Raw genomic sequence first — 48,944 nt, forward strand, 5'->3', positions numbered from 1 at the left:
CAACTCCACCAGGCTGCATTCTGCGCTCGGCTACTTGAGCCCCAACCAGTTCGACGAAAGAAACGCCGCGCCCCGGTCAAAGCGAGCCGCCTGAGTGGTCCAGCCCGAGGGGCGCACTCCAATTGCCCGACAAACTGATAGGAAAAATTGATGGACGGCTTTACAGCTAGCTTGTGGACCGCCGCTGTCGCAATCATCGCGGCTCCCTTCTGGCTAATCCCTCAAATTCCTCGCAAAGCTCATGTTGTCATACTGTTTTTGGGAGGTGGTGCCATCCTGATATCACTCTGCTTTTTCATGCTAGTGACCGGCTTCGCAGGCGGGGTTGAACAACAGCTGGAGATGACTACAGAGCAGCTAGGAAAAGCTGGGACAAATATAGAGCTTGTCCAAGTAGAAACCCTGGGCGGAGAACGAGGTTCTTTGGGGATTTGGGTGGCCGTGGCATACGTGATGGCCCTTCGCTTTTGGCACTGGCTAATGACAGCCGAACACCAATGATAGCCCGTAAATCACCGCGTATATCGATGGTGTAGCCACGGCCAGATATAGCACGAACTCGATAACAAGGTCGCCAAAGTCGCCAGATCCCCGGTGTCTGATAAACCATTTCCGGCCTCGATTAAGCATCACCACTACCCACATCAGGCACTCCACCGTCTAATCCCAGATGCTTCACGGCACTGGCCGCAGGGCGCATCCTGGCCCTAGCTCATCGACGCCAGGGGGCCTGATAGTTGTTCGCGTAGAGGGGCGTTCGCTCAAAACCCCGATCGCCGGGGTGCCGTGCCTTCTGGTCCGAGTCCGTCCAGCGGCCCCGCGGTGCAGAGTTGCGGCGGAAGAACACCCCTTTGCAGTCAAGCGTGAGCTGCCGGCTGGTCGAGCCTTCGGCAGCCCATGCGATCTTCTGCATCGCGCCGTTGAACAGCGACAGGGGAGAGCCGAGGGGCTGGCCGTTCTCGACGCCGCCCACCGCCTGCCCGTCCATCGCGAACATCTGCAGATAGACCGTCACCGTTCGATCGCGCACCCGATGCCGCGCGTCCAAGGCCAGGGCGATCATCTCCTGCGTTGCCGCAAGCTGGAATGTCAGCTTCTGCGCCGACACCTGGTAGCTGGTGCTGATCGGGCTGACACTGATGAGATCGCCCAGCCCCTGCCAGCGGTGGCCGGCTGCATCCAGATCACCAAAGCCTGTCCACCAGCACTTGGGCGCGTCGCGGAAGTCCATGAACACAAGCGCCGCCTGCCCGATGCGACCGCTTCGCAGCACCTCGTCGGGGATCGCCAGCAAATCGTCGCGCGCACTCATGTTGCCGCACCTCCTTCGCATACAGCCGAAGGATCAACCATGCTCGGCCTCGATCTGGACAACTCGCTGCAGCATCCGCTCGACATCAGGATCCTTGGAGATGTCAGCCTCAAAATGGTCGACCATCTCGAAAAACTGCGACGACAGCAACTTTCGAGTTGCGCGCATCGTCGCCCGCCACTCGTCCTCGCTTGCTCCATTTTCAACGGCCCGTAGAACCGCACGACAAAGCAATTCATCCTGCGCCTCGCTGACGGCCAGAACGGTCAGCGTGCGGGGGATGAGGTCATTCGACATGTTCATCATCTCCAAATGCAGCGACGATGGCCGTCAGATCTTGGACGGCTTGGGACAGTTCGCGCGTACAGGTTTCGAGTTGTCGATGCGGGTCAGCAAGGGGCTGGTGGCGTCTCGCATGGCTAAGGCCACGCCCCTCGCAACTGTGTCCAGCATCTGATCATCAGTCATCCGCGATGAATGTGGCAGGGCTTCCACAGGCGCCGACTTCCACCGTGCATCTTCTGGAGGTCGCGGGCGCGCTAGCGTCTCTTCGACGCGCTTCAGAAGCGCTTCCGCATCGGCCTTCACTTCTTCACGGGACCGCATCACCATGCCGCTCCATCAATAAAGGCTACTAGGCCGGGAGCACGCATCGCGAAGGACACGTCAAAGATCAGCCGCGTCGCGATCAGGTCCGTCTGGAACATACTGCGAGCTGGAGCTGCGACGGCATTAGGCGAACCAGCAATAGACAGCTGCGTCGGCGCCTCGTCGTCCATGTGAAGGACCGCCGACTTTGACGCCTCGATGTCCACCAGGCCGGAAGCAAAGGCAAACGCGTCCGGATCGATCGCGACCACGCGGCCAGCGGGCAGTCCCAGCGCAGGCCAGACCATATCGGCTAGCTCCGGTTTCCTGATCTTGATGGTTGCGGCCAATTCCGGCGTTGTCACGATCACCACCGTCTGCGCGCCGGCAGTAGTGACCGCGGCAGAGAGGGCAATAAGATCTCCCTCCATTGCAGCCAGACCTCCCCCGACCGTCGCGGGCAGGGGCGTTACACCGTCGAGCAGACCGGCGGGCGCAATGTCCGAAGCGGCAGTCGAGCCGAAGACTGCCACGTCCAGGGCATCGGCCGCATCCTCGCGCAACAGGCGTTCAAAGATCGGGGCTGCCGAGGTGCTGCGTGAAAACTCGCGCGAATGAACCGTCACGCCAGCGATCTTTTTAAGGGGACCAACCCTCGAGGCACTCAAAGCATAGGATTTGACCGGAATGGCCTCGCCCTCACCGACCCACGTCAGGGCTGCGCGGCCGGTGCGGTAAGGGATCGCCACCGATGCACGCGACGTCAGGCTGATCGGCAAGCCCCGTGCCATCAGTCGAGCCGCCGCCGACAGGGGGGCGAGGCCACCGATAAACGCGCCAACCGTCTCGCTGATCTGCGTTGCGTCTCCAGTGGTCAGAGGCCCGGTTGCACCACGCAGGAGGATCTCTTGTGTGATCCGATCGCCTGGGAAGGCTTTGGCTGCGAAGCCGGTAGCGTCGCCGCGCTGGTCTGAGCTTTTTGCCGCCGACATAAAGGCCGAATAAGCGGCCCGGGCAACTGAGTTTCTGATACTCACGTTCATGCTGATAGAACTCCATCTGTTTCAGCAAGAGTAGCGCGGCGGGGCCGAAAACCTCCGTTAGCTACTGGGCGAAACAAGGCGATCTGTCAGTCAGTTGGGAATGAACCGACGAATTCAGCCAGAGTGGCCAGAGAATACTGGATCTGGCCCGACGGGTTGCGCCGATAGGGAAGACGGCCTTCCTGCCGCCACATCGCCAGCGTCGAACGCGCCACCGCCAGAAGATCGGCTGCGCCGGCCTCGCCTATGTGGTCGTCGCCGGTCATGCGGATGCCGCGCTCCGTGCAAGCCGTTCGAAAGGCAGAGATGCGACGGATACCTGCGCTGGCGTCGATCGCTGGCCCGCTGCCGCACACGCCTGCCAGCATTGCCAAGCCTGCCGCCTGATACCGTTTAGCCAGATCCGTTGCCTGCGCAGACTGAGCCAGCAGCCGCGCCGCCTGCGCCAGCACCTCGGCCATATCAGGCCGTCGATCAGGGGCAGTCATTGCTTGCCCTCCAAAAATGCCCAGGGATCATCACCGTCACGCTCGGAAGGCAACGAGACACGCTGACGACTTGCAGGCGTGGCGCCCAAGCTAGACAGCGTAGAACGGTATTCCCGCACCAGTGCCCCGGTTGCTCCGTCTGCAGCCGCAATCATGCGTGCCCTCAAAATCGATGCAGATGTCAAAATGGCCCGATCCGAGAACTGCAGCCAAGGCAGCTCTGCTGCGAAGATCCGCCAGAACCGCTTCGCTTCCGCATCGAGATAGCACGGAGGATCGCCAACGGGTCCGCCGCCGCTTGGCTCCCTCCGGTCGCGGTAGCGGTCGGGATGCTTGCGGTCGGCGCCGGTCAGCTTAGCTTTCGCGAGGGGGGTCCTATGCCGTCCCATGGCAGCCTCCAGAAATTTCCAATTGGGGATGCGTGCGTGTGCTTTCGACGCGGGTCCCGGAAAGCGCACCCATGGATTTTGAGAAGCCGCCCCCCGTCATCGGTTCATCCTCCGCTGTGCAGCATGGAGCATGCGATGATGTCGCTGGCACAGCCACCTGACATCCATCGGCCTGTCATAGTCGTCGTGATGCCCATGAACGACTGCGCCGTCTTCTCCATGGATCGCTCCGCACATTTCCCAGGGACCGCGCATGGTCAGCCCAGCGCGCATCGCAGATGCCAGTGCCCGATGTGCCCACATTGCCTTTGGGTTATCCCTGTTCCAGCGGAGCTGATGAGAAAGATTCTCAGCCATTTGGGTAGCCTGAGCGCGGCCAGCTTCTAGCCGTTCCGTCATGTCCACGCCCTCGCATCACGCGGATCATCGCTTGCAAAGTAGTCTTCGAACGCGAGAACCACGGCAGCGCTGACGGCAGGCGATATGATGGGGGATACGCACTGACGCACTGACGATACTGACGGAACCTCTGCTGGCGCATCTGTTCGGTTGTGCACCAGGACCGGACTGACAGCCTGACGATACTGACAGAACCCACGCTCCCGTTGCTTTTCAACGCTTACGATCTTCACGCAGTTGGGTTTTGTCAGTTCTGTCAGTGTGTCAGTACACCACTCACCGGCCTTGGCCGCTTGAAGCCATCGGGTCATGCCTGAACCTCCAACACGATCGGGTTGACGGAGAACAGTCTCTTAGGGGCGCCGCCTTTAGGTCCGGAAGGAACCTCGACTGCGCGGACCAGATCAGCGCTTTCGAGTGCACGTATTGCGGGGTTGATTGTCTCCATGTCCAACAAGTGCGCCCGCTGTTTCCGCCGCACCTCGCGAGCGGTAAATGTCTTCCAGCCTTCTTGTTGGATCAGCGCCGCTAGCGCCCTGGCAGAACGCTGGGCAGGGCCGCCGACATGCTCGGCATAGGAGCGGCGGGCCATGGGCAGCAGGTAGCTCTCGACCAGATGCGCAGCACGCCCGAAGTGCTGCACCGTGATCTCGCTGGGCATATCAGCCTCACCGCTCGCCCAGTCCAACATCGCGATAACTAGCGACAACCGCGCTGCCAGTCCCGGCAGCTTGCCGATAAATGAAAGCAACAGCCCTTCAGCATCTCCCTCCCAGCGCCGGACTTCCAAGCGGAAGGCGTCGAGCATGTCCCGTGACGCTTCGGAGAAGGGGACGAACCACGGCCGCTGCACGCCATCCTCATCCGACGGCATCTCCAGCGACAGGAGGCGTCCGATAGCTGCGTCGATGAATGTCTCATCGTGGATAGCGTCAGGACGCTTCACAGGCGCAGGATGCGGCCACACAGGCGCAAACCGCGCCAACAGTCCGTCGTCATCTGACTTCAGCAACAGACTGCGCAGCTTGTCGGGCTGGATGCCACCGAGAACGCCTACTGCCAGCCGGTCCACATAGACCGGATCTCGCCCCATTCTCTCGACCGAGAAGGAGCGCCCGCCTTAAGCCTCCAGCCAGAATGGCCGGTCAGATCCGCCAGAGTAGCGCGACATACCCTGCAGCCATCCCGCCAGCTCGTCTCTTGCTAGTAGTGTCCCGCGCGGCTGCCCGGCCATAATGACTGCCAGCTTCTCGACCGTGGCATCTGAGACAGCCAGTCGAGGCATGACGGGCTCAGGGCCAGGATTAGCGGAAGCAGGTTTCGAAGGAGGTTCTTCCCCTGCTTTGATGGCTGCCTTGACCGCCTATTTCCAAGCACTCTCCGCAAGCTTGGCGACTTCGGCCTTGCCGCGCCACTCTTTCAACTCGCTTCGAGCGGCTTCACGCAACCCGCGTTCGACCCGCTTTAGCGGAACCAGCACAGCATCGATGGCGGGCGATTTGCCTGCCGAGGGGCTGCCGATCACTACGGACCAGATAACCGGCGGTTCAGCCCAGCCCTGCCATGGCGACACCCAGCGAGTGTTCCCAATGAGAGAACCACAAACTGACAGAACTGACGCAACGACGTAATCGGGCGGCGCGCCCTTGGCGATAGCTGCACCACGAAGCCAGGCAGCCCACTTCGGCAAGAACAGGTCGTCCAGCGCTAACACAGGGGGTTCCGGCAGATCGGTACGCAGAAGGCGCGTGTCGGCATCCGGCCATTCTGGCTTGAATGGGATAGGTTCGGGAATCGCGTTCATGTGCTTGCCCCGTTCATCTGCAGAATGTCGTTCCAGTCGCGCCCCTGTGGCGCGGGAAGCAGACTGACAGCCCAACCCAAGGCATCGGCACGCTCGGCCAGCTTGTTCGCTGTCGTCATGCCCGCAGGATCTCCGTCGCTGGCAATCGTCAGGCGTTGCGGACACTCGGGAAGGCGAAGGCCGGCAATGCCCGGTGCGGATAATGCCGCCCAATGCTGGCAACGCCGCGCAATAGGCCACTGGCAAGGCTCAAGGCCGTCTCGATGCCCTCTGCTACCACAAGGGGCCCGTCAGCCTGCACGAGGTGAACAGCGCCACCCATGGACGCGCCCTGCATGGCCTTGGCCGGATCCGCGTCTGCCTTGCCGCTTCCATCAGCGCGCAGATAGGTGCGATGGATTGCTGTCCGCGGCAGCCCCTCGATCAGGGCCACCATCGCCGGATACCGCTTTGCGGTGGGGTGCCAGCATTCCGGGTGAAAGCGCAGCGTTGATGGCAGCGGGCACGTGATACCCCGGCCGCGCAGATATCGCTCCGCAATCGTGCCGCCGATTGGCAGCGCCTCGTTCCACGTCGCCAACGCCTTGCGCTCGACCCGCTCGGCCTCCGCCCTTGCCTCGGCTTCCCGTCGGGCGACATCGGCGGCGCTGGGCGGCGTATAAGATCCACTGCCCTCCATAAGGCCGAGGCCGCGGAGAGCGCTCAGCACATCAAGGAAGTCGCAACCTGCTTTGCAGGACAACAGCAGACGGCCGTCGTGCCCGTCTCCGATCGTCAGTGACGGGCGCCTGTCACTGTGCGCTGGGCAACAGGCTAACCCATAGATGCGATGCCACTTGCCGCGAAGGGCGGCGGTCAGCGATTGTGCGTCGCTCATTTCGCCCTGCCTTTCAGCATTCCACCCACGGCAGGCGCGAAAGCCTCGGCCATCAGCTCGGGCAAGCTGCGCGCATAGACATACACAGGCTGGGCGGTCGGCCTACCCTGGATAGCCTGTGCAGCTTCCAGGGCCGCTTCTATCGTCGGGTGACTGCCATGCTTCGTGATGCCGCCACGGACCCTGAGAATGATATCGAAGCCGGAGGTGACGCCGGGATAGATGCGAACGTCAAAGATCTTGCGGGTCACTTGCTCATCTCCCAGTAGCTCAAGGGCGTTGCTTGGAAGCGGCGGTTGGCGTATAACGCATTCAAGAAGTTCGCCGCTTCGGATATTGCCCCGTTAGCCGTGCCAGCGGCTGCGGGGCTTACTGTTTTTATCTGCATGTTGAACCTCTCATGCCGCGCGGCGGGCAGCTTCCCACTGCTCGATCTCGTCGAGCTTCCAGCGGGTGCAGCCGGACGAAAGGGAAACAGGTTTAGGAAAGGTCGGATCGGCTTTCAGCCAGCGCCAAACGGTTGGGCGGGCAACGCCATAGCGTTCGGCAACCTGCTTGTCTGATATGAACATGATGCATCCTCTCATTACGGATGCAGTCAAGTTGAACGCGGCAGGCCGTATTTCCGTCTCGATTTAGTCTTTCAGCGAGCTTTCGCGCCGCGATCTGCTGCCTTTCGGATAGCATCGTCAGACAAGCCAAAGAACGCGCTGGCGAGTGCTGGATGTTGTTGTAAGGCGGCGTTACGGGCGGCTTTGCCGGTCAGGCCCTTCTGAAGTTGTTCATCCACAGCAGCGGCCAAAGCTCGATTTCGATCGTCTGTTTCGGATTTCCTCCCGCGGCGCTGGGCACTTTTAGACAGGAACTCGATGTCCGAGGGCTCCATCCTCGACCATAGCGCGCCCAGGAGAAAATCCGTCGCCTGCCAGACATAGATCTCGGCCATTTCCAGTTCGCCCTCGTCTAGCGCCTTGAGACCTTGCTGTGAGGAGCGACACGCTCCAAGCCAGTCGCGCCGGCCGGTGCGAAGATCGTCCAATGCCCGCCTTTCCCCTGCCTGATCGCCGACCCAGAACCCGGTGGCATCAACTGATTGAGCGGGTGCGGTCGCACGTGCGATTTTCTCCAGACGGCGCCGAATGCTGTCCGCATTCATCATCCAGCCCTCAAAAATTGCGCCCAATCCGCCATCATCTGTCGCCGCTTTTCGATTATGTCACCCCGCCGGTATGCGCGCTCCACCTCCGAGCCAACGTTGTGAGCCAGCGCGATCTCTGCCATGTCGCGGGGATAGTCCATCAACTCGCTCACCCAATCGCGGAACGTGCTGCGCAGCCCGTGAGGAACAGCAGGGCGGCGGGAGCGCTTATCACGCCATCCTGCGGCTGCAGCGTCCTTCCCTGCCTTCTTTGCTGCGCTTTCAGCGTCTGCCTGCATCCTTCGCATGACGGCGCTGATACTCATGTCCGACAGCGGCCCGCCACGCGGCGCCGCGAAGATGTAGGGCGATCCGGCCTGCCGCGGCATCGCCTGGGCAATGCGCAATGCCTGATCTGTCAGTGCGACGCGATGCTCGCGCTCGGCCTTCATCCGTGCCGCAGAGATGGTCCAGATTTTGCCGGCCTCGTCCACCTCGTCCCAAGTGGCGCCGCGGACCTCGCCCGATCGGCTGGCACAGAGCGTCAGAAACTCTAACGCTCGCGCTGCCGTACCCCCACGCGTCCGCAGCGCTTGGAACCACGCCGCCGCCTGATCCAGCGCCACGGCGGGATGATTGCCCTTCTCCGCGACCTTGCCAGGCTTTGGCAGCAGCGCATCAAGGTTGCCCCGCCAACGCGCCGGGTTGTCGCCCTTGCGGTATCCGGCAACCGTCGCCCATGACAGGACATTCTCCATCCGGCCGCGCAGCCTGGTCGCCGTCTCAGTCTTCGTCTGCCAGAGCGGCTGCAGCACGCGAAGCATGTCTTGGATGGTCAGGTCCGCGACCAGCAGCTCGCCAATCTCCGGTCCGGCATAGCTGCTGCTTGTGCTGGTCGTTCTTGAACTCGGTGAGCCTGCTTTCGAGGAAGCGGTCGGTTGCCTCGGCAAAGGTCAGGCTGCGCTTCTGAGAAGCCACCAGAGCCGCCCTGACGGCCTTTCGCTCCTCTATCGGGTCGATGCCCTGCCGGATCTTGTTCTTGGCCTCTCTGGCCATCTCCCGCGCCTGGGCTAGCGACACGTCAGGATAACCACCGAGGCCGATGTCGCGCCGCTTGGCGCCGATCGTCGTGCGGAATATCCAGCTGCGGGCGCCCGTCGGAATGATCTGCAAAAACAGCCCCGCTACACCGCCAACGGCGAACATGACATTGCGCCCCTGCCCCGGATGCTTCAGCCGCTTCACGTCGATGGCGGAGAGTTCTGCAGCCTTCTTCGGCATGTCGCACCCACATTCTACCCATCGAAAAGGATAGTAGATGGATGCGACAGGGTGCAACGTGGCTTTACAGTCAGCGGACATAACCCGCTGACGTTCCTTGACAGTTCTTACTGATGGCGACAGGCTGCGACCCGATGCAGGGGGCCACCTGTTCCGCCACACTCCGATGCAAGATCCGTCCAAGAACTCGATTGGGGCCTTCTTTCTTCTTATATTGCAAATGGGTGGGCCGCGCCATCCACCCTTTCGAGTCTTTGCGCTTGGCTCAGAATGGGTTTCCGAAGAACCGGCGTCTCTCTTGCGTTCACGGGCAGTTCACCCTCCACGCCGTTGACATAGACCTCGGCTGTGCTCCTGTGGGATGCAGTGGTTTGCTCTATCGCCAGTCCGGTCCCTTTTCATTTTCCACGGTCTGTTCGAGCCCTATATTCTGCGGGACCACGTAACCGATGATCCACGATCGACCAGCCTGCAATCAGCTTCCGGGCGACATTCGGGGTTAAGGCAATCACCCGGTGATTTGAATCACGCAGTTCGAAGCTTGGGAACCTAGTTACACCAGAAGCTGGGGCCTGTCCCTAGCTGGGCCCGCTCCGTAACTGGCATGGCGGTGATGGGTGGACGTGCCAATGCTGCTGCCTGACAGAGGCACCGATTCGCGTCCCACGACCGGACCTGGGTGCCGGTGTGCCCGCACCCGGTCCGAGGGGCCTAGGTTTATTCCTCTGCCCCATGAACTTCGACTTTGGCCACTCAGTCGCTGCCCTGCGCCAGCGACGCGGGCGAGACCATCTTCCGCTGCCACAGGAACAGCAGCGCCGCGACAGTCAGACCGACGATATCGGACAGAAGACCCACCGCGATCATCGACAGGGCGGCGCCGATCAGCACGATCCGCACCAGGCCGCTTGCCTGCCCGAAGTAGTAGCCGATGACCCCTGCAGACAGCAGGAACATCCCCAGAAGCGCGGTCAGCGTCGCGTGAACGATGTCCACGACTTCACCCTGCATCAGCAGTTCGTGCGATCCGAAGAACATGAAGGGTACGATGAAGGCGGCAAGGCCAAGCTTGAACGCTTCGACGCTGGTCTTCATCGGGTCCGACCCCGAGAGCGCCGCGCCGGCATAGGCCGCCAGCGCAACGGGGGGCGTGATCGCCGACATGACGGCATAGTAGAAGACGAAGAAATGCGCGACCAGCACCGGCACCCCCAACTGGATCAGGCCCGGCGCCACGACCGCCGCCGCCACCGCATAGGCCGCCGTCGTGGGCATCCCCATGCCCAGGATGATCGAGATGCACATCGCGAAGAACATCGCCAGGTACTGGTTCTGGTCAGCGATCGTCAGCAGCAGCGAGGAGAACCGCGCCCCCACTCCGGTCAGCGCGATGACGCCGACGATGACGCCCGCAGCCGCGCAGACCGCGACCAGCTGGATTGACATCCGGGCGCCCATGTCCAGCGCGCGGAAGATCTGACGCGGACCCATCTTGTAGGGAGTCAGCCAGCTGACCACGGCGGCCGAGGCCATGCCCATCGCACCCGCCCGAATGACCGAATAGCCCGCGAAAAGCGTATAGATCAGGATCACGATCGGCAGGAATAGATAGACCTGGCGCACAAGGGTGCCGAAACGCGGAAGCTCGGACCGGGGAAGGCCCTTCATGTCCAGCTTCAGCGCCTGCAGGTCGACCATGAAATAGACTGACACGAAATAGAGAAGCGCCGGGATGATCGCCGCGATGACGATGTCGGTGTAGGGGATGCCCGTCACCTCGGCCATGATGAAGGCGCCGGCGCCCATGATCGGCGGCAGGATCTGCCCTCCCGACGATGCCGTGGCCTCGATCGCGGCCGACGATTTGGGCGAGTAGCCGACCTTCTTCATCAGCGGAATGGTCAGCGAGCCGGTCGACACCACATTGCCCGCCGAGGTGCCGTTGATCATGCCCATCAGGCCGGATGCGAAGACCGCCACCTTGGCCGGGCCGCCCCGCGCCTGACCCGCGCAGGCGAAGGCGAAGTTCACGAAATAGTCGCCCACCCGCGAGGCCTGCAGGAAGGCCGCGAAGACGATGAACAGGATGATGTAGGTCGAGCTCACGGCGATCGGGTCGCCCAGCACGCCCTGATCGGTGAAGATATAGGTGAAGAACCGTGTTGGCGTATAGCCGCGATGGTTCAGGAAGCCGGGCAGCCACGGCCCGAGGAAGCTGTAGCCGATGAAGACCGCGACGATGATGACCAGCGCAAGGCCGGTGAGGCGGCGCGTCAGTTCAAGGATCAGGATGACGCCGGTCAGCGCGGCCCAGAAATCGCCCGGCTGCGCCATGCCGGTGCCCGCGCGCATCCGCAGCGCCCCCACGATGAACAGGATGTATCCCAGCACCGCGATGGAGGCCAGGCACAAGAGCAGGTCGGCCGGATAGATCCGCCCGCGGTTGCGCGAGGAGTAGCGCCAGCCGGCGACGATCGCCGCAATCGTGCCGATGGCCAGCGGCATGCCATAGGTGCGGAACCCGAAGGCTGGCGGCATGGCCACGCCTGCCAGCCACCACGCGCCCCAAGCATAGGCGATCACCGCAAAGCCATAGCCGATGCCGATCAGGGCCACGCCCAGCAGCACCGTCTGAACCGCGCCGCGACGCGAGGGGGCGTCTGAATCGCCGTCGCCCTGGGTCAGAGCGGAATAGGTCAGGAACCCGATCACCAAACCGCCGCAGACATGGATCATGCGATAGGCCCAGGTCTCGAGCGGATAGAGCACCATGACGATCAGGTGGAACAGCGTATAGGCGGCGCAGAGAATGGCGATCAGCGTTCCCGTCCCGGCGCGGGGATCGCGCTGGTTCGGGGCCATCGGCTCTTCATCGACGCCCTGCGCAATGACAGGGCCATGTGCGGCCACAAGTGCGGCATCAGCAGACATTGGACATCTCCGTAAGGCCGCGCCGCGCGGTCACATCCGGGGCGGCCGGTCCGATGATGGGTGGGTCCGGGGGCCTGCGGCGGCCCCCGGGGGCAGGATCAGGGCCGCAGTTCGGCCGGGATCTCGATGCCTTTTTCGTCGAAATACCGAACCGCGCCCGGGTGATAGGGCAGGAAGGTGTTCTTGTCGGCATTCTCGGGAAGGGTCTCGGCCGCCGATGCGTGGATCTGCATCATGCCTTCGTTGTTCTCCATCACCATCTTGGTGATCTCATAGGCCAGGCTCTCGGGCATGTCCTGATGGGCCACGGCAAAGTTCCACATGGCGACGGTGCCATGACCTTCGGGGAAGCCCTGGTACATGCCGCCCGGAACCTCGAAGGCCGACACTTCGGGCATCTCTTCCAGGATCTGCGCGCGCTGTTCCTCGGTGAAGCCGAAGATGTTGACCGGGTTTTCGGCCGCGATCTGCGCAAAAGCCGAAATCGGCACACCAGCCGCGAAGGCGAACGCGTCGATCAGGCCGTCCTTGACCTGGCCCGTCGCGTCGTTCGCGCCGGAATAGCTGATCTGGGGTTCGACGCCCAGAACCTCGAAGAAGCGCGGCCAATAGGTCGCGGCCGTGCCGCCAGCCGGTCCGACCGAGACGCGCTTGCCGTCCATGTCGGCGACGTTGGCGATGCCCGAGGATTCCAGCGCAACCGCCTCGAACGGGGTCTGGTACATCGGGAAGAGCGCCCGCAGCGACTTGTGCTCGACGCCCGGGGCCAGTTCGCTGTTGCCGGTCCAGGCCTCGTAAGCCGGTCCCATGGTCAGCAGGCCGATCTGGTGGTCGCCGGTCTCGACCAGGGTGGCGTTCTGCACCGGACCGCCGGTCACTTCGGCCGAGGCGTTCAGGTCCAGGTTCTGGCTGATCATCCCGGCTAGGCCCGTCCCATAGATGAAATAGGTGCCGCCCTGGCTGGCGGTGCCGATGGTCAGGCTGGACGGCCAGTCGGCACGGTCGTCCTGAGCCAGCGCGGGCGACAGGCCGAAGGCCGCGGCAGCCGCGATGGCGGCGGTCATGAAGCGCATGAAAATCCTCCCAGATTTGTCCAATGTGCCGCAGCGCCAGCAGGCCTGCGGCAGAATGAAGTGCCACCAACTAGAGCTTGCCATGCCGCCAGCGCAATGCCGTCATGCATCGCGCGCCTCAGAAAAAGTCGTTCCAAGCCGGCCTATGGGTGGATTCGGTAACATCGGCGGAACTGACGTGGGTGGAATTCCCCCCATCAGCCGTCGCCGTCTTCTCCTCCATCGACGTATTGCGACTTGTCGATCCGGTATTTCTGCATCTTCTCGTAAAGCGACTTCCGCGACAGCCCAAGCGATTCATAGACCGGCCTCAGCCGTCCACCATGCGCCGCCAGCGTCGCCACGATCACGTCGCGCTCGAACCCCGCCACCCGTTGCGCCAGCCGCATCTGATCGGGCGACCGGTCCTCGGCCGGTTGCAGGGCGATGCCAAGCGCGTGCCGATCGGCGGCGTTGCGCAACTCGCGGACATTGCCGGGCCAGGGACGCTCGGCGATCTCGGCCAGCAGTTGCGGGGGAACGGTCACCGAGGGGCGGCGATGGCGCGCCGCGGCTTCTTGCACCAGTTTGATGAACAGCAGCTGGATGTCCTCGCGCCGCGCGGACAGTGGGGGCACATGCAGTGTGACCACGTTCAGCCGATAGAGCAGATCCGCCCTGAATCGCCCCGCCGCGACCTCGTCCTCCAGGGGCTGGCGAGAGGTCGCCAGAAAACGCACGTCCAGCGCCCGATCCTCATTCGAGCCGAGGGGAGAGATCACCCGATCCTGCACCACACGCAGCAGCTTGCCCTGCACGTCCAGGGGCATCGAACCGATCTCGTCCAGCAGGATGGTGCCGCCGCGGGCATGTTCGAACTTGCCATAGCGGGGACGCAGCGCGCCGGGAAAGGCGCCGGCCTCGTGGCCGAACAGCTCGGATTCGATCAGTGCGGCAGGCAGCGCGGCGCAGTCGATGGCGATGAAGGGCTTGCGGGCGCGCGGCGACAGGTCGTGAAGGGCGCGGGCCACGACCTCCTTGCCGACGCCGGTTTCGCCCACGATCAGCACGTCGGCCTCGGTCGGGCCGATGGTGCGCAGCCGGCGGCGCAGGTCGATCATGACGTTGGAACGACCCACCAGCCGCGTTTCCAGATCGTCCGCCTGCCCCGCCGCCGCCCGCAGCACCCGGTTCTCCAGGACGACGCGGCGATAGTCCATGGCGCGGGCCGCGATTTCGGCCAGCTGCTGCCCGTCAAAGGGCTTTTCCACGAAGTCATAGGCGCCTTGACGCATTGCCCGCACGGCCAGCTGGATGTCCCCGTGTCCGGTGACGAGGATCACGGGGATGTCGACGTCGATTTCGTGGATGCGGCTCATCAGGGTCAGGCCATCGAGGCCCGGCATCCGGATGTCGGTCACGACGATCCCATCGAAGCCAAAGCCAACCCGGTCCAGGGCCGCTTGCGCGTCGCCCACGTCCTCGACCTCGAAGCCTTCCAGATCCAAGGCCTGCGCCGTGGACAGGCGCATGTCCGCCTCGTCATCGACCAGAACGACCCGCCCGGTCATCTCGCCCCCCCGCAGCGGGGAAGGTCCAGCCGGAACTCGGCGCCAGAAGGCCGTCGAACAAGTCGAAGTTCACCGCTGAAGTCCCTGACGATGTTGTAGGAAATCGACAGCCCCAGTCCAAGCCCGCTGCCGACGCCCTTGGTCGAGAAGAAAGGGTCGAAGATGCGATCCTCCAGTCCCGGCGGGATGCCCGGGCCGTTATCGGACACGATCAGCGTGATGCGGTCCGCCGTCGTCTCGGCCGTTACCGTGATGGCTGCGTTTGGCCTATCCTCCAGCGCATCCAACGCGTTCGCAAGCAGGTTGACGATCACCTGCTGCAGGCGCACGGCCCCTGCCCTGACAACCAGCGGGACCGGCGGAAGATCGAAGTTCAGCTCCACCTCGCGCTTGCCGATGCGCCAGGCAATCACCTCTCGCGCATCGCGCAGAACCTCGTGCAGGTCCACGTCCGACAGCTGCGCATTGGGCTTGCGGGCAAAGTTACGCAGGGTGCGGCCGATCTCGGTCATCCGGTCGGCCAAGGTCAGGATGCGGGCGATGTTGTCTCGCGCCTCGGGGACGCGCTGGCGGTCGATATAGGTCATCGCGTTGGCGGCGAAGTTGCGCACCGCGCCAAGGGGCTGGTTCAATTCGTGCGACAGGGTCGCGGACATCTGGCCCAGAGCCGCCAGCTTCGCGGACTGGACCAGGTGGCGCTGCGTGCGACGCAGTTCCGCCTCGGCCAGGCGGCGTTCAGCGACCTCTCCCTCCAGACGGGCATTCAGTTGCGCCAGTTCCAGCGTGCGGGCGGTGACACGCTCTTCCAGCTGGGCCTGCGCCTCGGCCTGGATCGACAGGCGCTCTCGCAGTCGGGCGCGGCGCTGCATCCAGGCCATCAGGGCCGCCAGCGTCGCGCCGACGATCAGCAGCCCGGCCGCCACCGACAACTGCGCCTGTCGCCGCGCGGGGGCGGTGTCCAGCAGAACCTGCACCGTCCAGTCAGCTTCGGGCATCGTCTCGGCGACCGAGACGAACTCTCGCCGCACGCCACCCAGGTCCAGGCGAAGCAGCGGATGACCTTCGACCGCGCCGGCTGGTCTCAGGGGCAGCGCCTGCAACGGCTGTCCGCCATAGCGGCGGGTCGCCGCGACCCGCGCCCGCGCAGCGGGCGTAAGCGACGCCAACGTACGGAAGTGCCAGTCCCTGCGGCTGGCCAGGAACACGATCCCCTCTCTGTCGGTGACGATCATCTCGTATTCCGCAGCGCGCCAGCTGTCCTCGATCTCGTCCATGTCGACCTTCAGCGCCAGCACGCCGACCACTCGGCCTCGGTCATGGACGGCCGCCCCAAAATAGTAGCCGCGCTTGCCCGAGGTCGTCCCCAAGGCGAAGAACCGCCCCGTTCCTCCTTCCAAAGCATCGCTGAAGTACGGCCTGTAATCAAAATCCTCGCCGATGAAGCTGAGCGGCTGGTCGAAGTTGCTGGCGGCGACGGTCACGCCGCTGCGGTCCATGATATAGGCATCCGACAGCCCCATCAGCGACGTCACGTGCCGAAGATAGAGGTTCGCCGCGGCGATCTGGGCGCGTCCCGCATCCGGTGCAAGCGCATCCCCAAGAACCGGCGTGCGCGCCATGAGGTCCGGCAGACGTTCGTATCGCGCCAGTTCTCCCCTCAGACCAGAGACGGCCAGTCGCAGGATGTTCTCACCTTGCGGAACCGTCGCGACGACCTGCCGTGCCGCCAGCCAAGCGCTGCCTTGCCAAAGGATCGCCCAGCTGAGAAGCGCCGCGAGAACCGCCACCACAATCCGCCGCCGCCCGGCGAAAACCGCCGAGTGCCCCAGAACCGTGCCAAAATGATCCGCCGCCTGCGCCACAAAGCGCCTCCACCCTGTCGATGCGGCATCATCCACAGGGATTGCCGATCGAGCAAGCCGCAGCCGCTGATCATTTCCATCGAAGGTTTCGACGTTGCGAAGCTGATCCCGTGCAGCCAGCATCCGGCCGCCGGTCGTATATGGCGGTTTCGGCAGCCTGCCGCCCGCCGGCAGGCTTTTTGCGAATAAAGTGGCAGATCTTGCCATGTGCTTTAGATCATCGGCGTTGAACGCAGCTTACCGGCGTGATCCATGTCGTCGGTACATCTTCCGTGAACCTCTCGGCATGCATCGCAGATTGGCGCAAAGCGCGGACGCACGACGCAAACTAGTCTGGGCTTTGCGTTTGTCGGGGGGCGGACAACTACTAATGCCAACCGGTCGGCGCCAAGAAGATCTGACAAGGATGACGTTGCATGACCCACATCCCCATCGACCCACCCCGGCCACCACGACCGCGCGCCATGGCCGAACACCGCATGTTCTGGATGGACATCCTGCGCGGAGCAGCCATTCTTGCCGTCATCGCCTATCATTCGGTCTCGATCCCCGAAAGCTATGGCTTCACCCCGAATGACACCTGGCGCCAGCTGAACGAGACGTTGCAGCTGTTCCGGATGCCCCTGCTGGTCTTCCTGTCCGGAATGCTGCTGACGCGGTCGCTGGCCAAGCCGGTGCAGCAGTACCTCGGCGGCAAGCTGCGCGGCATCCTGTGGCCGTTCCTCGTCTGGTCGACGATCTATATCGCCGTTTCAGGGCGCGAGTTCATGGACCCCAGCGACCTGCAGCAGGTCTATACCGGCGGCAGCCACCTATGGTTCCTGGGTTTCATCTTCGTCTATTACCTTGCCGCCAAGCCGCTTGAGGCGTTTGACCCGCTTCTGGTTGCAGCGGCGGCCTTCGGCGTCGCGCTGCTGTCGCCGGATGGCGCCAAGTATTCCGAGCGGGTCTTCTACCTGATGGCTCTGTTCTTCCTTGGCGCCGCAACGTCGCGCCATGCCGGCACAACGGCGCGGATGCTGCGATCCGACCGGGTCTGGTGGCTGGCGCCGATCGTTGCAGTGGCGGCAATGGCCAGCGTGCGCTTCGACCTCGACTTCGGGCCCTACTGGGTCGCGATTTCGCTCTGCGGCATGCTGTTCTTTTCCGCCGTCGCGCTAAGGCTGGAGCGGACAACGCTTGCCGGCCCGCTGATCTGGATCGGGCAACGGTCCATCGTCTTCTATGTCAGCCATGCCATCTTCATGATCCTGATCGCCAGAATCGCGGGAAAGGCAGGCGTGACGAGTTATGCGGCACCGGCAGTCGCCTCGATCGTCATCAGCCTCGCGGGCGGCTGGTTCCTGGCCTTGGGGATGGCCCGCTGGCCGGCAATAGCGGCACTGTTCGATGCCCCGATACCGAAGCCGACGACGCGGCCGCAGGACGCTGCCTGACGATCGAGAGGCTGCAAGGGTTTGGTGTGGCCGGGTGCCTGCGGCCTTTCCACCGGGCGCTTGGATCATCGTCGTGCTGCAAGCTGTTCCTGCCGATGTCGTCATGCTCTTCGCATCCGGGTACGCGCTGCGGGCGCGGCCCGGGATAGACCCGCTTGCGGTTGGCACAACGCCGAATGCTTGTGGCAGCACTTAAGCGCCCGGACCCGCACTGTCTCCATCAGCGCGAAGCAGCGGATGATGCGCCCTTGGCAGGGGGGCGAAGCATTGACGGGATCAAAATGGTGTCCGGCCTGACGCCGAAGTTGGCGGCGCTTTCTCTGCCGGGGGAGTGCGACCGTCCCCGCCGGCCGGAAAGAAAGTCGGCCAACGCCGGGTGGTCAAGCGGGCAAGGCCAGTGAACGGCCCTTGTCCGCTGTCCATCTTGCGGTGATGTTCGACGCGAGACATCCGCGTCGGGCCTGTGAAGGAGATGGCGGCCGGTTCAGGCCCGGCCGCCGCGCATGTCGAGGGTCAGATCGACTTCGGTTTGACCTCGGGCAGCTCGATGTTGATCTCCAGGCTCGACATCTGGTCGCCGCGTTCCATGCGGACGTCGACGTCCGTCTCACCGATCTCGACATACTTGCGGATCGCGGCGACGATGTCGCGTTGGAGCATCGGCAGATAATCGGCTTCCTTGGCCCCCCCGCTGCGTTCGTGGGCCAGCAGGATCTGCAGTCGGTCCTTGGCCGTCTGTGCGGATTTGGGCGGGCGCGGCTTGCGGGCGAAGCTGAACAGGTTCATGACGCACGCCCGAACAGCCGCTGGAACAGGCCGGGCCGGCGTTCACCGGCAATGCGCATCTCGATCTGGCTGCCGGTCAGGCGGGCGACCGCGTCCTCATAGGCCTGCGCCGCGGCCGAGGGCCCGTCGAGGACCACGGGCGTGCCGACGTTCGAGGCCTTCAGGATGGCCTTGCTTTCAGGGATGATGCCCAGAAGCGGAACCGCCAGGATCTCCAGCACGTCCTCGACCGTCATCATCTCGCCGCTGTCGATGCGGGTCTGGTCGTGACGGGTCAGCAGGACCTGCGCCTTGATCGGCTCGGCACCCTCGGTCTCGGCGCGCCGGGTCTGGCTGCTCAGCAGGCCCAGCACCCGGTCACTGTCGCGCACCGACGACACCTCGGGGTTTGTGACGACCACGGCCTCGTCCGCGAAGTACATCGCCATCTGCGCGCCACGCTCGATCCCGGCGGGGCTGTCGCAGACGATGTAATCGAACTCGGTCTTCAGCTCGGTCAGGATCTGCTCGACACCCTCCTTGGTCAGCGCGTCCTTGTCGCGCGTCTGAGAGGTGGGCAGGATCGACAGCGTGTCCAGACGCTTGTCCTTGATCAGCGCCTGCTTCAGCTTGGCGTCGCCCTGGATGACGTTGATGAAGTCGAAGACCACGCGGCGTTCGCAGCCCATGATCATGTCCAGATTGCGCAGGCCGACGTCGAAGTCGATGACCACGGTCCTGAAGCCCTGCTTGGCCAGACCGGCCGAGATCGCCGCGGCCGAGGTGGTCTTGCCGACGCCCCCCTTGCCCGAGGTGATCACGATGACCCGCCCGAGCGGCGGATTTCCCTTGGCGTCTTTCGTCATGCGATCACCTCCATGCGAAGTTTCTCGTCCTCCAGATAAATATGGGTGCAGCGGTTGCGGGCCGCCTCCTCGATGGCTTCGCTGGTCTGATAGAGACCGGCGATCGCCACCAGTTCGGCGTTCAGGCTCTGGCAGAAGATATGCGCGTCCTCGTCGCCATGGGCGCCGGCCATGGCACGGCCACGCAGTGTGCCATAGACGTGGATGTTGCCGGCCGCCACCAGTTCCGCCCCCGAGGCGACCGATCCGATGACGGTCAGGTCGCCGTTCTCTGCCACGATCATCTGCCCCGACCGCACGGTCGAGCGGATGACCTTGTTCTGGACCGGGCGCGGCTTTTCGGCTGCACGGGACGGCCCGGCGGCGCGGGGCATCGGTGCGTCACGGCCGGTGCTGACGGCGATCAGCCCCAAGGACTGCAGCGCGTCGGGGCCCAAACCCGCGGCGTTCTGCACGCCGAAGACCCGAAGCTCTCTCTGCCTGAGGTTTTCGACCAGGTCGCGCAGCGGGGCCAGGTCGCCCGGCTGCGACGCATTGCCCAGGTCCAGGACGACGGGCGCGCCCGAAAAGAACTGCGGCGTCTTGCTCAGCTGATCGTCGAGCTGCGCATAGAGACGGCCACCCAAGGCCTGCGGGTCGACGCGCAGGGCAAGCACGGTCAGGAAGCGGCCGCGCACCTGAAGGGCGGCGACCCTGGCCGGCATCGGATCATCCGGGGTCCGGGCGTATCGGTCTGACACGTCGAAACTGCTCCTGCTCTCGGCGGCTCGCGACTCGGGCGTCGGACCGCTCTTGTTGAATGACCCTCTTCCACGATCCGGCCGCAGAAGAAAGGGGGCTGTGCCTGTTCAGCAGGAACCTGCCAACTTGTGAAGGGGCAAAACGCGCAATCTGCGCAGTCTGAATGCGCTCTGCCCGGCGCGGTCTCGCCGGGCCATCCGCGCGCCAGACGGGAACACCTCGCGGAATGCCGGGTTAGGGATCGACCGGACAGGTCCAGGCGGGGCGAGATCCGGGGCGCTGATGGGCAGGAGGGTCGAATGACCAAGAAATTCGCAGCAGGTCTTGCATTGGGCATCGCTGGCACGGTGCTGGTGGCAATCGCCGTGTGGCTGACCATCGCCTATACTGGCACCTACAACGTCGCCGCGTCCGATCCGCATTCCGATGCCGTGCGCTGGACCCTGGCGACGACGATGCGCCAGTCGGTCACGCGACGGTCAAGCGAGGTGCAGCTTCCCGACGAATTCTCGGAAGATCTCGTGGCGGAAGGCGCAGGGCACTATTCCGAAAGCTGCGCCTATTGCCATGGCGCACCGGGGCAGGATCCGACCGACTGGTCACGCGGCATGCGCCCCGAGCCCCCGCATCTGATGCACGCCGCCGAGGAATGGCGCCCCCAGGACATCTACTGGATCATCCAGAACGGCATCAAGATGAGCGGCATGCCCGCCTTCGGCGGCCATCACGAACCATCTGAAATCGCCGCCCTGACCGCCTTCGTCAACCGTCTGCCGGGGATGACCGCCGACGATTACCGCGCCCTGACCGCCGATCCGACGCCTGCGCCGTTTGCGAACTGAGGAGAGCCGCCCATGTCCTACATCCGCTTCGGACTGATGATCCTGACCTCGACGGTGGTGATGTTCGGCCTGATGTATCTGAACACCTACGCGTGGGAGCATGTCTTCTTCTCGGAAACGCGGACCTACATGGCGATCATGATGGGCGCGACGATGGCGGTCATCATGCTGGCCTTCATGCTGGGGATGTATTCAAACAAGAAACTGAACATCGCGATCTTCGCCGGGGCGGTCATTGTCTTCGCGCTGTCGCTGTGGCTGGTGCGCAGCCAGGTCACGGTTTCGGGGATCAGCTACATGCGGGCGATGATCCCGCACCATTCCATCGCGATCATGACGTCCGAGAGGGCGCAGATCCGCGACCCCCGCGTCGCCAAGCTGGCCGAGGAGATCATCGCCGCGCAGCGCCGCGAGATCGCCGAGATGCGGTATCTGATCGCCCATGCCGGCGATGCAAACGCCCCCGAGACGATCTATCAAGACCCCCCGGCACGCGAGGGCACGATCCAGGATGCGCTGACCAGTACGCTGCGCGCCAGGCTGGACCCGTCGCCGATGGCCCCGGCCGAGGCCGACCGCCTTCTGCCGCCCGGCCCCCGATGCGTCTTCAACCGCAGCCCCGAAACCGACCCCGTCCTGTGGGTCGCGGCCGATGGCAGCCGCGGCGCCATGAAGCTGAACGGCGTTCTGGTGCAGCTGAACTCGGCGGCGGGTGACGACACGCTGACGGCCCAGGGGGCGACAATGACCGTAAGGCCCCTTGGGGACGAGGCCGACTGGCGGTCCGACGCCGAGTTGGTCTTCACCTTGGACGACGGCCCGACCGTCGGATACCGCGGATTCTATTCCTGCGACGCCGCTTGAGGGTGGATGAGATGAAGGACAGCAATAACATGGCGAAGGATCAGGGCAAGACGGCGACGCTCTATCGCATGGTGATGCCGGACCACATCTGCCCCTATGGGTTGAAGTCCAAGGACCTGCTGGAACGGCAGGGTTTCACCGTGGACGACAACTACCTGAAGACCCGCGACGCGACCGACGCCTTCAAGGAAAAGCACGGCGTCAAGACCACGCCGCAGACCTTCATCGCGGGCGACCGGATCGGGGGCTATGACGACCTGCGCAGGCATTTCGGCAAGACCGTCAGGTCCAAGGACGAAACCAGCTATCGCCCCGTCATCGCCATCTTCTCGATGGCGTTCCTGATGGCGCTTGCGGTCAGCTGGTTCACCTTCGGGACCATCTTCACCATCCGTGCGCTGGAATGGTTCATCGCCATCAGCATGTGCATCCTGGCCATCCAGAAGCTGCAGGATGTCGAGAGTTTCTCGACCATGTTCCTGAATTATGACCTGCTGGCCCGGCGGTGGGTCAGGTACGGCTATGTCTATCCCTTCGGCGAGGCGCTGGCCGGGATCCTGATGATCGCCGGGACGCTGATCTGGATCGCCGCCCCCGTCGCGCTGTTCATCGGAACGGTGGGCGCGGTGTCGGTCTTCAAGGCGGTCTATATCGACAAGCGGGAACTGAAATGCGCCTGCGTGGGCGGGTCCAGCAACGTACCCCTGGGCTTCGTGTCGCTGACCGAGAACGTGATGATGATCGTGATGGCGATCTGGATGCCGATCAGGTTGGCGGGGTTCGGCTGATCCGGCCGGTACGCTGACGGCGAACCGTGGCCGGTTCGCCGTGCGCGGCCTTGCGAAGGCGCAGCGATGTCCTGACACACGGACACAGCTGAACGGGTCCGTGATAAGGCCCGACTTCGGCCTGCGCCGGGTGTCGGGCCCTCCCCTTCGATCAGGCGGCGTAGCGAAGCGCCATCGAGGTCAGCGGAAGCGGGCGCAGGCGGTCGGCCTGTCCTGCGGTGCCAAAGGCCTCGAAGCGGTCTCGGCAGACCTGGGACATCATCTCCATCGCGGGCTTCAGATACTTGCGCGGGTCGAACTCGGATGGGTCCTTGACCAGTGTGCGGCGGATCGCGGCCGTCATCGCCAGCCGGTTGTCGGTGTCAATGTTGACCTTGCGCACGCCGTGCTTGATGCCGCGCTGGATCTCCTCGACCGGGACGCCCCAGGTCGGGCGGATGTCGCCGCCATGGCTGTTGATGATCGCCTGCAGATCCTCGGGGACCGAGGACGATCCGTGCATCACCAGATGCGTATTGGGCAGGCGGCGGTGAATCTCTTCGATGACGTGCATGGCCAGGATCTGGCCGTCGGGCTTGCGCGTGAACTTGTAGGCGCCGTGGCTGGTGCCCATCGCGATGGCCAGCGCGTCGACGCCGGTGTCGGCGACGAAGCGCACCGCCTCGTCCGGGTCGGTCAGCAGCTGATGTTCGGCAAGTTTGCCTTCCGCGCCGTGGCCGTCCTCCTGATCGCCCATGCCGGTTTCCAGGCTACCCAGAACGCCCAGCTCACCCTCGACCGAAACACCGCAGGCATGGGCCATCTGCGTCACGCGGCGGGTGATGTCGACGTTATAGTCGTAATCCGCCGGCGTCTTGCCGTCGGCCTTCAGGCTGCCGTCCATCATCACGCTGGTAAAGCCGTTCTGGATCGCGGTGGCGCAGGTCTCCAGCCCGTTGCCGTGGTCCAGGTGCATGCAGATCGGGATGTCGGGAAAGGCGCGCGACAGCCCTTCGATCAGACCGGCCAGCACCAGGTCGTTGGCATAGCTGCGCGCGCCCCGGCTGGCCTGCAGGATGACCGGCGAACGCGTGTCCTGTGCGGCCTTCATGACCGACAGGCCCTGCTCCATGTTGTTGATGTTGAAGGCGGGCACGGCATAGCCATGCTCGGCCGCGTGGTCCAGCAGCTGGCGCAGGGTGATCATGGCCATCGGGTCATCCTTTATTGGCGAGGGCGGATTGAACGGCGGCGACTTCCTCAGTCGCGCCGAAGATCAGGGGTGTCATATCGTGCAGGCCCACGGGCTGGCGGTCCAGGATCGGGTCCTGCCCGTCGCTGGCTGCGCCGCCGGCCTGTTCCATCAGGAAGGCGATGGGCACGCATTCATAGATCAGCCGAAGCCGACCATTTTCGTATCCCGGCCGCGCATCGGCCGGATAGAGGAACGCGCCGCCCTTCAGCAGGATGCGGTGCAACTCGCCCACGGCGGCTGCCAGCCAGCGCATGTTGAAGTCACGCCCGCGTGGCCCGTCGCGACCCGCGCGCAGATCGCGCGCCCAGGCCTGCAGCCCATCCGGCCAGTGCCGTTCGTTCGAGGCGTTATAGGCGATGGTCGAGGCCGCAGGCTTCAGCCGCAGGTCACGACGAGAGACGTGGAAGACCCTGTCATGCAGCGTCGCGACATGGACCCCCTGCCCCGTCGACCAGCCGAAATCGATCGAATGGCCGAATGACGCATAGCCCGCCGCCACCACGGCGCGGCCCGTGCGCAGGAACCCCTCCGGCGCGGCCGGCAGGATGCTGAACAGCATCCCCAGGGGTGCGCCGACGCCGATGCTGCCGGACCCGTCGATTGGATCGATCGCCACGTCGAAGGCGCCGCCGGGGTTTAGGTCGATGACCTCCTCGGCCTCCTCCGACAGGACGCTGCGGACGCCGGCGGTGCGCAGGGCGGCAATCATGTGGTCATGTGCGGCGACGTCCAGCGCCTTCTGCCTGTCGCCGCTGTCGTTCATGCCGACGACGGCCTCGGGGTCGCCATGGAGGCGACCGGCGGCCAGACGCGCCGCCAGGGGCGGCAGCGCGTCGGCGATGGCCAGAACGATAGCCGGGACACCGTTGCCCGCCAGCATCCCGGCCAGCGGCGGGCCCTGGATCGGCCCGTCATTCGGCAAGCGCAGCATCATGCCTTGTTGTACTTCGCATCGACCGCGTCGATGGCATCGACGTTGCCCGCCGACTTGCCGGCCTTGTCGAAGCTCTCAGTCTGCGCCAGCCAGGCATCGGCGATGGTCTTGGCGACCTCGGCTCCGATCACGCGGGCGCCCATGGTGATGATCTGCGCGTTGTTCGACAGCGCCGCACGTTCGGCGGAATAGGTGTCATGCGTCAGCGCGGCGCGGATGCCCGGCACCTTGTTGGCCGCGATGCAGACCCCGATGCCCGTCCCGCAGACCAGGATGGCGCGGTCATAGGTGCCGTCCATCACCTGGCTTGCGACCCGATCCGAGAGGTTGGCATAGAAAGCGTCGGGGCCCTCATCGGTGCGGCTGATCTCGGCCACCTCGTGCTTGTCCTTGAGATGATCGGCCAGAACCTTGGCCAGACCTTCGCCAGCGCTGTCGCCTGCAATTGCCAGTTTCATGCTTTCTCTCCGATGGTTGTGGCGCAGCGCGCCAGGATGTCCAGATAACCCTCGACCGCCCAAGCCGAGCGCCCGATGAAAAGCCCGTCGATATGCGGGCAGGCGATCAGTTCGTCGCAGTTGCCGGGGTTGACCGACCCGCCGTAGAGGCAGGGCACCCTCCGCCCCAGCACGTCTTCCGCCACGGCGATGATTTCGGCCTGCCGCGCGTCGGCGTAGTCCGAAGTTGCCGGGATGCCGTTCACGCCGATGGCCCAAACCGGCTCATAGGCCAGCAGGATCGTGGCGTCAGTGCCGGCCACGCCAGACAGCGCCCCGCGCACCTGACGCTCCAGCACCTGCTGCGCGCAACCGGCTTCGCGTTCGGCCAGCGTCTCGCCGATGCAGATCAGCGGCGTCAGGCCGTGCCGGACGGCGGCGGCGGTCTTCAGCCCCACCGTCTCGTCCGTCTCGCCGAAATGCTCGCGCCGTTCGCTGTGGCCAAGCTCGACCAGGTCCAGGCCGCAGTCGGTCAGCATCACCGGGCTGACCTCGCCGGTCCAGGCGCCGGCGTCATCCCAGTGCATGTTCTGCGCGCCCACCTTGACAGTGGTGTCGGCCAGCATCGCCTTCACCTCTCGGCAGGCGGTGAAGGGCGGGATCACGAAGCGCTGGATGCGCGGGTCGTCCGGCGCGCCGACCAGGCCCCGCGCGAAGGCCTGCGCCTCGGCCAGGGTCTTGTTCATCTTCCAGCTGGTGCCGATCCAGAAATCCGTCATGTCAGTCCCTTGCGATTGTCAGTGCGATCCCGGCCCGGTCGATCGGCGCGCGATCTTCCGGCGCCGGCGAGGCATCGGTGATGATGGCGTCGAAATCCGACAGCTCGGCCAGCGCATGCAGCGCGCTGCGCCCGAAGCGGGCGTGGTTGACCAGCAGCACGCTGCGTTCGGCCGCCTGCATCATCGCCCGCTTGGCCCGCACCGCGTTGTCGTCCATGTGGAACGCCTGCAGTCCGGCCACCGCCGGGGTCGAGATGAAAGCCAGGTCCGCCCGCAGCCCGGCCAGCGCGCCCTCCGTGACCATGCCGAAGAAGCCGTTGAACTTGGCGCTGTAGATCCCGCCGAGCGCGATCAGCGTGACCCGCGGCGCGTCCTTCAGCCGGTCGATCACGGCGGCGTTGTTGGTGATGACCGTCAGCGGCGCGTGTTCCGTCAGGCTGCCGCCCAGCAGCGCCGCCATCGAGCCGTCATTGACCATGACGGTCATTCCCGGCTCGACCAGCTCCAGCGCGGCGCGGGCCATGCGGGCCTTGGCCTCGCTGTCCTGCAGCTCGCGGATGCGGAAGTCGCTTTCGAACTGGGTGCCGGCCTCGATGGTCGCACCGCCCCGGACCTTGCGCAGCAGGCCCGCCTGTTCAAGGTCGTCCAGATCCCGGTGGATCGTCATCCGGCTGACCGCGAAACGGTCGGCCAGATTGTCCAGGTCGACCGCCCGCGACGAAACCAGCAGGTCCATGATCGCCTGTCTGCGTTCTTCGCGTTTCATCAACCCCTCCGCTTCGCTGCGCTTGTAACAGACGAACAGCACAATGCAACATCATTCGTGTTACTTTGTGATTTAATGTTGTGATGACACGTCGATCCTGATATGGCCCCGCCAAAACCCGGAGGACGCCATGCCCTTAGACACCCCCAAAGACCCCGCCATCGCCGCCAAGGCCGAACTGGACCAGCAAAACTTCGCGCTTGCCAACTGCATCCGCGCATTGACCATTGATGCCGTGAACGCCGCCAACTCCGGGCATCCCGGCGCGCCGATGGGCATGGCCGATGCCGCGACAGTCCTGTTCCGCAACCACCTGAAGTTCGACGCCAAGAACCCCGACTGGCCTGACCGCGACCGCTTCGTGCTGTCGAACGGCCATGGGTCGATGCTGCTCTACAGCCTGCTGCACCTGACCGGCTATGAGGACATGACGCTGGAGCAGGTGAAGAATTTCCGCCAGTGGGGCGCGATCACTGCGGGCCATCCGGAATACGGCCACGCCAAGGGTGTCGAGACGACCACCGGCCCCCTGGGCCAGGGCATCGCGACGGCCGTCGGCATGGCCCTGGCGGAACGCGCGCTGGCCGGAGAATTCGGGTCGGACCTGGTCGATCATAACACCTATGTCATGCTGGGCGACGGCTGCCTGCAGGAGGGCATCGGGCAAGAGGCGATCAGCCTGGCCGGCCACCTGGGTCTCGGAAAGCTCATCGCGCTCTATGACGACAACTCGATCACCATCGACGGGCCGACCTCGATCAGCTTCTCGGAAGATGTTCCGGCGCGTCTTGCCGCCTGCGGCTGGCATGTCCAGACCTGCGACGGCCATGACGCGAAAGCGCTGGACAAGGCCATCGCCGCCGCCAAGGCCGAGACTGGGAAGCCGTCCCTGATCGCCATGAAGACGATCATCGGCTTCGGATCGCCAAACCGCGCCGGCACCTATTCCGTCCACGGTGCCCCCCTGGGCAAGGATGAAGCCGCGCTGACCAAGGAGGCCCTTGGCTGGACGGCCGAGCCATTCCAGATCCCCGATGACCTGGCCGCCGAATGGCGCGCCATCGGCACGCGCGGCTCCGAGGCCCGCGAGGCATGGGAGGCCCGTCTGGCCGCCTCTCCGCGCGGAGAGGCCCTGACGCAGCGCCTGTCGGGCAATCTGCCCGAGGGCTATGACGCCGCCGTCGCCGCCGCGTGTGATGCGCTGTTCGCCGACCCCAAGAAGGCCGCGACCCGCAAGGCCAGCCAGATGGCGCTGGAGGCGCTGACACCCGCCGTGCCCGCGATGATCGGTGGCTCGGCCGACCTCACCGGGTCCAACCTGACCCGCGTGAAGGCCGTGGACAGCCAGTACACCAAGGACGCGCCCGGCCGCTATATCGGCTATGGCGTGCGTGAATTCGGCATGGCCGCCGCGATGAACGGGATAAACCTGCATGGTGGCTTCATCGCCTATGGCGGCACGTTCCTGGTCTTCTCTGACTACGCCCGCAATGCGATCCGCCTGTCGGCGCTGATGGGGGTCGGCACGATCTATGTCATGACCCATGACAGCATTGGCCTCGGCGAAGACGGTCCGACCCACCAGCCGATCGAACACCTTGCGTCGCTGCGGGCCATTCCTGGGCTGACGGTCCTGCGCCCCGCCGATACGGTCGAGACGCTGGAGGCCTGGGACATCGCGATCCGCAACCGCAACGTGCCGTCGCTGCTGGCCCTGTCGCGTCAGGATGTCCCGCAACTGCGCCTAGAGGCCGGGTCCGAGAACCTGACCGCCAAGGGCGCCTACGTGATCCGCCAGTTCGGCGAAAGCCGCGACGTCACGCTGATCGCGACCGGAACCGAGGTCGCCATCGCCGTTCAGGCCGCCGAGGCGCTGCACGCGGACGGCATGTCCGTGGCGGTCGTCTCGATGCCCAGCTGGGAACTGTTCGACGCCCAGCCCGAGGCCTACCGCGCCGAGATCCTCGGCAGCGCCCCCCGCATCGCCGTCGAGGCCGCCGGCAAGTTCGGCTGGACGCGCTATGTCGCATCCGAAGATGACGTCATCGGCATGACCGGCTTCGGCGCGTCGGCCCCGATCGACCGGCTCTATTCCGAGTTCGGCATCACCGCCGATGCCATCGCCGCGCGTGCGAAGAAGCTGACCGATCGCTGACCAACCTAGCGGGCGAGGCCGCAAGAGCGGCCTCGACACGATCCTGTCTGCGCGCGGAGAGCGCATAAGGCCCAGCGGCAGCGTCCGGGCCGGGCTTCGCCCGGCCCGTCCTGTTTCCTGATCGCACCAACCGCGTCAGGCGACCAGCGCCCGTGCCGTCACCTCATCCGTGATCAGTCCCGACAGCAGGCCACTGTTCAGCACGGCCCTGATCGCCGACTGCTTTTCAGGCCCGCCCGCGATGACCACGATCTGCTGCCGTCTTGTTCGCGTCAGGTCGACCGAAAGCGTGCGCGTGCTCAGCGTCGTTTCCAGCATCTTTCCCTGGGCGTCAAAGAAATGACCCATCATCTCTCCGACCCCGCCGGCCGAATTGATCTCGTCGATCTCGCGCCTCTCGATCATGCCTGACGCGACCAGCTGGGCGCCAGCGTCGGCCGTTCCCATCCCGACCAGCTTCAGTGTCGCACTGGCCGACAGGTCGAAAATATCCCTGACCCCAGGCTGCGCCAGCAGGATCGCCCGGTCGGCCTCGGAATTCGCAAAGAACGGCACCGGCAGGACGAAGGCCTGCGCGCCCGTTTTCTCGGCCAGGCTGTGCATCACGTCATGCGGGTTCGCCGCGTAGTTGCGGGTCAGCCCGCCCAGCACCGACACGAACCGCACGCCGCGCGCCTCGAAGCGCGGCAACTGGTGGACCGCCGCCGCCAGCGTGCGTCCGTGCCCGAGGCCGATGATCGGATGCTCGCCGCGCTCGATCTCTCGGCGCAGGAACGCCGCGCCTGCCAGCCCCAAGGCGCGCATGGGAATGCCGTCTTCGCCCAAGTCGGGCGCCACCTCGCACCGATCCAGGCCGTATCGCGCACAGAGCTGATCCTCGAGCATGGCGCATTCGACGATCTCGCCGTCGATGGTCACCTTGACCACGCCGTCGGCAACCGCACGGGCGATCAGGCGGTGCGCCTTCACGCCCGGAAGACCCAGTCGCTTTGCGACCGCAGCCTGCGTCATCCCGCCGGCATAGTGCAGCCAAGCCGCCCTGATCGCCAGGCTGTGCTCGGGGTCCTCGGGCCGCCGGCGCGCCATCACGACGCCTCCTGCATCACGGCGCGAAGGTCGGCGGCTGTCAGCGCAGCGGGGTTGGCCTTCATCGAGGACGAGCTTGCCGCAGCATCCGCGCCTGCCGCCTGCGCATCACTATCCACGCCGAGTGCCGTCAGGCCAAGAAGACCCTGTTCGCGCGTCCATTGCGCCAGCAGGCGGCAAGCCTCTTCGACCGAGGCCCTGCCCTGCCCAAAGGCCCCGCCGATCCACTGCCCGACCTCGTCCAGCCGCGCCGCGTGGGGGCCGTCTGTGGCCGCCCTCCGGTTCGCGACGATGACATGCGGCAGCAGGGCGCCGCAGATGGCCCCGTGCGGCGCCCCCGTCAGCCCCCCCAGCGGTCCCGCCAGGCCGTGCACCGCGCCCAGCCCGGCATTCGCCAGTGCCAGTCCCCCGCACAAGCTGACCCAGGCCATGTCGTCGCGTGCCCCGGCATCTTCGGCTTCCATCAGCCGCACCAAGGCCGACAGCCCCCGCGGGATCGCATCGCGGCAGAGCGCGTCTGTGAGGGGATTTGCACGGGTGCAGACATAGGGTTCGACGACCTGCGTAATGGCATCCAGACCCGAGGCCAGCGTGACCGTTCGCGGGCAGCCGTCAGTCAGCGCCGGATCGACAATGGCAAGGCGTGGCAACATCCGCGGGTCACGCAGGCTGACCTTGCGAGCGTGGTCCGGGACCGCAATGACGGCATTCCTTGTGACTTCGGCGCCGGTACCCGCAGTCGTGGGCATCGCCACGAAGGGTAAAGGCGCATGGTCGAGCGCAAGCCCTCGGCCCACCACCTCCAGGTGGTCGAGCATCGGCCGCGTGGCTGGCCGCAGTGCCGCGATGGCCTTGCCCGCGTCAATGGCCGCGCCGCCCCCCATTGCGACGACGACCTCGGCGTCACCAGCCGCGCGGACACCCGCCTCGACCAGCGCCATGTCCGGTTCGCGCGGAACGGCAAAGGACGTCACGTCGCAGCCTTCGCGGCGCAGAGCGTCCCCAAGCGGCCGACTGCGTGACGGATCGCGGCCGTGCACCAGAAGCACCCGGCGCCCCAGGGCCGCGATCCGGATCGGCGCGACATTTGCCTGGCCACGACCGAAGAGGATCTCGGACGCTGTGGCGAAGGAAAAGGGGCTTGGCATCGGCGATCCCTTGTTGCGTCAGATGTTCAGCCTGTCGGCACCGGTCGCGATATGCGGCGCCCAGAAGGCCACGCTTTCGGCAATCTGCGCGACGACCTCCCGATCGTTCGGCTCCCGCTCCTTGAAGCTGAGTTCCAGGCAGATCTCGTTGTTGCGGGCTCCGCCCTCGGCGAAGGCCGCCAACAACGGTTCGGGCTGGATGCGACCCTTGGCGTTGAACTCGGCGGTGAAGGGGCGGTGGCCACCCTTGTCCATCAGCGACTGCTTGATGTGGATGATCGGGCTGACCTTCGGCACCGCACGCGCCCAGGCATAGGGGTCCAGGTCGTCCGGATTTGCACTGGTAACGTCGCCATGGTCGATGTCGGCCATCATCCACATCGGAACGGCCATGTCCGCCGCCGACAGCCGGTCCTGCAGGGCCATGGCCTCGGCAATGGTCTCTCCGAATTCGCGGCCGATGCTCATCGGTTCCCAGAAGACATGATCCAGCCCGGCGGCCTTGGCATGCTCGGCCACCTCGGCCCAGCAGTCGATGGCGATGCGGATCAGGTCTTCGCGCCGCGTCGGGTCGTCGAAGTCGCGATAGGTAAAGATCGCGAACTGCGTGCCGACGCTGCGGCCGCCCAATTCGGCGGTGATGTCGGCGAAGGTCTTGAACCAGTCGACGTAATAGCGCCGCACATCGGCGTCCGGATGGCCGAAGTGGTTCAGCCGTCCGTAGGGGCCTGTCATGCCGCTGGTGACTCGCACCCCGGTCCGGTCCAGCGCCGCCCCCATCTGGCGGGTCAGGCGTCTGACGACCGCCGCAGGCCAGCTGGGATTGATGAACTCATGCGTCAGTTGCAGGTCGCGGATCTTCAGGTCGCGCGCCACCGTGTCGATCAGATCGTCGGGATCGGCGAAGCGGTTGACCAGCGGGTTGGTGTTCAGGGACAGCGTCAGGGGCATGGGGGTCCTTTCAGGCGGCCTGCGCCAGATCCGAGCCGTCGAACCAGTCCGCGAAGGCGGCCTGCTGGTCGTCGGTCAGGTGCAGATAATGCTTGGTGCGGCGCCTCAGAATATCGTCGGACGTCTGCGCCCATTCCTTGGCGACAAGATACCGCGCCTCGGCCTCATAGAGCTGACCGCCGAAATGACGGCCCAGGTCCGAGAGATTCATCGCCCCCGCCACGACGTCGCGCGTGCGGGTGCCGTAAAGGTGGCCGTAATGCTGCACCAGCGGGCGCGGCATCCATGGATAAAGCTCTCTCAGCAAGTTGGCAAAGCTCTCAAAGTCGGCATTCGGGATGTCGCCGCCCGGCAGCGGCGCCTCGCCGGTCCAGTCCGGCCCCATCTTCGGGAACACATCCTTCAGGCGGTGCATCCCTCGTTCGGCCAGTTCGCGGAATGTGGTGATCTTGCCGCCGAAGACGTTCATCAGCGGCGCGCCGCCAGTCTGGTCCAGGTCGAACACATAGTCCCGCGTCACGGCCGACGGATTGCCCTGCCCGTCGTCGAAGAGCGGCCTGACACCCGAAAACGTCTGCAGCACGTCCTGCCGCCGCAGCTTTTCCTTGAAATAACGGTTCACGGCGGCCAGCAGATACTCGATCTCGGATTCGTCGGCCTGCACGTCCTCGGCCCGGCCCTCATAGGCAATGTCGGTGGTGCCGATCAGCGCCTTGTCGCCTTCGTAGGGGTTGATGAAGATTACCCGCTTGTCGTGGTTCTGGACCAGGTAGGCGTGGTTGCCCGCCCACCATTTCGGCACGATGATGTGGCTGCCCTTGACCAGCCGCACGTTGCGGGCCGAGTTCGAACCGGCGACACGGGTGATGAACTCGCTGACCCAGGGTCCTGCGCAATTGACAAGGCAGCGGGCGCGGAAGATCCGCTCTTCCCCCGTAGTCTCGTTGCGGGTGGTGACGGTCCAGGCACCGTCCTCGCGCCGGGCCGAGGTGCAGGCGCTGCGGGTCAGGACCTTCGCGCCGCGTTCGGCGGCATCGACGGCGTTCAGCACCACCAGGCGCGAATCGTCTACCCAGCAGTCGCTGTATTCGAAGCCCTTGTGGTACTTGCGCAGCAGCGGCGCGCCTTCGGGGGCGCGGTGCAGGTCCAGCGTGCGCGTGCCCGGCAGCCTCTTGCGGCCGCCCAGGTTGTCATAAAGGAACAGCCCCAGCCGCACCAGCCAGGCTGGCCGGTCGTCGGGGCTGTGCGGCAGAACGAAACGCATCGGCCAGATGATGTGCGGGGCGCAGTTCATCAGCACCTCGCGCTCGATCAGCGCCTCTCGGACCAGGCGAAACTCGTAATATTCAAGATAGCGCAGGCCGCCGTGGACCAGCTTGCCCGACCGCGACGAGGTGCCCTGCGCCAGGTCGTCCTTTTCGCACAGCACCACCGACAACCCGCGCCCGGCCGCGTCGCGGGCGACGCCCGCCCCGTTGATGCCACCGCCGATCACGAACAGGTCCATCATTTCCTGCATCATCTCATTCTCCTGTCGTTGTCGCGCGCATCCGGGCCAGCCGGTCCCAGACGGGCGGCATCGCGGCACGGGTCGCGGTGAAGGCCGGGAAAAGCCGGTCGTATCGTTGCGCAAGGTCCGCGTCGGGCGCCTCGGCCGCACCCAGAAGCGGTGTCACCCATTCGGCGACGCAGGCGTCCATGTCGGGATAAGCACCAATCGCCACGGCGGCCATCATCGCGGCGCCCGCCGCCCCGGCCTCGTCACGGTCCGAGACGCGCACCGGCGCGTTCAGGCAGGCCGAGAGGATGCCGCGCAACGCGGGCGACCGCGCCGCCCCGCCGGTCAGGCGCAGCTCGGACGGCAGCGGACCCATCGCGGCATAGCAGTCGCGCATGGACATTCCCAACCCCTCGGCCACGGCGCGCACCAGGTCGGGATAGCGATGCCCCGCCGACAGGCCGGCAAAGCCCGCCCGCGCATCGGCATTGACGAACGGCCCCCGTTCGCCCGCATCCGAGATATAGGGGTGATAAAGGATCTGTCCCGGCTTTGCCTGCGCCAGCCATCCTTCCAGATGCGCCACCAGGTCGCGATGCGTGACCGCCTGCCCCATGTCGGACATGATGCCCGCCGCAATGGACAGCACCCAATCCAGGTTCAGCGTCGCCGCCATGTTGGTCTGCACCTGCGTGACAACGCCGGGGATCGGCAGGCAGATCACATAGCCGGTGCCCTCATCGTTCAGATGCACCCGGTCCGAGGTGACCGCCCGCAGATGCACCCCGGTCGATCCGACAGTCGAACAGGCCACGTCGCCCGCCCCGCCGACGACGCCCGCGCCCATAGCGGTCATCACCATGTCGACATATCCCAGACTGACCGGCGTTCCGGCCAGCAGTCCCGTCTGTCGAGCGGCATCATCGGTCAGCGGATGGGTGACCTGCGTGCCATCGACGATCTCGGGCAGCAGGTGGCGGCGGCCGCCCAGCCCCAATGCCTCGATCGCCGTGTCGTCATAGCGGCGGGTGCGGAAATTGCCGAAGGTGAAGCTGGCCTCGGACGGGTCAGTGGCGCGAATGCCGGTGAGGTTCAGATAGAGCCAGTCTTTGCAGTGCAGCGCGACCTCGGCCCGGTCCAGAAGTTCAGGGTGGCAGGCATCCATATGCGCCATCTGCGCGCCCTGCTGGCAGGTATTCAGGCCGGTGCCCGTCGCCTCGAACCGGCGGCGGTTCATTGTATCGCCCGCCAACCGCGCAACCGTCGGTGCGGCGCGCGCGTCCAGCCACAGCCAGGCGTCGCCCACCGGCCCGTCGCGACCGACCAGCCAGGTGCCGTCTCCCTGCGCGGTTACCGACAGCGCGGCCGTCCGCACCGCGAGGTCCGGCACCTTGTCGCACAGGCCGCGCAGCGCCGCCGCGCAATCTGCCCAGGTCTGGTTCATCCCCTGGACGGCCGACCCGTCAGTCCCGGTAACATAGCGGTTCACGACCGAGGCCGCCCCGATCTGGCGGCCGGACAGGGTGAACGCCACGGCCTTGATGACAGAGGTTCCCGCGTCGATTCCGATCAGGACATCGCGGCCGTCGGCTGCTCCGCCGCTTGGTGTCATCGCCCCTCCTTCTGCGACCTAACGCATCGCATCCTCCTGCTGGCTTATAGCACGATTACTTTATCTGAAATGCATTTTTTTACGGACACCGCAATTTATTTCAGTTATAGTGCCACCAAGCAGCCGCAAAACGACCGCCCGAACCGGCGGTTCCTCAGCTGACCGATCGGAGGGGAGGCCGGTCCTGATGACCAGAAAACGCAGCGAAGGCCGAATGGCAGCGCGGGCCCAAGGCGAAGCGGCTGGCCAGGTCATGTCCTCCGCAGGACGGGCGGCCGCGCAGGCGACCCGCTCCCCGACCGCAACCCATTCCTGCCAGCCCGAGGCCAGATCATGACCGCTTCAGACCCTGCCCCTAAGGCGCCGGCCTCCTCGCGCCGCGGCCTCTACCTGTCGCTGATCCTGGGCGTGGCCGTCCTGGGCGCCATCGCGCTGGACACCACCGTCGTGCGTGTCGGTTCCGAATCGGATGTACGCCAGCAGGCGTTTTCCCCCGATGCCTACGGGGCCGAGGCGTTTCCCCGCATCCGCGACATTGTAACCGAACGCGCGGTGCCCGCCACCGACCTGGCCGCCGCCATCGCAGCCGATCAGGATGCGGCTATCGCTGAATTCGGCACACCCGCCTCGACGGGGGCGATCATGATGACCACGCTGACCGGCACCGCCGGAGAGCCGCGCGCCGGCGTCTATCCGCTGGAGGTCGAGGGCCTGCCCGAGGATTTGACCGTGCGCGTCCAGACCGGCCCCGCGATCAACGGCACCGACCTTCGCGACGCGCCCGGCGACATCGCCTTCGGCGACTTCACGAACCAGATCGAATACCAGGACGCCGGATCGGGCATCAACCGCGCGATGGCGGCCGAGGTGCTGGAGCCGGTCGACACCGCGAACCTGACCGGCCAGCAGGTCACCGTCACAGGCGTCTTCCGCCTGATCAACCCGCGCAATTGGCTGATCACCCCTGTTGCGATGGAGGTCCAATGAGCGAGCGGACCACCGGAGAGGTCGTGCTGGCCGCCCGCAACGTGGCCAAGTCCTATGGGCAGGTCCACGCGCTGAAGGGCGTGAACTTCGACATCCACCGCGGGCAGGTGACGACGCTGTTCGGAGAGAACGGCGCTGGCAAGTCCACCCTGATGAAGATCCTGTCGGGCGTGATCCAGCCCACCACCGGCCAGATCGTCCTGGACGGTCAGCCCGTGGCCTTCGCCAATGCGAACGACGCGCGCGACCGGGGCATCTCGATCATCCACCAGGAACTGTCGCTGGCGCCGAACATGTCGGTGCGCGACAACATCTTCATGGGGCGCGAGATCAAGGGCGCGACCGGCGTCGACTATGCCGAGGAGGAGCGCCAGGTCCGCGTCCTGATGGAGGAGCTGGAGGAGGAGATCGACCCCCTGACGCCGGTGGAGGACCTGCGCCTTGGCCAGCAGCAGATCGTCGAAATCGCGCGCGCCCTGTCGGTGGACAGCCGCATCCTGATCATGGACGAACCGACCAGCGCCCTGTCGGCATCCGAGGTCGAGGTCCTGTTCAAGGTCATCCGGGACCTGACCGCGCGCGGCGTCAGCATCGTCTATATCTCGCATCACCTGGAAGAGGCGCTGACCATCACCGACCATGCCGTCGTCCTGCGCGACGGCAACATGACCGCCTATGCCCCGCGGTCGGAAATCGACCTCGACTGGATCGTCCGCAACATGGTGGGCGACAACTATGACTTGGGGTCACCGCCGGAAACCACCGTCGGGAACGTCGCGCTGTCGATCCGCAACCTGTCCGTCCCGGACATGACCGGCAAGGACCTGGTCGACGGGCTGAACCTGGACCTGCGCGCCGGAGAGATCGTCTGCATCTATGGCCTCATGGGCGCCGGCCGCACCGAGCTGCTGGAGACGGTCGCCGGCCGCCTGAGCGCTTCGGCTGGAGAGATCGTTCTGGAAGGGCGAGAGATCTCGCACCTGACCATCGGCGATCGCATCGCGCGCGGCCTCGCCCTGGTGCCCGAGGATCGCCAGCGCGACGGGCTGGTCCAGACCATGAGCGTCGGGCAGAACCTGTCGCTGGCCTCGATCGGGCGGTTCACGCGCGGTCTGTTCACCAGCCGCCGCGACGAACGGCAGCTGATCGACGATTCGATCCGGCAGGTGACGGTCAAGACCGCCGGCGGGCACGCGCCCATCGGATCGTTGTCAGGCGGCAATCAGCAGAAGGTGGTGATCGGCAAGATCCTGGCCACGCAACCCCGCGTCATCATGCTGGACGAACCGTCACGCGGCATCGACATCGGCGCCAAGGCCGAAGTCTTCAGGCTGCTGGCGGAAGGCGCGCGGCAGGGGCTGGCGGTCATCTATTCGACTTCGGAAGTCAGCGAGTGCCTGTCCATCGCGCACCGGATCATCGTCATGCACAAGGGCCGCATCTCGGCCGAATTCGACAGCAGCGTCTCCAAGGAAAAGATCATGGCCGCCTCGGGCGAGTCCGTGGCCGCCTGAGACCGCGAGGGAGGAACCAATGTCCGCAACCACCGCAACCGCCCCCGCGAAAGGCCGCCAGATGAGCATCGGCCGCCTGCTTCTGGAGGGGCGCGCCTTCTTCGCCCTGATCGCCATCATCGCGGTCTTTTCGTTCCTGTCGCCAAACTATTTCACGGTCGGCAACTTCCTGATCATGTCCAGCCAGGTCGCGATCTTCGGCATCCTGTCGGTGGGCATGCTGCTGGTGATCCTGAACGGCGGCATCGATCTGTCGGTGGGGTCGATCCTGGCGCTGGCAGGTGTCTGCGCCGGCGCCATGATGCAAGGCGTCGAGATCGAGGCGCTTGGCGTCATCCTCTATCCGCCGGTCTGGGCGGTCGTGGTGCTGACGCTGTGCGTGGGCGCCGCAGTCGGCGCCGTGAACGGCATCCTGGTGGCCTTCTTCAAGGTGCCGCCCTTCGTGGCGACGCTTGGAGTCATGTATGTCGCCCGCGGCGTCGCGCTGCTGATGACGAACGGCCTGACCTACAACAATCTGCGCGGCTCCGAGGCACTGGGCAACACCGGCTTCAGCTGGCTGGGCTTCTATCGCCTTGGCGGCGTGCCGATCAGCGTGATCGTGCTCGCAGTGATCGCCATCGCGGCGGGGCTGATGCTGCAGCGGTCGGCCTTCGGGCGCTGGCTCTATGCGTCGGGCGGAAACGAACGTGCGGCCGAGCTGTCGGGCGTCCCGGTCAAGCGCGTCAAGATCACCGTCTATGTCGTGTCGGGCATGCTGGCCGCCGTCGCGGGGCTGGTGCTGGCGTCGCAGCTGACCTCGGCGGGTCCGACCGCCGGCACGACCTATGAACTGACGGCCATCGCCGCAGTCGTGATCGGCGGCGCGGCCCTGACGGGTGGTCGCGGCAACGTGCGCGGCACGATGCTGGGCGCCTTCGTGATCGGCTTCTTGTCGGCGGGCCTCGTGATCATCGGCGTCAGCTCCTACTGGCAGACGGTCTTCACCGGTGCGGTGATCGTGCTGGCCGTGCTGATGAACTCGCTTCAATATGGCGGCGGCGCCCGCAAGGGCTGACCCCGCATCCGACCTTCGCCGCGGGCGCCGAAGGCCCGTGGCGGGAACGCTGCCCAAGCGGCACAACCACCCAAAGGGAGAGAGACATGACGAAGATGACGCGCCGGATGCTGATGGCCGCCGTGGCCACCATGCCGCTGATGGCCGGATCGGCCTGGGCCGAGGGTTTGATTACCGTGATCGTGAACGACCCGGCCAACCCCTACTGGTTCACCGAGGGCGAGGTCGCCAAGGCCACCGCCGAGGAGCTGGGCTATACCGCCAACGTGGCCGCCCATCGCGGCGACACCAACACCGAAAGCACGCTGATCGACACCGCGATCACCAACCAGTCGGTCGCGATCATCCTGGACCCGGCCAATGCCGACGGCTCGGTCGGGGCGGTGCAGAAGGCAGTGGACGCGGGCATCCCCGTGTTCCTGGTCAACGCCGAAATCAATCAGGAGGGGCTGGCCAAGGCGCAGCTGGTGTCGAACAACGCGCAGGGCGCGGCGCTTGGCGCACAGGCCTGGGTCGAGGCGATGGGCACCGAGGGCGGTCAGTATGTCGAGCTGTTCGGCGCGCCGTCGGACAACAACGCCCAGACCCGGTCGAACGGCTATGAAACCGTCCTGAGCCAGTATCCCGAGTTCGAGAAGGTCGGCCAGGAAGTGGCCAACTGGGACCGCACCGAGGGCTATCAGAGCATGCAGTCCCTGATGCAGGCCAACCCGGACATCACCGGCGTGATCTCGGGCAACGACGAGATGGCGCTTGGCGCAATCGCGGCGCTGAAAGAGGCCGGCAAGCTGGACGGCGTGGTCGTGGGCGGCTTCGACGGCTCCCCCGACGCGGTCGAGGCGATCAAGGCGGGCGAGATGGCCTATACCGTCCTGCAGCCCGTCGCGATCTTCAGTGAGGAGGCTGTCCGTCAGGCCGACAACTTCATCAAGACTGGCGAAACCGGGGCCGACGCAGAAAAGCAGCTGTTTGACGCGCTGCTGATCACGCCCGAGAACGTCGATCAGTACAGCGCGCCCTTCGTTCTGGACCAGTGACACCATCCGGGGGTGCAGGCGACCGCACCCCCGATTTTCACAGCGCCGGGATGGTCTTCCCGGGCCCTCTGCTGGACCTGCCGGGCGCAACATGGGCCGGACGGCGGGCCTTGTCGGATGGAGGACGAAGGCCCCCCGCTTCGCCTAATGGCGACGGGCGCGACATCTCCTGCCCTCAATGTCCTGCCCTCGAGGATTGAAACATGACGCTTCTTCTGGGCATCGACAACGGCCTGACCGTCACCAAGGCGGTGATCTTCGATCAGGCCGGGCAGGTGTTGTCGACGGCACGGCGGCGCGTGGCGCAGTCCATCCCCCGGCCGCGCCATGTCGAACGCGACATGGACGATCTGTGGCGACAGACCGCCGCCGCCATCCACGAGGCGCTGAGCAGTTGCGGCCGGCCCGCATCGGATATCGTGGCCGTGGCCGCCACGGCTCACGGGGACGGGATCTATCTGCTGGACCGGGCGGGACGTCCGCTTGGCGCGGGCATCCTGTCGCTGGACAGCCGCGCCGGGGCGGTGGCGGACCGCTGGCAGGCCGACGGCACGGCCGAGGTCGCTTTGCAGCGGACGGGGCAGATGCCGCACGCTTCGGCCCCCTCTGCGATCCTCTCCTGGATCCAGCAGAACGAACCCGAGCGCTTCGCCGCCATCGGTCATGTGCTGGCCTGCAAGGACTGGCTGACCTTCTGCCTGACCGGGCGCATCGGGACCGATCTGACCGAGGCCAGCACCTCTTTCACGGACGTGCGCACGCAGGGTCATGCACCGGACATTCCTGATATCTTCGGGCTTGGCGCCCTGCCCCTGCCCCAAATTGCTCGGCCGGACGAGGTCGTGGGCCATGTCACGACCAGCGCCGCGGCCGCCACGGGCCTTGCCGCCGGAACGCCTGTCGTCGCGGGCCTGCATGACGTGACCGCCTCGGCCCTAGGCTCCGGGGGTTACGGCACCGGGACGGTCGCCATCGTCGCAGGCACCTATTCTATCAACGAGACCGTCACCGACACGCCCCGGATCGACCGCCGCTGGTACTGCCGCAATGGCATCGCCCAAGGCGAATGGAACGCGATGTCCATCTCGCCCGCGTCGGCGGCGAACTACGACTGGTTTCTCGACACGCTCTGCGCCAGCGACCGCGCGCAGGCCGAGGCGGAAGGCCATGCCTTCCACGCCCGCATCGTCCCCGAGATCGAGGCTGCCTTCGAGCGTCCCTCGACCGCGATCTTTCACCCTTACCTCTTCGGTTCGCCCCACGGGCCGCAGGCCAGCGCGGGCTTCTTCGGCCTGCGCGGCTGGCATGACCGCGCCGCCCTACTGCGGGCGGTCATCGAAGGCATCGCCTTCAACCATCGCTACCATGTCGACGCCCTGCGCGACGGCTTCTGCCCGAGCCGCGCCCGGCTGACGGGCGGGATATCCCGTGCGCCGGCCTTTGCGCAGCTTTTCGCGGACGTGCTGGACATGCCGGTTACCACCTCGGACACCGAGGAGGCGGCCGCTTGGGGCGCGGCGCTCTGCGCGGGGGCGGGCGTCGGCCTCTTCCCCTCGCCCCGGCACGATCCGCGCCAGGTGCATGGCCAGACGCGTGACTATCTTCCCGATCCTGCGCGCGTGGCTGGGCTGGCCGCGCGGCATCAGGTTTTCACCGATCTGGCGGCGGCGCTGTCCCCGCTCTGGCCACGGATCGAGGCATTGCAAGGCGACACATGACCCAAGACGTCGACGTGCTTATCCTGGGGGCGGGCATCAACGGCTCCGGCCTGTTTCGTGACCTCTGCGAGCAGGGCGTGAACTGCGTCATTGTCGACAAGGGCGACTTCGGCGGCGGCACCTCGGCCGCACCGTCGCGCCTGATCCACGGCGGCATCAAGTACCTGGAAACCGGAGAGCTGCGGCTTGTCGCGCAGTCGACCCTGGAGCGCAACCTGCTGCTGCGGAACGCGCCGCACCTGGTCAAGCCGCTGCCCACGGTCATCCCGATATTTTCCTGGCTGAAAGGGGTCGGCGCCGCGCTGCGGACCCTTGCAGGGTCGACCACCGCGCCGCGCAGCCGGGGCGCGCTGCTGATGAAGACCGGGCTGGCGATGTACGACTTCTATGGTCGCCGTCACAGGGTCATGCCGCGCCACCAGATCTGGTCCCGCGCCCGCGCGCTGCGCGAGATCCCGCCCCTGACGCCGCGGATCAAGGCGGCTGGGCAATACTATGACGCCACGGTGACCCTGCCCGAACGGCTGGTCTGGGAACTGGTCGCGGACGGGCTGCGCGCCAATCCGGCGGCGCGGGCGCTGAACCATACCGGGATCAGCGGCACCGACGGGCAGATCGTGCGGCTGGACGGCCCGCAGGGACCGGCCAGCCTGCGCCCGAAGATCGTGATCAACGCGGCGGGACCGTGGATCGACCGGGTGAACGCCGCGCTAGGCGCTCCGTCGAAGCTGATCGGCGGCACCAAGGGGTCGCATATCCTGATGGATCATCCCGACCTGCTGGCGGCGCTGAAGGGCCGGATGATCTATTTCGAGGCCGATGACGGGCGCATCTGCCTGGTCTTCGACTATCTGGGCCGGGCCCTGGTCGGCTCGACCGACACCCGCGCCGACGACCCCGACAGCGTGGCCTGCGACGACCCCGAGATCGACTATTTCCTGTCGGCGCTGCGGGGGCTTCTGCCGGGGCTGCAATTCGACCGCAGCCAGATCGTCTATGCCTATGCAGGGATCAGACCCCTGCCCGCCTCCAATGCGGCCAATCCGGGACTGATCAGCCGCGACCATTCCGCCCCGATCGCCGAGCCGGAAGGCGACCGGCGCTGGCCGGTAATCTCGCTTGTCGGGGGGAAATGGACAACATTCAGGGGCTTTGCCGAAGAGGTCGCAGATGTCGTCCTGTCGCGGCTGGGCCGTGCGCGGAAGGTGGATACCACCACGGCGCCGATCGGCGGAGGCCGGGACTATCCCGCGGATACAGACGCGTGGGCGGTTGAACAGGCACGACGCAGTGGCGCGTTACCCGCACGGGCCAAGGCGCTTCTGGCGCGATACGGCAGCACGGCGGCGCCGATCCTGGCCGCCGAGGGCGCATCGCCGCGGATGCTGCGGGACGCTGACTATAGCCATCAGGAACTGGATTGGTTGATCCGGCATGAACAGGTCGCGACACTGGCCGATCTGGTGATGCGGCGGACGGGGCTGGCGGTCACGGGGCGCCTGTCGCGGCGGGATCTGGACACCATCGCGAGCCTTTGTGCAACGGCGCTAAACTGGGACGACGCTCGGCGCCTGGCCGAGCTGGAACAGACGCAGGCGGTGCTTCTGACGCGGCACCGCCTGCGGATGGATCAGGCGGCGTCGGCCTGATCCAGCGTCGCCAGGCGACCTTCGACCGCCATCATCTGGGCCACGGCATTGGCAGCCTCGGCACCCTTCTTGACGAAGTGTTCGCGGTAGAAGCCGGTCAGCAGCTCGGTTTCCTGATAGTTGTGCGGCGTCAGCGAGACCGAGAAGCAAGGTACACCCGTCTCCATCCCGGCCTGCATCAGGCCCGACACGACGGCCTGTGCCACGTAGTCGTGGCGATAGATGCCGCCGTCCACCACCAGCGCGGCGGCGACCACGGCGTCGTACTTGCCAGTCTGGGCCAGCTTCTTGGCCAGCAGGGGCATCTCGAACGCGCCGGGCACGTCCCAGGCCTCGACCTGGGCGCCGGGCATCTGGCGCGCAGCCTCGGCCAGGAAGCCGTCATGGGCGCGGTCGACGACATCGGAATGCCAGCGGGCCTTGATGAATGCGATACGGGGGGATTTGGTCATCTTTCAGGAACCTTCCGATAAGTTGCGTCAGGTCCCAAGGCAGTCACCACGCATGGCCCGGGGCGGACCAGACGCGGTTCTCTTTCATCCGGACTATACCGTCGGCCCCGGAGTTTCACCGGATCTGCTGACCCCTTCCATCGGAAGGGCGCTCGCGGGCTGTGACCGCCGGTGGGGAATTGCACCCCGCCCTGAGAACAGCTTGAAGATAACGCCTTGCCAAAGCGCCGCCAAGTGTGATGCGGCATCTTTCGGTCGGAATGCGACCATTAGATCGGGTCGATGTCGCCCCTGTCCCTTTCGGCGTGGAAACCGGCCACGAAACCCTCCAGCTGGCCAGCCGCGATCGCACCGCGCAGCCCGTCCATCAGCCGCTGGTAATAGCGCAGGTTGTGCCAGGTCAGCAGCATGCCGCTGATCATCTCACCGGCGCGGAAGACGTGGTGCAGATAGGCGCGGGAATAGCCGGTGCAGGCGGGGCAGTCGCAGGTCTCGTCCAGGGGGCGCGGGTCGTCCTGGTGGCGGGCGTTCTTGATGTTGACCTGCCCGCGCGGCGTCCAGGCCTGCCCCGTCCGGCCTGATCGCGAGGGCAGCACGCAGTCCATCATGTCGATGCCGCGCTGCACAGCACCCACGATGTCGTCGGGCTTGCCCACCCCCATCAAGTAACGCGGCTTGTCCACCGGCAGGAAACCTGGGGCATAATCCAGCACGCCGAACATCGCCTCCTGTCCCTCCCCCACGGCCAGCCCGCCGACCGCATAGCCGTCGAAGCCGATGCCGCGCAGCGCCTGGGCCGACTCCTCGCGCAGATCACGCGTGACGCCGCCCTGCATGATCCCGAACAGCGCATGTCCCGGCCGGTCGCCGAAGGCGTCGCGGGACCGCTGCGCCCACCGCATCGACAGGCGCATCGATTCCGCCACGGCCTCTTCCGTCGCTGGCAGCGCGGGGCATTCGTCGAAGGCCATGACGATGTCGCTGCCCAGCAGGCGCTGGATCTCCATGCTGCGTTCCGGGGTCAGGTGGTGTTTCGATCCGTCGATATGGCTGGAAAAGGTCACGCCTTCTTCGGTCAGCTTGCGCAGGCCAGCCAGGCTCATCACCTGAAAGCCCCCGGAGTCCGTCAGGATCGGGCGGTCCCAGTTCATGAACCGGTGCAGACCGCCCATCCGCGCCACCCGCTCGGCCCCCGGCCGCAGCATCAGGTGATAGGTGTTGCCCAGCAGGATGTCGGCGCCCGTCGCGCGCACGCTTTCGGGCAGCATCGCCTTGACCGTCGCTGCCGTGCCGACCGGCATGAAGGCGGGGGTGCGGATCTGGCCGCGCGGCGTGTCGATGACCCCGGTGCGCGCCGCGCCGTCGGTCGCCTGGAGAGTGAACTGGAAACGCGTGGTCATGCTGCTGCCTGTCTGCGGAACCGGCCGCTTGTAGCGTCAGGGCCGCAGCGGTGCAATGCGCCCCACTGGACCGGGATGCCGCGGCATCCTATATAATCGGTCGGAATTGAAGGATGAGCCGATGACCGAACCCCTGATGGAAGGCGCGCCGCTGATCGCGCCCTCGTCCACCGACCACCCGCTGTACGAAGCGGTCGTCGAGGCCTGCAAGACGGTCTACGACCCCGAGATCCCGGTGAACATCTATGACCTGGGCCTGATCTACACGATCGACATCAACCCGGAAAACGAGGTCCGGGTGATCATGACGCTGACCGCCCCCGGCTGCCCCGTCGCGGGCGAGATGCCGGGCTGGGTCGCCGATGCAGTCGAACCGCTGCCCGGCGTCAAGCAGGTCGACGTCGAGATGACGTTCCAGCCCCAGTGGGGCATGGACATGATGTCGGACGAGGCGCGTCTGGAACTGGGCTTCATGTAGGCTTGAACCAGCGGGGGCTGCGTCCCTATCTTGATGTGACGTCGAAAGGAATTCGCCATGTTCTCGATACCCGGTGCTGCCCCCGTCACCATCACGCCGGCCGCCGCCGCGCAGATCTCGCGCCTGATGGCAGGCAAGGACGCCTATGGCCTTCGCATCGGCCTGAAGAAGGGCGGCTGCGCGGGCATGGAATACACCATGGAACTGGCCGCCGAGCCTGCCGCCAACGAGGAGGTCGTGGACCGGGACGGCGCCCGCGTGCTGATCGCGCCCATGGCACAGATGTTCCTGTTCGGAACCGAGATCGACTATGAGACCGGCCTTCTGGAATCGGGCTTCAAGTTTCGCAATCCGAACGTTACCGACAGTTGCGGCTGCGGTGAATCCGTGCGCTTCGAGCCGCTGGAAGGCAGCCGCGCCCAGGACTGATCTTATGTGAGCGTTATCGCTGTTGCCCCCCGCTGCCCCGCTGGCTAAGCCTCTGGGGTCAACGGAGGGGATTTGCATGGCACCGCGGAAGCTTGTGGCTGGAAACTGGAAGATGAACGGCGATCTGGCCGCACTCGATCAGGTCGACGAAATCGCGAAGGCCGCCCAAGATGCCGGGTGCGATGTGCTGATCTGCCCGCCGGCCCTTCTTGTGCACGCGATGAAGGCGCGAGCGGGCGACATGCTGCTGGTCGGGGGCCAGGATTGCCACACGAAGGCGTCGGGCGCACATACCGGCGACATCGCTGCCCGGCAACTGTGCGATGTGGGTGCGACGCATGTGATCGTCGGCCATTCCGAGCGTCGCGCCGACCATTCCGAGACCAGCGAAGACGTGGCCGCCAAGGCCGCAGCCGCACACGAGGCCGGTCTGACCGCCATCATCTGCCTGGGCGAGACCGAGGATCAGCGCGACGCTGGATCGACGCTCGAGGTCATCGCCGCGCAGCTGGCAGCCTCGGTTCCGTCGGGCGCCACGGCCGGCAACACCGTCGTCGCCTACGAGCCGGTCTGGGCGATCGGCACCGGTCGTGTCCCCGACACCGCACAGATCGCCGAGGTCCACGACAAGCTGCGCCAAGACCTCTGCGCGCAGCTGCCGGACGGCGCCGAGGTGACCTTGCTCTACGGCGGCAGCGTCAAGGCCGGCAACGCAGCCGAGATCTTCGCGATCCCCAACGTGGACGGCGCGCTGGTGGGCGGTGCCAGCCTTGCCGCAGCGGACTTTGTCCCTATCATCCGGGCGATGACCTGACGCAACTGTCGGCGGCAGCGATTTTGTCGTTGCAGAGCCGGGTCGAGCCGGTTAATCAATCCCCGTCCGCACCCGTAGCTCAGCTGGATAGAGCGCTGCCCTCCGAAGGCAGAGGCCAGAGGTTCGAATCCTCTCGGGTGCGCCAATCTGTCATGTCTTTCATAGCATTCACAGCGACTTGATCTGTGGCGGTGGAGAATTATCCCCCGTGCCGTCCCCGCCTTGTGTAGGAAGCTAGGGGACGGTCTGGGAACCTTATCACGGGACTTCAGTCGAGCATTCGGGATCGGCGGCCCTGATCTTCTCTGGCCCTGCGTCCAGATGATGGAGTGCATCATTCAGCAAATCCATCGCATGCGCTGCGCCCCGTGGTAGCGGTGCAGTGTCTTTCTCTTGAAGGGCTGCACGATACAGAAGATCCAGAAAGCACATCGCGTCATGCAGCTTGTCGGCGCTATCGTTCAGGTCGTGGATCGCGCTCATGCTGCGGCCTCCTTCCTCCAGATGCCGTGGCCGGTTTGGCGCTGGAGAAAATCAGCACCGTCGATGACGATGCCATTCAGGCCTTCCGCGACCTCCAGGAGATCCGCCACGACGTGGGTTCTCTGGTGGTCGTTGCAGATCCCACTGCAAGGGGTAACGGGAGTGATCCACATGGCACTTTTAAACATCATTCGACGCCTGCACTTGCGGCAGAAGCTGGCGGTCCGCGAGATCGCGCGGCGCACTGGCCTGTCGCGCAACACGATTACCAAGCACCTGGCGGAGGGCACGATCGAGCCGAGGTTCGCGACGCCGAATCGCCCGAGCAAGCTTGATCCTTTCCCCAGAAGCTGGCCGGCTGGTTGAAGACGGAGGCCGGCAAGTCGCACAAGCAGCGGCGGACGCTGAAGCAGATGCATGCCGATCTCTCGAAGCTCGGCTTCACCGGCTCCTGCAACCCGGTTGCGGCGTTTGCACGAGATTGGCGGCAGATCGGCAGCGCGAGCAACAGACTACGGGCCGTGGGACCTTTGTTCCGCTGGCTTTCCAGCCCGGCGAAGCCTTTCAGTTCGATTGGAGCAAAGACTATAGGCATTTGGCCAACGAGCGCACCAAGCTTCAGATGGCCCACATCAAGCTGTCCCACAGCCGAGCGTTCCTGTTGCGCACTTACCCCCTGCAGACCCACGAGATGCTGTCGACGCCCACTGGCATGGCTTTCGCGTGCTTGACGGCGTGCCCGAAAGGGTATCTATGACAACATGCGCACGGCGGTGGACCGCGTTGGCCATGGCCAACCACTACGTCTTCGAGCCGCCGTCCATTGGGCTCGGACCGATGGCGCCGCAATAAAACGGCTTCTGCGATCCGACCGCAGGCTGGGACTGCGCCGGCGTGGGGCCACCGGTTCGAGCCCGCTGGCGCAGGGACAGGTCGAGAAGAACGTTCAGGACTCCCGTCGCCAGGTCTTGCAGAGGATGCCGGGCTTTCCCGACCTTGCCACGATGAATGCTGGCTGGAGCAGCGTTGCCTGGAGGTACGGCAGGAGACCCCGCGTGGCACGCTGCCCGGCACGATCGCCGATGTTTGGGCTGAGGAGCGGGCGGCGCTGATGCCGTTGCCGTCCGTCTTTGACGGCTTCATCGAGTTGAGCAAGCGCGTCTCGCCCACCGAGAGTGTCAGATTTTCTGTGTATGAGTGATCTGGTCCATGCTTCTTCGACAGGAAGCATGCATGACGATCTCCAAGGAACTGCTGGACGAATTGCTGAAGGGCGTAGAGCGCCCTGA

General features: G+C 65.4%; 47 protein-coding genes, 1 tRNA gene, 2 pseudogenes and 1 riboswitch. Of the genes and pseudogenes, 18 read left to right on the forward strand and 32 right to left on the reverse strand.

Features of this window, described 5'->3' with window-relative positions; all coding sequences use genetic code 11:
• Nucleotides 1-150: 150 nt before the first annotated feature.
• Nucleotides 151-501, forward strand: a complete 351-nt coding sequence (locus OC184_RS10685) for a hypothetical protein (RefSeq protein ID WP_265507187.1) — start codon at nucleotides 151-153, stop codon at nucleotides 499-501.
• Between the two features lie 211 nt (nucleotides 502-712).
• Here OC184_RS10685 and OC184_RS10690 read toward each other — a convergent pair whose 3' ends face one another.
• The gene (locus OC184_RS10690) at nucleotides 713-1,312 is read right to left on the reverse strand and encodes a hypothetical protein (protein WP_265507188.1); all 600 of its coding nucleotides are present in this window, start codon (nucleotides 1,310-1,312) and stop codon (nucleotides 713-715) included.
• A gap of 33 nt (nucleotides 1,313-1,345) precedes the next feature.
• A complete protein-coding gene (locus tag OC184_RS10695; RefSeq protein ID WP_265507189.1) occupies nucleotides 1,346-1,609 on the reverse strand; it encodes a hypothetical protein in 264 nt (87 codons plus the stop codon).
• Between OC184_RS10695 and OC184_RS10700 the strand changes: the two genes are divergently transcribed.
• A complete protein-coding gene (locus OC184_RS10700; RefSeq protein WP_265507190.1) occupies nucleotides 1,608-1,769 on the forward strand; it encodes a hypothetical protein in 162 nt (53 codons plus the stop codon). The two genes, OC184_RS10695 and OC184_RS10700, sit on opposite strands and share 2 nt — an antisense overlap.
• Nucleotides 1,770-1,917: 148 nt before the next feature.
• On the opposite strand, the gene OC184_RS10705 is transcribed toward OC184_RS10700, so the two are convergent.
• The 14 genes and pseudogenes from OC184_RS10705 to OC184_RS10765 all read right to left on the reverse strand — a co-directional run bounded on the left by OC184_RS10705 (nucleotide 1,918) and on the right by OC184_RS10765 (nucleotide 16,942).
• On the reverse strand, nucleotides 1,918-2,943 hold the full coding sequence (locus tag OC184_RS10705; RefSeq protein WP_265507191.1) for a phage major capsid family protein: 1,026 nt from the start codon (nucleotides 2,941-2,943) through the stop codon (nucleotides 1,918-1,920).
• A gap of 86 nt (nucleotides 2,944-3,029) precedes the next feature.
• Nucleotides 3,030-3,404, reverse strand: coding sequence for a MerR family transcriptional regulator (locus OC184_RS10710; RefSeq protein ID WP_265507192.1), 375 nt, complete (start codon nucleotides 3,402-3,404; stop codon nucleotides 3,030-3,032).
• Nucleotides 3,405-4,526: 1,122 nt separating this feature from the next.
• A pseudogene (locus tag OC184_RS10715) lies at nucleotides 4,527-6,023 on the reverse strand (YfjI family protein).
• Nucleotides 6,020-6,256 carry a toprim domain-containing protein gene (locus tag OC184_RS10720; RefSeq protein WP_322630203.1) on the reverse strand — a complete coding sequence of 79 codons (237 nt, stop codon included), beginning with the start codon at nucleotides 6,254-6,256 and terminating at the stop codon, nucleotides 6,020-6,022. Before OC184_RS10720 ends, OC184_RS10715 begins: the two are co-directional and overlap by 4 nt.
• Nucleotides 6,172-6,900, reverse strand: a complete 729-nt coding sequence (locus OC184_RS10725; RefSeq protein WP_265507193.1) for a DUF7146 domain-containing protein — start codon at nucleotides 6,898-6,900, stop codon at nucleotides 6,172-6,174. The genes OC184_RS10720 and OC184_RS10725 overlap by 85 nt, the downstream gene beginning before the upstream one ends.
• The gene (locus OC184_RS10730) at nucleotides 6,897-7,151 is read right to left on the reverse strand and encodes a hypothetical protein (RefSeq protein WP_265507194.1); all 255 of its coding nucleotides are present in this window, start codon (nucleotides 7,149-7,151) and stop codon (nucleotides 6,897-6,899) included. The genes OC184_RS10725 and OC184_RS10730 overlap by 4 nt, the downstream gene beginning before the upstream one ends.
• A gap of 147 nt (nucleotides 7,152-7,298) precedes the next feature.
• Nucleotides 7,299-7,472, reverse strand: a complete 174-nt coding sequence (locus tag OC184_RS10735; RefSeq protein ID WP_265507195.1) for a helix-turn-helix transcriptional regulator — start codon at nucleotides 7,470-7,472, stop codon at nucleotides 7,299-7,301.
• A gap of 71 nt (nucleotides 7,473-7,543) precedes the next feature.
• Entirely contained in the window at nucleotides 7,544-8,083 is a 540-nt protein-coding gene (locus OC184_RS10740) for a hypothetical protein (protein ID WP_265507196.1), read from the reverse strand.
• Complete coding sequence (locus OC184_RS10745) at nucleotides 8,056-8,901, reverse strand: tyrosine-type recombinase/integrase (RefSeq protein ID WP_378926951.1); 846 nt, start codon at nucleotides 8,899-8,901, stop codon at nucleotides 8,056-8,058. The genes OC184_RS10740 and OC184_RS10745 overlap by 28 nt, the downstream gene beginning before the upstream one ends.
• On the reverse strand, nucleotides 8,822-9,319 hold the full coding sequence (locus OC184_RS20410) for an Arm DNA-binding domain-containing protein (RefSeq protein WP_322630201.1): 498 nt from the start codon (nucleotides 9,317-9,319) through the stop codon (nucleotides 8,822-8,824). Before OC184_RS20410 ends, OC184_RS10745 begins: the two co-directional genes overlap by 80 nt.
• 753 nt (nucleotides 9,320-10,072) lie before the next feature.
• Nucleotides 10,073-12,250 (reverse strand): TRAP transporter permease, encoded by a 2,178-nt coding sequence (locus OC184_RS10750; protein ID WP_265507197.1) that lies wholly within the window; start codon nucleotides 12,248-12,250, stop codon nucleotides 10,073-10,075.
• A 98-nt stretch (nucleotides 12,251-12,348) separates the two neighbouring features.
• The gene (locus OC184_RS10755) at nucleotides 12,349-13,323 is read right to left on the reverse strand and encodes a TAXI family TRAP transporter solute-binding subunit (RefSeq protein ID WP_265507198.1); all 975 of its coding nucleotides are present in this window, start codon (nucleotides 13,321-13,323) and stop codon (nucleotides 12,349-12,351) included.
• A gap of 197 nt (nucleotides 13,324-13,520) precedes the next feature.
• Entirely contained in the window at nucleotides 13,521-14,873 is a 1,353-nt protein-coding gene (locus OC184_RS10760) for a sigma-54-dependent transcriptional regulator (RefSeq protein WP_265507199.1), read from the reverse strand.
• Nucleotides 14,870-16,942, reverse strand: a complete 2,073-nt coding sequence (locus tag OC184_RS10765; protein WP_265507200.1) for a sensor histidine kinase — start codon at nucleotides 16,940-16,942, stop codon at nucleotides 14,870-14,872. The genes OC184_RS10760 and OC184_RS10765 overlap by 4 nt, the downstream gene beginning before the upstream one ends.
• A 209-nt stretch (nucleotides 16,943-17,151) precedes the next feature.
• Between OC184_RS10765 and OC184_RS10770 the strand changes: the two genes are divergently transcribed.
• Nucleotides 17,152-18,171: an acyltransferase gene (locus tag OC184_RS10770; RefSeq protein WP_265507201.1), complete on the forward strand. Its 1,020-nt coding sequence runs from the start codon at nucleotides 17,152-17,154 to the stop codon at nucleotides 18,169-18,171.
• Nucleotides 18,172-18,684: 513 nt separating this feature from the next.
• On the opposite strand, the gene minE is transcribed toward OC184_RS10770, so the two are convergent.
• The 3 genes from minE to minC are packed head-to-tail and all read right to left on the reverse strand — an operon-like array spanning nucleotide 18,685 to nucleotide 20,506.
• Nucleotides 18,685-18,957 (reverse strand): cell division topological specificity factor MinE, encoded by a 273-nt coding sequence (minE, locus tag OC184_RS10775; RefSeq protein ID WP_265507202.1) that lies wholly within the window; start codon nucleotides 18,955-18,957, stop codon nucleotides 18,685-18,687.
• Nucleotides 18,954-19,802 carry a septum site-determining protein MinD gene (gene minD, locus OC184_RS10780; RefSeq protein ID WP_265507203.1) on the reverse strand — a complete coding sequence of 283 codons (849 nt, stop codon included), beginning with the start codon at nucleotides 19,800-19,802 and terminating at the stop codon, nucleotides 18,954-18,956. The genes minE and minD overlap by 4 nt, the downstream gene beginning before the upstream one ends.
• Nucleotides 19,799-20,506 carry a septum site-determining protein MinC gene (minC, locus tag OC184_RS10785; RefSeq protein WP_265507204.1) on the reverse strand — a complete coding sequence of 236 codons (708 nt, stop codon included), beginning with the start codon at nucleotides 20,504-20,506 and terminating at the stop codon, nucleotides 19,799-19,801. The genes minD and minC overlap by 4 nt, the downstream gene beginning before the upstream one ends.
• A 336-nt stretch (nucleotides 20,507-20,842) precedes the next feature.
• On the opposite strand from minC, the gene OC184_RS10790 reads away from it, so the two are divergent.
• Genes OC184_RS10790 through OC184_RS10800 form a run of 3 tightly spaced genes read left to right on the forward strand, consistent with a single transcriptional unit; the run spans nucleotide 20,843 to nucleotide 23,037 of the window.
• Nucleotides 20,843-21,385: a c-type cytochrome gene (locus OC184_RS10790; protein ID WP_265507205.1), complete on the forward strand. Its 543-nt coding sequence runs from the start codon at nucleotides 20,843-20,845 to the stop codon at nucleotides 21,383-21,385.
• Between the two features lie 12 nt (nucleotides 21,386-21,397).
• Nucleotides 21,398-22,249 carry a DUF305 domain-containing protein gene (locus tag OC184_RS10795; RefSeq protein ID WP_265507206.1) on the forward strand — a complete coding sequence of 284 codons (852 nt, stop codon included), beginning with the start codon at nucleotides 21,398-21,400 and terminating at the stop codon, nucleotides 22,247-22,249.
• 11 nt (nucleotides 22,250-22,260) lie between these two features.
• Nucleotides 22,261-23,037: a MauE/DoxX family redox-associated membrane protein gene (locus OC184_RS10800; RefSeq protein WP_378926941.1), complete on the forward strand. Its 777-nt coding sequence runs from the start codon at nucleotides 22,261-22,263 to the stop codon at nucleotides 23,035-23,037.
• A gap of 151 nt (nucleotides 23,038-23,188) precedes the next feature.
• Here the strand turns inward: OC184_RS10800 and fba are convergent, their stop codons facing one another.
• Genes fba through OC184_RS10825 form a run of 5 tightly spaced genes read right to left on the reverse strand, consistent with a single transcriptional unit; the run spans nucleotide 23,189 to nucleotide 27,187 of the window.
• Complete coding sequence (gene fba / locus OC184_RS10805) at nucleotides 23,189-24,229, reverse strand: class II fructose-bisphosphate aldolase (protein ID WP_265507207.1); 1,041 nt, start codon at nucleotides 24,227-24,229, stop codon at nucleotides 23,189-23,191.
• A gap of 4 nt (nucleotides 24,230-24,233) precedes the next feature.
• Nucleotides 24,234-25,205 (reverse strand): class 1 fructose-bisphosphatase, encoded by a 972-nt coding sequence (locus tag OC184_RS10810; protein ID WP_322630202.1) that lies wholly within the window; start codon nucleotides 25,203-25,205, stop codon nucleotides 24,234-24,236.
• A complete protein-coding gene (gene derI, locus OC184_RS10815; protein ID WP_265507208.1) occupies nucleotides 25,202-25,663 on the reverse strand; it encodes a D-erythrulose-4-phosphate isomerase in 462 nt (153 codons plus the stop codon). The genes OC184_RS10810 and derI overlap by 4 nt, the downstream gene beginning before the upstream one ends.
• Nucleotides 25,660-26,421 carry a triose-phosphate isomerase gene (locus OC184_RS10820; RefSeq protein ID WP_265507209.1) on the reverse strand — a complete coding sequence of 254 codons (762 nt, stop codon included), beginning with the start codon at nucleotides 26,419-26,421 and terminating at the stop codon, nucleotides 25,660-25,662. The genes derI and OC184_RS10820 overlap by 4 nt, the downstream gene beginning before the upstream one ends.
• 1 nt (nucleotide 26,422) lies before the next feature.
• Nucleotides 26,423-27,187 (reverse strand): DeoR/GlpR family DNA-binding transcription regulator, encoded by a 765-nt coding sequence (locus tag OC184_RS10825; RefSeq protein WP_265507210.1) that lies wholly within the window; start codon nucleotides 27,185-27,187, stop codon nucleotides 26,423-26,425.
• Nucleotides 27,188-27,317: 130 nt separating this feature from the next.
• Between OC184_RS10825 and tkt the strand changes: the two genes are divergently transcribed.
• Nucleotides 27,318-29,342, forward strand: a complete 2,025-nt coding sequence (tkt, locus tag OC184_RS10830; protein ID WP_265507211.1) for a transketolase — start codon at nucleotides 27,318-27,320, stop codon at nucleotides 29,340-29,342.
• A gap of 135 nt (nucleotides 29,343-29,477) precedes the next feature.
• Here the strand turns inward: tkt and OC184_RS10835 are convergent, their stop codons facing one another.
• The 5 genes from OC184_RS10835 to OC184_RS10855 are packed head-to-tail and all read right to left on the reverse strand — an operon-like array spanning nucleotide 29,478 to nucleotide 35,637.
• Nucleotides 29,478-30,428: a sugar-binding transcriptional regulator gene (locus tag OC184_RS10835; protein ID WP_265507212.1), complete on the reverse strand. Its 951-nt coding sequence runs from the start codon at nucleotides 30,426-30,428 to the stop codon at nucleotides 29,478-29,480.
• Nucleotides 30,428-31,576: an iron-containing alcohol dehydrogenase gene (locus tag OC184_RS10840; RefSeq protein WP_265507213.1), complete on the reverse strand. Its 1,149-nt coding sequence runs from the start codon at nucleotides 31,574-31,576 to the stop codon at nucleotides 30,428-30,430. Before OC184_RS10840 ends, OC184_RS10835 begins: the two co-directional genes overlap by 1 nt.
• Nucleotides 31,577-31,594: 18 nt before the next feature.
• Nucleotides 31,595-32,527, reverse strand: a complete 933-nt coding sequence (locus OC184_RS10845; protein WP_265507214.1) for a sugar phosphate isomerase/epimerase family protein — start codon at nucleotides 32,525-32,527, stop codon at nucleotides 31,595-31,597.
• A gap of 10 nt (nucleotides 32,528-32,537) precedes the next feature.
• The gene (locus OC184_RS10850) at nucleotides 32,538-34,046 is read right to left on the reverse strand and encodes a glycerol-3-phosphate dehydrogenase (RefSeq protein ID WP_378926953.1); all 1,509 of its coding nucleotides are present in this window, start codon (nucleotides 34,044-34,046) and stop codon (nucleotides 32,538-32,540) included.
• A 4-nt stretch (nucleotides 34,047-34,050) separates the two neighbouring features.
• Nucleotides 34,051-35,637 (reverse strand): FGGY-family carbohydrate kinase, encoded by a 1,587-nt coding sequence (locus OC184_RS10855; RefSeq protein WP_265507216.1) that lies wholly within the window; start codon nucleotides 35,635-35,637, stop codon nucleotides 34,051-34,053.
• 333 nt (nucleotides 35,638-35,970) lie between these two features.
• On the opposite strand from OC184_RS10855, the gene OC184_RS10860 reads away from it, so the two are divergent.
• From OC184_RS10860 to OC184_RS10885, 6 genes are all read left to right on the forward strand, one after another.
• A complete protein-coding gene (locus tag OC184_RS10860; RefSeq protein WP_265507217.1) occupies nucleotides 35,971-36,624 on the forward strand; it encodes a DUF2291 family protein in 654 nt (217 codons plus the stop codon).
• On the forward strand, nucleotides 36,621-38,138 hold the full coding sequence (locus OC184_RS10865) for a sugar ABC transporter ATP-binding protein (protein ID WP_265507218.1): 1,518 nt from the start codon (nucleotides 36,621-36,623) through the stop codon (nucleotides 38,136-38,138). Before OC184_RS10860 ends, OC184_RS10865 begins: the two co-directional genes overlap by 4 nt.
• A 19-nt stretch (nucleotides 38,139-38,157) precedes the next feature.
• Nucleotides 38,158-39,195, forward strand: coding sequence for an ABC transporter permease (locus OC184_RS10870; protein ID WP_265507220.1), 1,038 nt, complete (start codon nucleotides 38,158-38,160; stop codon nucleotides 39,193-39,195).
• Between the two features lie 86 nt (nucleotides 39,196-39,281).
• Nucleotides 39,282-40,232: a D-ribose ABC transporter substrate-binding protein gene (locus OC184_RS10875; protein WP_265507221.1), complete on the forward strand. Its 951-nt coding sequence runs from the start codon at nucleotides 39,282-39,284 to the stop codon at nucleotides 40,230-40,232.
• Nucleotides 40,233-40,435: 203 nt separating this feature from the next.
• A complete protein-coding gene (locus tag OC184_RS10880; RefSeq protein WP_265507222.1) occupies nucleotides 40,436-41,950 on the forward strand; it encodes an FGGY-family carbohydrate kinase in 1,515 nt (504 codons plus the stop codon).
• A complete protein-coding gene (locus OC184_RS10885; protein WP_265507223.1) occupies nucleotides 41,947-43,599 on the forward strand; it encodes a glycerol-3-phosphate dehydrogenase/oxidase in 1,653 nt (550 codons plus the stop codon). Before OC184_RS10880 ends, OC184_RS10885 begins: the two co-directional genes overlap by 4 nt.
• Here OC184_RS10885 and OC184_RS10890 read toward each other — a convergent pair.
• Both OC184_RS10890 and tgt read right to left on the reverse strand, forming a co-directional pair.
• The gene (locus OC184_RS10890; RefSeq protein WP_265507224.1) at nucleotides 43,581-44,051 is read right to left on the reverse strand and encodes a 6,7-dimethyl-8-ribityllumazine synthase; all 471 of its coding nucleotides are present in this window, start codon (nucleotides 44,049-44,051) and stop codon (nucleotides 43,581-43,583) included. The two genes, OC184_RS10885 and OC184_RS10890, sit on opposite strands and share 19 nt — an antisense overlap.
• A 72-nt stretch (nucleotides 44,052-44,123) precedes the next feature.
• Nucleotides 44,124-44,254, reverse strand: a riboswitch (FMN riboswitch).
• A gap of 66 nt (nucleotides 44,255-44,320) precedes the next feature.
• On the reverse strand, nucleotides 44,321-45,451 hold the full coding sequence (gene tgt / locus OC184_RS10895; RefSeq protein ID WP_265507225.1) for a tRNA guanosine(34) transglycosylase Tgt: 1,131 nt from the start codon (nucleotides 45,449-45,451) through the stop codon (nucleotides 44,321-44,323).
• A gap of 121 nt (nucleotides 45,452-45,572) precedes the next feature.
• Between tgt and OC184_RS10900 the strand changes: the two genes are divergently transcribed.
• The 4 genes from OC184_RS10900 (at nucleotide 45,573) to OC184_RS10915 (ending at nucleotide 47,317) form a co-directional block, all read left to right on the forward strand.
• The gene (locus OC184_RS10900) at nucleotides 45,573-45,929 is read left to right on the forward strand and encodes an SUF system Fe-S cluster assembly protein (RefSeq protein ID WP_265507226.1); all 357 of its coding nucleotides are present in this window, start codon (nucleotides 45,573-45,575) and stop codon (nucleotides 45,927-45,929) included.
• 57 nt (nucleotides 45,930-45,986) lie between these two features.
• On the forward strand, nucleotides 45,987-46,358 hold the full coding sequence (locus OC184_RS10905; RefSeq protein ID WP_265507227.1) for a HesB/IscA family protein: 372 nt from the start codon (nucleotides 45,987-45,989) through the stop codon (nucleotides 46,356-46,358).
• 76 nt (nucleotides 46,359-46,434) lie between these two features.
• Nucleotides 46,435-47,172 (forward strand): triose-phosphate isomerase, encoded by a 738-nt coding sequence (gene tpiA, locus OC184_RS10910; protein WP_265507228.1) that lies wholly within the window; start codon nucleotides 46,435-46,437, stop codon nucleotides 47,170-47,172.
• Between the two features lie 68 nt (nucleotides 47,173-47,240).
• Nucleotides 47,241-47,317 (forward strand) — tRNA-Arg (locus OC184_RS10915).
• A 113-nt stretch (nucleotides 47,318-47,430) separates the two neighbouring features.
• On the opposite strand, the gene OC184_RS10920 is transcribed toward OC184_RS10915, so the two are convergent.
• Nucleotides 47,431-47,655: a hypothetical protein gene (locus OC184_RS10920; protein ID WP_265507229.1), complete on the reverse strand. Its 225-nt coding sequence runs from the start codon at nucleotides 47,653-47,655 to the stop codon at nucleotides 47,431-47,433.
• Between the two features lie 162 nt (nucleotides 47,656-47,817).
• Here OC184_RS10920 and istA point away from each other — a divergent pair.
• Nucleotides 47,818-48,450: pseudogene (gene istA / locus OC184_RS20480) on the forward strand (IS21 family transposase); the annotation flags it as partial.
• Between the last annotated feature and the right edge of the window lie 494 nt (nucleotides 48,451-48,944).

The sequence above is a fragment of the Paracoccus rhizosphaerae genome (genome assembly GCF_026162645.1).
Lineage (GTDB): Bacteria > Pseudomonadota > Alphaproteobacteria > Rhodobacterales > Rhodobacteraceae > Paracoccus > Paracoccus rhizosphaerae.

Bases quoted from the DNA above. Each gene is read 5' to 3' on its own strand.
- OC184_RS10685 (WP_265507187.1), top strand. From the start codon at position 151: ATGGACGGCTTTACAGCTAGCTTGTGGACCGCCGCTGTCGCAATCATC.
- OC184_RS10690 (WP_265507188.1), bottom strand. From the start codon at position 1,312: ATGAGTGCGCGCGACGATTTGCTGGCGATCCCCGACGAGGTGCTGCGA.
- OC184_RS10700 (WP_265507190.1), top strand. From the start codon at position 1,608: ATGTTCATCATCTCCAAATGCAGCGACGATGGCCGTCAGATCTTGGAC.
- OC184_RS10695 (WP_265507189.1), bottom strand. From the start codon at position 1,609: ATGTCGAATGACCTCATCCCCCGCACGCTGACCGTTCTGGCCGTCAGC.
- OC184_RS10705 (WP_265507191.1), bottom strand. From the start codon at position 2,943: ATGAACGTGAGTATCAGAAACTCAGTTGCCCGGGCCGCTTATTCGGCC.
- OC184_RS10710 (WP_265507192.1), bottom strand. From the start codon at position 3,404: ATGGCCGAGGTGCTGGCGCAGGCGGCGCGGCTGCTGGCTCAGTCTGCG.
- OC184_RS10725 (WP_265507193.1), bottom strand. From the start codon at position 6,900: ATGAGCGACGCACAATCGCTGACCGCCGCCCTTCGCGGCAAGTGGCAT.
- OC184_RS10735 (WP_265507195.1), bottom strand. From the start codon at position 7,472: ATGTTCATATCAGACAAGCAGGTTGCCGAACGCTATGGCGTTGCCCGC.
- OC184_RS20410 (WP_322630201.1), bottom strand. From the start codon at position 9,319: ATGCCGAAGAAGGCTGCAGAACTCTCCGCCATCGACGTGAAGCGGCTG.
- OC184_RS10750 (WP_265507197.1), bottom strand. From the start codon at position 12,250: ATGTCTGCTGATGCCGCACTTGTGGCCGCACATGGCCCTGTCATTGCG.
- OC184_RS10755 (WP_265507198.1), bottom strand. From the start codon at position 13,323: ATGCGCTTCATGACCGCCGCCATCGCGGCTGCCGCGGCCTTCGGCCTG.
- OC184_RS10760 (WP_265507199.1), bottom strand. From the start codon at position 14,873: ATGACCGGGCGGGTCGTTCTGGTCGATGACGAGGCGGACATGCGCCTG.
- OC184_RS10765 (WP_265507200.1), bottom strand. From the start codon at position 16,942: ATGGCAAGATCTGCCACTTTATTCGCAAAAAGCCTGCCGGCGGGCGGC.
- OC184_RS10770 (WP_265507201.1), top strand. From the start codon at position 17,152: ATGACCCACATCCCCATCGACCCACCCCGGCCACCACGACCGCGCGCC.
- minE (WP_265507202.1), bottom strand. From the start codon at position 18,957: ATGAACCTGTTCAGCTTCGCCCGCAAGCCGCGCCCGCCCAAATCCGCA.
- minD (WP_265507203.1), bottom strand. From the start codon at position 19,802: ATGACGAAAGACGCCAAGGGAAATCCGCCGCTCGGGCGGGTCATCGTG.
- minC (WP_265507204.1), bottom strand. From the start codon at position 20,506: ATGCCGGCCAGGGTCGCCGCCCTTCAGGTGCGCGGCCGCTTCCTGACC.
- OC184_RS10790 (WP_265507205.1), top strand. From the start codon at position 20,843: ATGACCAAGAAATTCGCAGCAGGTCTTGCATTGGGCATCGCTGGCACG.
- OC184_RS10795 (WP_265507206.1), top strand. From the start codon at position 21,398: ATGTCCTACATCCGCTTCGGACTGATGATCCTGACCTCGACGGTGGTG.
- OC184_RS10800 (WP_378926941.1), top strand. From the start codon at position 22,261: ATGAAGGACAGCAATAACATGGCGAAGGATCAGGGCAAGACGGCGACG.
- fba (WP_265507207.1), bottom strand. From the start codon at position 24,229: ATGGCCATGATCACCCTGCGCCAGCTGCTGGACCACGCGGCCGAGCAT.
- OC184_RS10810 (WP_322630202.1), bottom strand. From the start codon at position 25,205: ATGATGCTGCGCTTGCCGAATGACGGGCCGATCCAGGGCCCGCCGCTG.
- derI (WP_265507208.1), bottom strand. From the start codon at position 25,663: ATGAAACTGGCAATTGCAGGCGACAGCGCTGGCGAAGGTCTGGCCAAG.
- OC184_RS10820 (WP_265507209.1), bottom strand. From the start codon at position 26,421: ATGACGGATTTCTGGATCGGCACCAGCTGGAAGATGAACAAGACCCTG.
- OC184_RS10825 (WP_265507210.1), bottom strand. From the start codon at position 27,187: ATGAAACGCGAAGAACGCAGACAGGCGATCATGGACCTGCTGGTTTCG.
- tkt (WP_265507211.1), top strand. From the start codon at position 27,318: ATGCCCTTAGACACCCCCAAAGACCCCGCCATCGCCGCCAAGGCCGAA.
- OC184_RS10835 (WP_265507212.1), bottom strand. From the start codon at position 30,428: ATGGCGCGCCGGCGGCCCGAGGACCCCGAGCACAGCCTGGCGATCAGG.
- OC184_RS10840 (WP_265507213.1), bottom strand. From the start codon at position 31,576: ATGCCAAGCCCCTTTTCCTTCGCCACAGCGTCCGAGATCCTCTTCGGT.
- OC184_RS10845 (WP_265507214.1), bottom strand. From the start codon at position 32,527: ATGCCCCTGACGCTGTCCCTGAACACCAACCCGCTGGTCAACCGCTTC.
- OC184_RS10850 (WP_378926953.1), bottom strand. From the start codon at position 34,046: ATGCAGGAAATGATGGACCTGTTCGTGATCGGCGGTGGCATCAACGGG.
- OC184_RS10855 (WP_265507216.1), bottom strand. From the start codon at position 35,637: ATGACACCAAGCGGCGGAGCAGCCGACGGCCGCGATGTCCTGATCGGA.
- OC184_RS10860 (WP_265507217.1), top strand. From the start codon at position 35,971: ATGACCGCTTCAGACCCTGCCCCTAAGGCGCCGGCCTCCTCGCGCCGC.
- OC184_RS10865 (WP_265507218.1), top strand. From the start codon at position 36,621: ATGAGCGAGCGGACCACCGGAGAGGTCGTGCTGGCCGCCCGCAACGTG.
- OC184_RS10870 (WP_265507220.1), top strand. From the start codon at position 38,158: ATGTCCGCAACCACCGCAACCGCCCCCGCGAAAGGCCGCCAGATGAGC.
- OC184_RS10875 (WP_265507221.1), top strand. From the start codon at position 39,282: ATGACGAAGATGACGCGCCGGATGCTGATGGCCGCCGTGGCCACCATG.
- OC184_RS10880 (WP_265507222.1), top strand. From the start codon at position 40,436: ATGACGCTTCTTCTGGGCATCGACAACGGCCTGACCGTCACCAAGGCG.
- OC184_RS10885 (WP_265507223.1), top strand. From the start codon at position 41,947: ATGACCCAAGACGTCGACGTGCTTATCCTGGGGGCGGGCATCAACGGC.
- OC184_RS10890 (WP_265507224.1), bottom strand. From the start codon at position 44,051: ATGACCAAATCCCCCCGTATCGCATTCATCAAGGCCCGCTGGCATTCC.
- tgt (WP_265507225.1), bottom strand. From the start codon at position 45,451: ATGACCACGCGTTTCCAGTTCACTCTCCAGGCGACCGACGGCGCGGCG.
- OC184_RS10900 (WP_265507226.1), top strand. From the start codon at position 45,573: ATGACCGAACCCCTGATGGAAGGCGCGCCGCTGATCGCGCCCTCGTCC.
- OC184_RS10905 (WP_265507227.1), top strand. From the start codon at position 45,987: ATGTTCTCGATACCCGGTGCTGCCCCCGTCACCATCACGCCGGCCGCC.
- tpiA (WP_265507228.1), top strand. From the start codon at position 46,435: ATGGCACCGCGGAAGCTTGTGGCTGGAAACTGGAAGATGAACGGCGAT.
- OC184_RS10920 (WP_265507229.1), bottom strand. From the start codon at position 47,655: ATGAGCGCGATCCACGACCTGAACGATAGCGCCGACAAGCTGCATGAC.